This is a genomic window from Pseudomonas sp. UBA5568, assembly GCF_002425525.1.
In the GTDB taxonomy this organism is placed as follows: domain Bacteria; phylum Pseudomonadota; class Gammaproteobacteria; order Pseudomonadales; family Pseudomonadaceae; genus Aquipseudomonas; species Aquipseudomonas fulva.
On the sequence record NZ_DIMK01000040.1, the window covers coordinates 53,945 to 111,615 of the forward strand.

General features: G+C 62.5%; 42 protein-coding genes and 1 pseudogene (1 of these 43 cut by a window edge). 20 read left to right on the forward strand and 23 right to left on the reverse strand.

Going from position 1 to position 57,671, the window contains the following annotated elements; translation table 11 throughout:
• Positions 1–375: 375 nt before the first annotated feature.
• Together B2S33_RS21605 and B2S33_RS21610 are read left to right on the forward strand one after the other, a co-directional pair.
• Positions 376–462, forward strand: a pseudogene (locus tag B2S33_RS21605) (hypothetical protein); the annotation flags it as partial.
• 188 nt (positions 463–650) lie between these two features.
• Positions 651–944, forward strand: a complete 294-nt coding sequence (locus B2S33_RS21610; protein ID WP_371920336.1) for a phage integrase central domain-containing protein — start codon at positions 651–653, stop codon at positions 942–944.
• 252 nt (positions 945–1,196) lie between these two features.
• Here B2S33_RS21610 and glsB read toward each other — a convergent pair whose 3' ends face one another.
• The 3 genes from glsB to B2S33_RS12700 form a co-directional block, all read right to left on the reverse strand.
• Positions 1,197–2,117, reverse strand: coding sequence for a glutaminase B (gene glsB, locus B2S33_RS12690; protein ID WP_288650402.1), 921 nt, complete (start codon positions 2,115–2,117; stop codon positions 1,197–1,199).
• 98 nt (positions 2,118–2,215) lie between these two features.
• The gene (locus B2S33_RS12695) at positions 2,216–3,010 is read right to left on the reverse strand and encodes a substrate-binding domain-containing protein (protein ID WP_242809598.1); all 795 of its coding nucleotides are present in this window, start codon (positions 3,008–3,010) and stop codon (positions 2,216–2,218) included.
• An 81-nt stretch (positions 3,011–3,091) separates the two neighbouring features.
• Entirely contained in the window at positions 3,092–3,985 is an 894-nt protein-coding gene (locus B2S33_RS12700; protein ID WP_027916235.1) for a LysR family transcriptional regulator, read from the reverse strand.
• Between the two features lie 147 nt (positions 3,986–4,132).
• On the opposite strand from B2S33_RS12700, the gene B2S33_RS12705 reads away from it, so the two are divergent.
• From B2S33_RS12705 to B2S33_RS12720, 4 genes are all read left to right on the forward strand, one after another.
• Positions 4,133–5,212, forward strand: a complete 1,080-nt coding sequence (locus B2S33_RS12705) for a 4-oxalomesaconate tautomerase (protein ID WP_288650404.1) — start codon at positions 4,133–4,135, stop codon at positions 5,210–5,212.
• A gap of 72 nt (positions 5,213–5,284) precedes the next feature.
• Entirely contained in the window at positions 5,285–6,604 is a 1,320-nt protein-coding gene (gene dctA / locus B2S33_RS12710; RefSeq protein WP_288650406.1) for a C4-dicarboxylate transporter DctA, read from the forward strand.
• 118 nt (positions 6,605–6,722) lie between these two features.
• Positions 6,723–8,027 carry a CitMHS family transporter gene (locus B2S33_RS12715; protein WP_027916232.1) on the forward strand — a complete coding sequence of 435 codons (1,305 nt, stop codon included), beginning with the start codon at positions 6,723–6,725 and terminating at the stop codon, positions 8,025–8,027.
• Between the two features lie 63 nt (positions 8,028–8,090).
• Complete coding sequence (locus B2S33_RS12720; protein WP_145279866.1) at positions 8,091–9,344, forward strand: OprD family porin; 1,254 nt, start codon at positions 8,091–8,093, stop codon at positions 9,342–9,344.
• A 37-nt stretch (positions 9,345–9,381) separates the two neighbouring features.
• Here B2S33_RS12720 and B2S33_RS12725 read toward each other — a convergent pair whose 3' ends face one another.
• Positions 9,382–9,897 (reverse strand): DUF4880 domain-containing protein, encoded by a 516-nt coding sequence (locus tag B2S33_RS12725; protein WP_288650452.1) that lies wholly within the window; start codon positions 9,895–9,897, stop codon positions 9,382–9,384.
• A gap of 439 nt (positions 9,898–10,336) precedes the next feature.
• Positions 10,337–10,648 (reverse strand): DUF6124 family protein, encoded by a 312-nt coding sequence (locus B2S33_RS12730; protein WP_028686560.1) that lies wholly within the window; start codon positions 10,646–10,648, stop codon positions 10,337–10,339.
• A gap of 130 nt (positions 10,649–10,778) precedes the next feature.
• Here B2S33_RS12730 and B2S33_RS12735 point away from each other — a divergent pair, with 130 nt between their 5' ends.
• Positions 10,779–11,432, forward strand: coding sequence for a LexA family protein (locus B2S33_RS12735; protein ID WP_027916228.1), 654 nt, complete (start codon positions 10,779–10,781; stop codon positions 11,430–11,432).
• Between the two features lie 64 nt (positions 11,433–11,496).
• Here B2S33_RS12735 and B2S33_RS12740 read toward each other — a convergent pair whose 3' ends face one another.
• From B2S33_RS12740 to B2S33_RS12755, 4 genes are all read right to left on the reverse strand, one after another.
• Positions 11,497–13,449 (reverse strand): acetyl/propionyl/methylcrotonyl-CoA carboxylase subunit alpha, encoded by a 1,953-nt coding sequence (locus B2S33_RS12740; RefSeq protein ID WP_288650408.1) that lies wholly within the window; start codon positions 13,447–13,449, stop codon positions 11,497–11,499.
• On the reverse strand, positions 13,446–14,261 hold the full coding sequence (locus B2S33_RS12745; protein WP_242809591.1) for a gamma-carboxygeranoyl-CoA hydratase: 816 nt from the start codon (positions 14,259–14,261) through the stop codon (positions 13,446–13,448). The genes B2S33_RS12740 and B2S33_RS12745 overlap by 4 nt, the downstream gene beginning before the upstream one ends.
• A gap of 4 nt (positions 14,262–14,265) precedes the next feature.
• The gene (locus tag B2S33_RS12750; protein WP_027916225.1) at positions 14,266–15,873 is read right to left on the reverse strand and encodes a carboxyl transferase domain-containing protein; all 1,608 of its coding nucleotides are present in this window, start codon (positions 15,871–15,873) and stop codon (positions 14,266–14,268) included.
• A gap of 96 nt (positions 15,874–15,969) precedes the next feature.
• A complete protein-coding gene (locus B2S33_RS12755; RefSeq protein ID WP_023534776.1) occupies positions 15,970–17,133 on the reverse strand; it encodes an isovaleryl-CoA dehydrogenase in 1,164 nt (387 codons plus the stop codon).
• A gap of 232 nt (positions 17,134–17,365) precedes the next feature.
• On the opposite strand from B2S33_RS12755, the gene B2S33_RS12760 reads away from it, so the two are divergent.
• A complete protein-coding gene (locus tag B2S33_RS12760; protein WP_028686556.1) occupies positions 17,366–19,042 on the forward strand; it encodes an AMP-binding protein in 1,677 nt (558 codons plus the stop codon).
• A 32-nt stretch (positions 19,043–19,074) separates the two neighbouring features.
• On the opposite strand, the gene B2S33_RS12765 is transcribed toward B2S33_RS12760, so the two are convergent.
• The gene (locus B2S33_RS12765) at positions 19,075–19,320 is read right to left on the reverse strand and encodes a hypothetical protein (protein ID WP_145279860.1); all 246 of its coding nucleotides are present in this window, start codon (positions 19,318–19,320) and stop codon (positions 19,075–19,077) included.
• 391 nt (positions 19,321–19,711) lie between these two features.
• Between B2S33_RS12765 and B2S33_RS12770 the strand changes: the two genes are divergently transcribed.
• The 3 genes from B2S33_RS12770 to glgB all read left to right on the forward strand — a co-directional run bounded on the left by B2S33_RS12770 (position 19,712) and on the right by glgB (position 27,328).
• The gene (locus B2S33_RS12770) at positions 19,712–21,730 is read left to right on the forward strand and encodes an alpha-1,4-glucan--maltose-1-phosphate maltosyltransferase (RefSeq protein WP_027916221.1); all 2,019 of its coding nucleotides are present in this window, start codon (positions 19,712–19,714) and stop codon (positions 21,728–21,730) included.
• A 70-nt stretch (positions 21,731–21,800) separates the two neighbouring features.
• A complete protein-coding gene (gene treS / locus B2S33_RS12775; RefSeq protein ID WP_288650411.1) occupies positions 21,801–25,121 on the forward strand; it encodes a maltose alpha-D-glucosyltransferase in 3,321 nt (1,106 codons plus the stop codon).
• Entirely contained in the window at positions 25,118–27,328 is a 2,211-nt protein-coding gene (gene glgB, locus B2S33_RS12780; RefSeq protein ID WP_288650413.1) for a 1,4-alpha-glucan branching protein GlgB, read from the forward strand. Before treS ends, glgB begins: the two co-directional genes overlap by 4 nt.
• A 308-nt stretch (positions 27,329–27,636) precedes the next feature.
• On the opposite strand, the gene glgX is transcribed toward glgB, so the two are convergent.
• The 6 genes from glgX to glgA all read right to left on the reverse strand — a co-directional run bounded on the left by glgX (position 27,637) and on the right by glgA (position 38,386).
• Complete coding sequence (gene glgX / locus B2S33_RS12785; RefSeq protein ID WP_049695751.1) at positions 27,637–29,790, reverse strand: glycogen debranching protein GlgX; 2,154 nt, start codon at positions 29,788–29,790, stop codon at positions 27,637–27,639.
• 127 nt (positions 29,791–29,917) lie between these two features.
• Positions 29,918–30,211 (reverse strand): DUF2934 domain-containing protein, encoded by a 294-nt coding sequence (locus B2S33_RS12790; protein WP_027916217.1) that lies wholly within the window; start codon positions 30,209–30,211, stop codon positions 29,918–29,920.
• 16 nt (positions 30,212–30,227) lie between these two features.
• A complete protein-coding gene (locus B2S33_RS12795) occupies positions 30,228–33,002 on the reverse strand; it encodes a malto-oligosyltrehalose synthase (protein ID WP_288650416.1) in 2,775 nt (924 codons plus the stop codon).
• Positions 32,999–35,068, reverse strand: a complete 2,070-nt coding sequence (gene malQ, locus B2S33_RS12800; protein ID WP_088523348.1) for a 4-alpha-glucanotransferase — start codon at positions 35,066–35,068, stop codon at positions 32,999–33,001. The genes B2S33_RS12795 and malQ overlap by 4 nt, the downstream gene beginning before the upstream one ends.
• Positions 35,065–36,813: a malto-oligosyltrehalose trehalohydrolase gene (gene treZ / locus B2S33_RS12805; protein WP_059183842.1), complete on the reverse strand. Its 1,749-nt coding sequence runs from the start codon at positions 36,811–36,813 to the stop codon at positions 35,065–35,067. The genes malQ and treZ overlap by 4 nt, the downstream gene beginning before the upstream one ends.
• Before the next feature lie 13 nt (positions 36,814–36,826).
• Positions 36,827–38,386 carry a glycogen synthase GlgA gene (gene glgA / locus B2S33_RS12810; RefSeq protein WP_088523347.1) on the reverse strand — a complete coding sequence of 520 codons (1,560 nt, stop codon included), beginning with the start codon at positions 38,384–38,386 and terminating at the stop codon, positions 36,827–36,829.
• 663 nt (positions 38,387–39,049) lie between these two features.
• Here glgA and gnd point away from each other — a divergent pair.
• The 5 genes from gnd (at position 39,050) to B2S33_RS12835 (ending at position 44,488) form a co-directional block, all read left to right on the forward strand.
• On the forward strand, positions 39,050–40,033 hold the full coding sequence (gene gnd, locus B2S33_RS12815; protein ID WP_027916212.1) for a phosphogluconate dehydrogenase (NAD(+)-dependent, decarboxylating): 984 nt from the start codon (positions 39,050–39,052) through the stop codon (positions 40,031–40,033).
• A complete protein-coding gene (gene zwf, locus B2S33_RS12820) occupies positions 40,030–41,538 on the forward strand; it encodes a glucose-6-phosphate dehydrogenase (RefSeq protein ID WP_288650418.1) in 1,509 nt (502 codons plus the stop codon). Before gnd ends, zwf begins: the two co-directional genes overlap by 4 nt.
• A gap of 91 nt (positions 41,539–41,629) precedes the next feature.
• Entirely contained in the window at positions 41,630–43,423 is a 1,794-nt protein-coding gene (locus B2S33_RS12825; protein ID WP_288650420.1) for a glycoside hydrolase family 15 protein, read from the forward strand.
• 88 nt (positions 43,424–43,511) lie between these two features.
• Positions 43,512–43,868 carry a VOC family protein gene (locus B2S33_RS12830; RefSeq protein ID WP_288650421.1) on the forward strand — a complete coding sequence of 119 codons (357 nt, stop codon included), beginning with the start codon at positions 43,512–43,514 and terminating at the stop codon, positions 43,866–43,868.
• Entirely contained in the window at positions 43,868–44,488 is a 621-nt protein-coding gene (locus tag B2S33_RS12835) for a TetR/AcrR family transcriptional regulator (RefSeq protein WP_288650423.1), read from the forward strand. Before B2S33_RS12830 ends, B2S33_RS12835 begins: the two co-directional genes overlap by 1 nt.
• 200 nt (positions 44,489–44,688) lie before the next feature.
• On the opposite strand, the gene preA is transcribed toward B2S33_RS12835, so the two are convergent.
• The 3 genes from preA to hydA all read right to left on the reverse strand — a co-directional run bounded on the left by preA (position 44,689) and on the right by hydA (position 48,910).
• Entirely contained in the window at positions 44,689–45,963 is a 1,275-nt protein-coding gene (gene preA / locus B2S33_RS12840; protein WP_027916207.1) for an NAD-dependent dihydropyrimidine dehydrogenase subunit PreA, read from the reverse strand.
• A complete protein-coding gene (locus B2S33_RS12845) occupies positions 45,964–47,331 on the reverse strand; it encodes an NAD(P)-dependent oxidoreductase (protein ID WP_028686543.1) in 1,368 nt (455 codons plus the stop codon). It abuts the gene before it with no gap.
• Between the two features lie 139 nt (positions 47,332–47,470).
• Positions 47,471–48,910: a dihydropyrimidinase gene (gene hydA, locus B2S33_RS12850; RefSeq protein WP_027916205.1), complete on the reverse strand. Its 1,440-nt coding sequence runs from the start codon at positions 48,908–48,910 to the stop codon at positions 47,471–47,473.
• Between the two features lie 338 nt (positions 48,911–49,248).
• On the opposite strand from hydA, the gene B2S33_RS12855 reads away from it, so the two are divergent.
• Positions 49,249–50,739 (forward strand): NCS1 family nucleobase:cation symporter-1, encoded by a 1,491-nt coding sequence (locus B2S33_RS12855; protein WP_027916204.1) that lies wholly within the window; start codon positions 49,249–49,251, stop codon positions 50,737–50,739.
• A gap of 76 nt (positions 50,740–50,815) precedes the next feature.
• Positions 50,816–52,099, forward strand: a complete 1,284-nt coding sequence (locus B2S33_RS12860; protein WP_288650425.1) for a Zn-dependent hydrolase — start codon at positions 50,816–50,818, stop codon at positions 52,097–52,099.
• A gap of 352 nt (positions 52,100–52,451) precedes the next feature.
• On the opposite strand, the gene B2S33_RS12865 is transcribed toward B2S33_RS12860, so the two are convergent.
• Both B2S33_RS12865 and B2S33_RS12870 read right to left on the reverse strand, forming a co-directional pair.
• Positions 52,452–53,411 (reverse strand): MBL fold metallo-hydrolase, encoded by a 960-nt coding sequence (locus tag B2S33_RS12865; protein ID WP_288650427.1) that lies wholly within the window; start codon positions 53,409–53,411, stop codon positions 52,452–52,454.
• Between the two features lie 30 nt (positions 53,412–53,441).
• The gene (locus B2S33_RS12870) at positions 53,442–54,002 is read right to left on the reverse strand and encodes a lipocalin family protein (protein WP_027916201.1); all 561 of its coding nucleotides are present in this window, start codon (positions 54,000–54,002) and stop codon (positions 53,442–53,444) included.
• 180 nt (positions 54,003–54,182) lie between these two features.
• Between B2S33_RS12870 and B2S33_RS12875 the strand changes: the two genes are divergently transcribed.
• Both B2S33_RS12875 and nudC read left to right on the forward strand, forming a co-directional pair.
• Positions 54,183–54,995, forward strand: a complete 813-nt coding sequence (locus B2S33_RS12875; protein WP_027916200.1) for a crotonase/enoyl-CoA hydratase family protein — start codon at positions 54,183–54,185, stop codon at positions 54,993–54,995.
• Between the two features lie 35 nt (positions 54,996–55,030).
• Positions 55,031–55,864 carry an NAD(+) diphosphatase gene (gene nudC, locus B2S33_RS12880; protein ID WP_027916199.1) on the forward strand — a complete coding sequence of 278 codons (834 nt, stop codon included), beginning with the start codon at positions 55,031–55,033 and terminating at the stop codon, positions 55,862–55,864.
• 59 nt (positions 55,865–55,923) lie between these two features.
• Here nudC and B2S33_RS12885 read toward each other — a convergent pair whose 3' ends face one another.
• Positions 55,924–56,703: a TSUP family transporter gene (locus B2S33_RS12885; protein WP_027916198.1), complete on the reverse strand. Its 780-nt coding sequence runs from the start codon at positions 56,701–56,703 to the stop codon at positions 55,924–55,926.
• 133 nt (positions 56,704–56,836) lie between these two features.
• A protein-coding gene (locus tag B2S33_RS12890) for a glutamine synthetase family protein (RefSeq protein WP_033695163.1) crosses the window boundary here: on the reverse strand, positions 56,837–57,671 show its 3' portion. The gene runs 539 nt beyond the window's last position; 835 of the gene's 1,374 nt are visible here — the last part of the coding sequence; its start codon lies beyond the right edge, outside the window; it ends in the stop codon at positions 56,837–56,839.

The following is a 57,671-nucleotide window of genomic DNA, read 5'->3' on the forward strand; positions in this document are numbered from 1 at the left end:
CGTTTCCCGCTCCAAATATCGATCTACAGAGTTCCATGGAAGTCTGTAAGTCATTGAAAAAAGACGCTTAGGCGTCTTTTTTCGTTTCAGTCAAAGCCGCGCCGATCCATGGGCATCCGGACTTTTTTAGTCCACAAATTAGTCCATGAAATTCGGACTCTCACTGTGGCGGTTTGTGCTGGAGAGGAGCGTCGAGCGTCACGAGCATCTAGCCCTGAATTTCATGTTCAGGAGCTCGTACATCGCACTTTGAGATGCAACCTTTCGCCAAGCCAATTCCACCGGCAAGGACTACACCCTCGGAAATAGCGACGGCCTGTCACTTGGCGTGAGCGGGCTGGCGGTAAATCTTGGCACTTTCGCTATTCATGGGCTGGCAAGCAAAAACGCATGCCCCTCGGTACCTACCCCGAAGTCGGCCTGGGCAGGCACGCTCACTGCGCGACGAAGCGCGGCGGCTGATCGCCCCAGATCCCAATCCCTGTATGCACCGGCCCCACCAGCGCCACACCCACAACCTCGCAGAGCAAAACACCTTCCAGGCGATGTACGGCTTGTGATTCAAGCACCGCAGTGGTGTGCTCAAGAAGGGCCTGCAGAGCACGCTGTAGCAGATCCAGCGCATCTTTGATAACTACGTGTTGCCTGTAGTGGGCAAATTTTCCATCTTTGCGGTCAAGCGGCATGACCTGCTGGAAGTGCTGGCCAAGATCGAGCGGCGCCGAGCTTACACCGTGGCCGAGAAGGTCCGGATGTGGTTCAAGCAGCTGTTTCGCTTCGCTTCGGTCAAAGCACCAGGGCTGGAGCAGAACCCTGCGCCGGATCTCGATGTGCTGGTCGCGCCTAAGCCGGCTGTGGTCCACAACCCCTTGCTGCGGGTGTCAGAGCTTCCTGGACTGTTTGAGGCTGTCGGGGGTACGGTGGTGCATTGCAGATCCGTCTAGGCTTGCGCCTGCTGTCACTGACGGGCGTGCGCACCAGCGAGCTGCGTCTGGCCACCCCGGATCAGTTCGACCTGCGGCGGGGGCCTATGGACGATTCCGCCCGAAGTGGTCAAACAGTTGCAGCTTGAAATGCGCAAGGAAGGCCGTCGTAACCAACAAACTGCGCCTTACTCCGTGCCACTGTCCAGGCAGGCGAAGGACGTTGTTCGGCAGTTGCTGCAGTAGATTACGGCCGCCACAGAAATACGACCCTCAAGGCACCGCCGAAAAAACCGACCCCGTGATGCGCTCACTCAGCAATTCCAACGCACGGATACCTGCCAGTGAATTGCCAGAAGCGTTGAGCGCTGGCGACCAGACGCAGATGCTGTACCGCCCGGGGACCACTGCCACGATGCCACCGCCCACGCCACTCTTGCCCGGCAGGCCCACGCGATAGGCGAAATTGCCGGCTTCGTCGTACAGGCCGCTGGTGGCCATGATCGCGTTCACCTGCTGGGCCTGACGTGCGCTGAGCACGTGTTCACCGCTGTGCGGGCAATAGCCGCTGTTGGCCAGAAACGCAAAGCCCCGGGCCACGTCGACGCAGTTCATCGACAGCGCGCAGTGATGGAAGTAGCTGCTCAGCACCGCGTCCACGTCGTTATGAAAGTTACCAAACGCAGTCATCAGCCAGGCCATCGCGGCATTGCGCGCGCGGTGCTGGTATTCGGACTCGGCCACCACCGTGTCGCTGACGATGCGCGGGTTGCCAGCCAGGCGGCGAACGAAGTCGCGCATCGACAGGGCAGGGGTGGCGAAGCGTGACTGGTTGATGTCGCAGATGACCAGTGCGCCGGCATTGATGAACGGGTTGCGCGGACGACCCTTTTCCACCTCCAGCTGCACCAGCGAGTCGAAGGCCTGGCCCGAGGGCTCGTAGCCCAAGCGCGACCAGATGTCTTCGCCGCTATGGTTGATCGCCTGGACCAGGCTGAACACCTTGGAAATGCTCTGAATAGAGAAGGGCGTGTAGGCATCGCCTGCGCAGTGCAACTGGCCATCAAGGCCCTGCACTGCGATGCCAAGCTGGTTAGGGTCGACCTGGGCCAGGGCGGGGATGTATTGCGCGACCTGACCCTGGCTTAGCAGTGGGCGCACCTGGTCGAGAATCTCTTGCAGCATGTCTTGCATCGCGACGGCCTTGGGAAGGAGGAAGGATGGGTCTCAGACGCTGCGGCACGCCGTCAGGGCACGCCTTCTACCCACATGCCCTGGCCGAGCGTCGAAGCTTAGTGAGCCGAGTGCGGCAGTGGGGTCAGGCCGCTTTTCTCGATAGCGGCGTCCGCCTGGGCAGAGGCCATGTAATCAAGCAGCGCCTGGGCCGCCGCCCGGTGCTGGCTGTTGGCAACCACCGCACCCGAATACATCGTCATCTTTTGCCCCTCGGCCGGGATCAGCCCCACGATGTCGATGCCGGGCACCGGCTTGAGCTCGCTCAGCTGCTGGAACCCGATGGCTGCCTCACCGCGTGCGACCACCTTGCCGACGGGTTCGGCAGGGATCATATGGGCTTTGTGGGCGAAGCCTTCGCCCAGGTTCATGCTAGGGAACAGGGTCTTTGACAGGTAGACCCCGCTGGCACTGTCGGAGTAGGCGACCGAAGGGCTATCCAGCAACACCTGACGCAACTCGCCCATCGTGCCGATAGCCGGCTTGGGCTCGCCTTTGCGCACGGCCATGGCGATGAACGACTTGCCCAGGTCGATGCGGCTTGCCTGGTCGGCCTTGCCGTCGGCAACCAGAATGTCCAACGCCGAGCCCACCATCAGCACCACATCGGCCGGCTCGCCACGTTTCAGCCGGTTCGGGATGGCTTGCGGGGTCTGGCCCATCGATGGCGCGGCAAGCACGTTCAGCTTTACCCCGTAGGTGTGTTCATAGGCAGGTGCAACGCCGCGGATGGCACCCATGATGCCGCCGGAGCTGAGCACGGTCAGCGTGGTGGCCTGGTCATGGGTGGGTTCTGCGGCAGAGCAGGCAAAGGTGGCGACCAGCAGTGCCGTGCAGGACAGCGTTTTCAGCATGGAGATACTCCAGATAAAACGGGCAGCTTATTGGCAGCCTGGCCCGGCGCTAAATTAAGCGGCGTTAAGAATGTTTCATGCTCACCGGTTCGGCCATTTCTCCAGCAGGATCGACACGAACTTCTCTGCCGCCGGCGACAGCGAGGCGCCGCGGCGGTAGACCAGACCCAAGGTGCGGGTCACCTCCGGCTCGATCAACGGCACGCTTACCAGGGTCGGGTGGTCTGCACTGGGCATGGCCAGGCTAGGCATGGCCGAGACGCCAAGGCCGGCCTCGACCATGCCCAACGACGTGGACAGGTGCTGCACTTCGTAGAACCATTTGGGCCGCAGGTTCAGCCCGGCCAGGGCGTGGTCGAGCAGCATGCGGTTGCCGCTCAATCGACCCACGCCGATCAAACGGTAGTCGGCAAGCTCGGTCCAGGTCACCGCATCGCGGTTCGCTAGAGGGTGGTCGCGCCGGCAGGCCAGCACGAAGTGCTCCTGCACCAACGACACGAACTCGATGTCCGGGTGCTGGCCGCTCATCATGTTGATGCCAAAATCGGCTTCACCCCGCAGCACGGCCTCCAGGCCATCATTGGCGCTCAGGTCCAACAGACGAATGCGGATCTTGGGGTATTGGTCGTTGTAGTCGCGGATCACCGACGGCAGGAAATAGAACGCTGCAGTCGGGATACAGGCCAGCGTCACCTGCCCGGTCTGACGCTCGGCCAACTCCCGGATACTGAGAATCGAATCCTCGAAGTCGTCCAGCAAGCGCCTGGCCTTGGGCAGAAAATCACGGCCCACGCTGGTCAGGCTGACGCGGCGCGTAGTGCGCTCCAGCAGCGACGTGCCCAGACCTTCTTCTAGCTTCTTGATCCGTCGACTCAGAGCCGGTTGGGACAGGTGTAATACCTCGGCAGCCTCGTGAAAGCTCCCAAGTTCGGCGATTTTGACGAAAGATCGTATGTCTTGAAGCTCATATTCCACCAGTCACCTCCTCACCAAAAATGCCTATTATTGTTTTGTGAAACGGAATAATCACTACGATATTTGCATTGGAATGATTTATCCATCCCTGTCACTCTTTTGCTCACGGCATCAATGATGTCCATTGATCAACAAGAGTGCGAAATCATGCAACGAATTCCTTGCGTACTCATGCGCGGCGGCACCTCCAAGGGGCCGTTTTTCCATGCGTGGGACTTGCCTGCCAATGTGGTCGAGCGTGATGAATTGCTCATCGACCTGATGGGGTCCGGTCATGAGCTGGAAATCGACGGTATCGGTGGCGGCAGCCCGCAGACCAGCAAGGTCGCGATCATCAGCCCGTCGCTGCATGCCGACGCCGACGTCGATTACCTGTTCGTGCAGGTGATGGTCGCCCAGCGCCGCGTGGACACTGCGCCCAACTGCGGCAACATGCTGTGCGCGGTCGGCCCCTTCGCCATCGAGCAGGGGCTGGTCAAGGGCCAGGAAGGCAAGACCTTGGTGCGCATCCGTAACCTGAACACGGGCACCTTCGTCAACTCGCTGGTGGAAACCCCAGGTGGCATCGTGCGCTATGAAGGGCGTACCGCCATCGATGGCGTGCCGGGCACCGCCGCGCCGGTGCACCTGACCTTCCTCGATGCGGTTGGCAGCAAGACCGGCAAGCTGTTACCTACCGGGCAAGCCAAGGATGTGATCGATGGCGTGCCGATGACCTGTATCGACATGGCCATGCCCATGATGGTCATCCAAGCCAGTGACCTGGGCATGACCGGCGCCGAAACGCCCGACGAGCTCGACGCCAACGGCCCTCTGCTCAAGCGTCTTGAAGCGCTGCGGCTCAAAGCCGGCAAGGCCATGGGCCTGGGCGACGTCAGTGGCATGGTGATACCCAAGCCAGTGCTGGTGTCCAAGCCGCGCTACGACGGCACGCTCCAGGTGCGCTACTTCATGCCGCACAATTGCCACCGTGCCCTGGCGATCACGGGTGCTGTAGGGCTGGCCACTGCCTGTGTCAGCCCTGGCAGCGTCATTGTGGATCTGCTGGGTGAACACGCCCTGGAATTGAGCCAGGTTCGCCTTGAGCATCCAAGCGGTGGCATCGACGTCGCGTTGTCACGCAGCGGCGCCGATGGCAAGACCTTGCAAGCCTCGGTGGTACGTACTGCCCGGCGGCTGTTTTCAGGATTCGTCTACGCGCCCACCTTGCGCAGGTTGGCTGGCTAGCCACCTGCATGGATTGACCGCGGCACCTTGCAACAAGCGCATCCGCACAATATGAACAATGGGTGATGCCTCATGAAACTTGCCAAATCGCTGTACTTCCAGATCCTCTGCGCCGTCCTGCTGGGTGTAGTGGTCGGTCACTTCTGGGCGCAACAGGCCGTTGCGCTCAAACCCCTGGGCGATGCCTTCATCAAGCTGGTCAAGATGATGATCGCGCCCGTGGTGTTCTGCACCATCGTCACCGGTATAGCCGGCATGACCGACAAGCGCTCGCTCGGGCGCCTGATGAGCAAGACACTGCTGCTGTTCCTGGGGCTGACCATCGTCAGCCTGATCATCGGCCTGGCCGCGGTGTACCTGTTCAAGCCAGGGGTCGGCATGAACATCGACCCGGCCACCCTGAGCACCGAAGGGTTGACCCAGTTCACCGCCTCGGCCGCCAAGCTGGGCGTGGTGGACTTCTTCATGCACATCATCCCGGACACCTTCATGGGGGCGTTCAACAAGGGTGAAGTGCTGCCGGTGCTGTTCATCGCCGTGCTCAGCGGGTTCGCGCTGTCGTCCATGGGCGAGAAGGGCAAGCCGGTGCTGGATGTGCTGGAAGCGGTCTCGACCATGGTGTTCCGCATCTTCGGCTACCTCATGCGTTTCGCACCGGTCGGTGCGTTCGGTGCCCTGGCGTTCACGGTCGGGCAGTACGGCGTGACCTCGCTGGGGTCGCTCGCCAAGCTGATCGGCACGCTCTACATCGCCTGTGCGTTCTTCGTGCTGGTCGTGCTGGGCGGCATCTGCCGCGCCCATGGTTTCAGCCTGTGGAAGCTGCTGCGCTATTTCCGCGAAGAGTTCCTGGTGGTACTGGGCACTTCTTCCACGGAACCGGTGTTGCCGCGCATGCTGGAGAAGCTGGAAAAGCTTGGCTGCAAGAAGGGGGTCGTTGGCCTGGTACTGCCCACCGGCTACTCGTTCAACCTCGACGGCACGGCGATCTACTTGTCTTTGGCCGCCGTGTTCATTGCCCAGGCCTGCAACATCGACCTGAGCCTGGGCCAGGTGGTGACCATGCTGGCGATCATGCTGCTGTCGTCAAAAGGCGCAGCGGGCGTGACCGGCAGCGGCTTCGTGGCCTTGGCTTCGACCCTGACCGTTGTCCATGACATTCCGCTGGCAGGCCTGGCCCTGCTGATCGGTATCGACCGCTTCATGTCCGAAGCCCGCGCCCTTACGAGCCTTGCCAGCAATGCCGTGGCCACCGTGGTGGTGTCGATTTCCGAGAATGCGTGTGACAAGCAGGTTCTGCTCAGTCGCCTCAATGGCGAGCCTGTGGCCGAGCAGGCACCGGCGACGGTAGGCCCCGACGCCGCCTGGGTCGCCAAGCCAGGCCACCACGGCTAAGACGTCCGCTACACCCTGAACTCAAAACGCAGCAACCCGCGTGCAGGAACGCGCGCGGGTAGGGGGCTCGTCTGCGCCATCGGCGGCCCAACCCGGATAAAAACAAGAGAGAAAAGCCATGCTCGCACTCCTGGGCTTGATCATGGTGGTGACGTTCACCTACCTGATCATGAGCAAACGCCTGTCCCCGATCGTCGCCTTGACGGTCGTACCGATCGTCTTCGCGCTGGTGGGGGGCTTTGCGCCTGACCTTGGCAAGATGATGCTCGACGGGCTGAAAATGGTGGCCCCGTCGGCCGCCTTGCTGCTGTTCGCCATCCTGTTTTTCGGCTTGATGATCGATGCCGGCCTGTTCGACCCTCTGATCCGTAAGATCCTCAAGCGCGTCAACGGCGACCCCATCAAGATCGCCATTGGCACTGCATTGCTGTCGCTGCTGGTGGCACTGGACGGTGACGGTACCACCACCTACATGATCACCTGCGCCGCCATGCTGCCCTTGTACAAGCGCATCGGCATGAACCCGATGATCCTGGCAACGGTGTCGATGCTGTCGTTGAGCATCATGAGTGGCATGAGCCCCTGGGGCGGGCCTGCCACCCGTGCCATCGCAGCGCTTGGGCTCGATGCCACCGACTACTTCATTCCCATGCTGCCCACAGTGATCGGTGGGGCTGCCTGGGTGGTGTTCACCGCCTACTTGCTGGGGCGTGCCGAGCGACGCCGCATCGGCAACGTGGCCCTGGAGTCCGGCGGCGGCAATTGCTACATCAAGGAAATCCTGGGTGACACGCCCCACAAGCGTCCGCGTCTGGCCTACGTGAACCTGGTGCTGGTCATTGTGGTCATGACCGCACTGGTGCTGGGCCTGATGCACGCGGCGATCCTGTTCATGATCGGTTTCGTTGCCGCCTTGATGATCAACTACCCGCAACTGGAACTGCAGAAAGAACGCATCCTGGCCCATTCGGGCAACGCCATGACCGTGGTGCTGCTGGTGTTCGCCGCTGGTATCTTCGCCGGCATCTTCTCGGGCACCAAGATGGTCGATGCCCTGGCGCAAACCCTCGTGGACTGGATCCCGGAAGCCTGGAGCCACTGGTTCCCGCTGGTGGTGGCGCTGACCAGCATGCCGCTTACCTTCGTGCTGTCCAACGATGCGTACTATTTCGGGGTGGTGCCGATCCTGGCCAATGCTGCCGCCGCCTATGGCATCGACCCCGTTGAAATCGCCCGCGCCTCGGTGCTTGGTCAGCCGGTGCACTTGATGAGCCCGTTGGTCGCCTCGACCCTGCTGCTGGTGGGCATGGTGGACAAGGACATCGGCGACTTCCAGAAGGCCACGGTGAAGTGGGCAGTGCTCACTTCGCTGGTCATCACCGCCTTGGCGGTGTTGACCGGTGCGTTGTCGTTCTTCGTCTGAATGGTGCGGGCGCCAGGCGCCCGCCATCGCTGACACCCCAAAAACAACAATAGAGTACCGATCATGTCCTTGACCCTCGTGCGAGGGGCCACGTGTGGCCTGCTCTGCGGCTGCCTGCCTGTGGCCGGCGCTACTGGCTTCATCGATGACAGCAAGCTCAAGTTGCAAATGCGCAATGTCTATTTCAACGAAAACTTTCGCGACGAACAGGGCATGAGCCCCCGCGCCGCAGCCACCGCCAAGAGCGAGCGTACCGAGTGGGCGCAGGGCTTCTTGCTCGATTATCAGTCGGGTTACACCCCCGGTACCCTCGGCGTGGGGCTCGATGCACTGGGCTTGTTGGGCGTGCGCCTGGATTCGGGGCGTGGCCGCAGTGGCACGGGCCTGTTGCCTGTGCATGACGACGGCCGGGCCGCCGACGCGTTCGCCAGTGCGGGCGGTACCTTCAAGGCGCGTGTTGGCCAGAACGTCGTCAGGCATGGCACCTTGTTGCCCAAGACCCCAGTGCTGGTGCACAACGATGCTCGCTTGATGCCGCAAACCTACCAGGGTACGCAGGTCACCAGTGCCGCAATCGATAACCTGAACCTCACGGCAGGGCACCTGACCCGTTTCAAACAGCGCGATTCTTCGAACAGCACCGGCCTGTACCTGGACGGCTACAGTGGCGGCGAAGCCGGAGACTTCAGCTTCGCCGGCGCCGACTACACCGTCAGCAAACAGCTGCGCCTGAGCTACTATCACGGTCAGCTCGAGCATTTCTATCGTCAGGACTTCGCCGGGGTGATTCACGACCATGCGCTGGCTGGCGGTGTCCTGACCACGGACCTGCGCTATTTCAAAAGCAAAAGCACCGGTGCGGCCTACGGTGGCCCGATCGACAATGACATGCTCAGCGGGCAAATCGCCTACACGCATTCCGGCCACACGTTCGGTGCAGGTTATCAAGCGCTCAATGGCGAAGCGAGGCTGCCGTACATCAGCGGGGCGACGGTGTATTCATTCAGCAACGTGGGCATTGGCAAGTTCATCGAAGAAGATGAAAAGACCTGGATGGCGAGCTATGTCTACAATTTCGCAGCGGCCGGGGTGCCGGGGTTGACCTTCATGACCCGCTACCTGAGCGGCGATAACGGCCGTTCTGGCGCGGCGGGTCTGAGCGAGTGGGAGCGCGATGCAGAGCTTGCGTATGTCGTGCAATCAGGCCCCGCCAAAGGGCTTGGCGTTAAGCTGCGCAACTACGTGTACCGCTCGGACTTTGCGCGTGGCCGTGACAGCAATCGGCTGTACCTGACGTACGATATCGCGCTGTGGTGACGTCGCGAGCATCAAGACGCGTGCGCTGGCAACCGTTTCACGCCCACAGCCCCAGCATGATCAATACGGGCATGCCCAGCGCGGCAGCAAAGGAGCAACCACCCAGCGCCAGGGCAGCGCGACCCTTGCGATACCAGCCATCGCGGCCCAGGGCCAGTGCAGGCTCGTACAAGCTGCGCCAGCACAGCTCGGTGGCGTGGAACGCCTGCAGGTGGTTGGGCGAGGCGTCCAGCCAGCGACGAAAGTCGATACGCTCGCATGCGGTGACGTCCGGGCTCTGCAAACGCACATACCACTGTGCTGCCTGGCGCGTCGGGGCATCGGGGCGGGGCTGGACGGCGAGCAACGCCTGCACCATGAGACGCTCGACACTGCGTAGCGGCAAGCCAAGACGTGTGGCGACCCTGGCCTGGGCCAACTGATCGAGACGGCTTAGCAGAAACACCTGGCGCGCAGCGCGTGGCAGGCGCTTGAGTGCGAGCAGTAGGGCAGCATCGCTATCGGCAGCGTGCTTGGGTAAGGGCGTGGGGAGGCGCAAGAGCATGCGGGTCATGAGCAGTTCCTTGCTGAAGCGAGCATCTGGGAGAGCATCCATGACGCTGATCTTAAGCTTAACGAGATTGATTCTCAAGTGCTGAACCGGCAAACTTTTGTAATGGCCGTTCACCCTTGGAAACACTTTTGCTACCATCGCCGCCATCACGATCTTCATTAGCCTGAAGAGCCAAAAAAAAGACCCAGCAAAAAGCTGGGTCAAAAACCGTGATTAGCCTGATGAGGAGATAATCCGAGAGCGACCTAAGCTCCGGGTTATCCAGCGGATCTCGCGATCAGCTGAGTGCAATAATAATCGTTATCATTTGCCAGTCAAATGATTTTTTTATACATGACGGTAGAATACCTACCGCTGCGCTTCCTTGTCCCCCAAACCAGGGCCTTGGCTTCACACGCCATGCGCCAACTTTGACCCCTCGCATTCTCCACTACCTGCCTCAAGCGGCGGGGTCTGCCGTGCGCTGGTGTTCCAGCAGCGCGCGAGCCATGTCCATCATGTGCATCAACGCAAACATCAGTTCTCGCTGGCTACCATGCTGGTGGGTGGCGGTTTCCTGGGCGGTTGCCGCCGCACAGCGCAGCAGGGCGATGGCGTGCTCCTGGGCTTGATCGCGTGTGACGCCCTCGTGAAGCGTCCAGATCCTGTTTTCGGGCGTGGGACGCGGCGGGTTGGGGTTCAGGTAATAATCAAGCGCGCGGCGGGCGGCTTCGCTGTCGAGATCTGTTTCGTCGTTTTTCGGATGTTTCATTGCGATACCTTCCAGGTTCTCGTCAAACACAATGAACTCAGAGCATAGGTCAATTTGTATTTTCTAGCGCCAAATAAATAATTCAGATTGTGTATTGCTGCTTCCAATACAGTCCGTATTGTTGCCGCTCATGGAAAACTGGAATGCATTTCTCAAGCGCTACAAGCGCGAACACAACCTCAGCCAGTTGAAACTGGCCGAGCGCCTGGGCATGACGCAGGGTGGGGTAGGGCACTGGCTTCGCGGCACGCGCCGCCCTACGTTGGAGACCATCAACGAAAAACTGGAAAAGCTCGGGCTGGTCTTTCTGGAGGCGCAGGTCATGGTGGTCGAGCGCGACCTCGTGCGTGAATCTCCCGGCAATTACGGCGCTGAGCCGCCTGTTTCCGCACAGGCCCTGCTTTATGCGAGCTTCCGCTTTCCAGTGCTCAAGTGGGCGGACTTGCAGGGCCCCTTGCCTGAAACCAGTGAGGTACATGAGCAGACCGACTACATGCCTGCGGGCAATGCATTCTGGCTTGCCGTGGAAAACGACTCGATGAACGCCGCCAGCGGCAAGAGCGTGCCGGAAGGCATGCGTGTGCTGGTCGACACCGGCTTGCCAGCCGAGCCCGGCCGGTTGGTGATTGCCCGCCAGCCTGGCAAAGCGCCTGTGCTACGCCAGTTGGTCGAAGAAGGCGGTGACAAGATGCTCAAGCCGTTGAACACCCGTTACCCCACGGTGCTGTGCGAAACCGGCTGCGAGTTCCTGGGGGTGGTGGTGCGGGTACACGGCGCGTTCTGAGGCCACGTGGCCCGAGCGGTGAGGCAAGGGCCGCAGGCCGTCGGGCACCGCGACCCCGAGGCGCTCAAGATTCCAGCTCGACCAATGCTGCCCCTTCGCTGACCATGTCGCCTTCCTGGCACAACAAGGCTTTGACCGTGGTGGCCTTGGGGGCCCGAATGCTGTGCTCCATTTTCATGGCTTCCAGCACCACCAGCGGCGCACCCGCTTCTACCGCCTGGCCTACCTCTACCAAGACTCGCACGATGCTGCCGTTCATGGGAGCGGTCAGGCCGCCTTGGTGGGCATGGTCGATGGCCGCTTCGGTAACCGGGTCGAATGCCTCGAAGGTGTGGAGCTCTCCGTCCCAGTGCAGATACAGGCTGGCGCCTCTGCGAATGGCCAGGTGGCGAGTGCGCAGGCCTGACTGCTCTCGCATCAGCCAATCGCCTTGCAGGCCCCACAGGCCTTGGGACGTCTGGTTGAGCGTAATGACCTGATCATGGCCGTTGCGGGTCAGATGCACAGTCGTCGAGGTGCCCGCCCCCAGGCGCAGCCCGTCTCGTTGGGCCCATGGGGAGTGGGGGTCATCCAAACGTGTGCGGGGCGGTTCGCTTTGCAACCACGCCTGGGCTGCAGCCTCCCAGCCCTCGTCCGACAAGGCCTGCGCGGTGGGCAACAGCACATCCTGATGACGCGGGATGAAGCCGGTATCCAGCTCGGCTGCTGCGAATGCAGGATGGGCCAGGATACGTCGAAGGAAGGCGATGTTGGTTTTGACACCGCCTACCGCGAACTCATCCAGCATGGCTAGCAAACGCAGGCGAGCCTGTTCCCGGTCTTCGCCCCAGGCGATCAGTTTGCCCAGCATCGGGTCGTAGAAGGGCGACACCGTATCGCCTTCGCTCACACCGCTGTCCACGCGCCGGCCTGCACCGCAAGCCGGTTCCCGGTACAGCGTCAGGGTGCCAGTGGCCGGCAAGAAGTCATTGGCAGGGTCTTCGGCGTACAGCCGCACTTCGATGGCATGACCGTTGAGCGGGACCTGGTCCTGGGTGATGGGCAGGGGCTCACCGCAGACCACACGAATCTGCCAGGCCACCAGGTCCAGGCCGGTGATGGCCTCGGTGACGGGATGCTCCACTTGCAGGCGCGTGTTCATTTCCATGAAAAAGAACTCGCCACGGGCGTCGAGCAAGAACTCCACGGTGCCGGCCCCAACATAGCCAATCGCTTGGGCCGCCCGTACTGCCGCCTCGCCCATGGCGCGGCGCAGATCTGCCGAAAGGCCTGGGGCAGGGGCTTCCTCGACCACCTTCTGATGACGGCGCTGGATCGAGCAGTCGCGCTCGTTGAGGTACAGACAGTGACCGTGGCGATCGGCGAAAATCTGGATCTCCACATGGCGCGGCTTCAAGACGTACTTTTCCACCAGCATCCGCGCATCGCCAAATGATGACAGGGCTTCGCGTTGCGCCGACGCCAGGGCGTCGGCCAATTGGCTTTCGTCCTCGACCACCTTCATGCCCTTGCCACCACCCCCGGCGCTGGCCTTGAGCAAGACCGGGTAGCCCACGTGCCGGGCGGCTTGCCTGAAGGTCTCCAGGTCCTGTGCCTGGCCGTGATAGCCCGGCACCAGCGGCACGCCTGCGGCCTCCATCAAGGCCTTGGCTGCCGACTTGCTGCCCATGGCGTCGATGGCTGACGCTGGCGGGCCCAGAAACATCAAGCCAGCGGCTTCGACTGCGCGGGCAAAGTCTGCGTTTTCCGAAAGAAAGCCATAGCCCGGGTGAATGGCCTGGGCACCGCTGGCCTTGGCCGCCGCCACCAGCTTGTCGATTTGCAGGTAACTGTCTGCCGCCTTGTTGCCACCCAGGTCCACGCACACATCGGCTTCGCGGCTGTGCCGGGCATTACGGTCGATGGCGCTGTGCACGGCCACCGTGGTCAGGCCCATGGCCTTGGCGGTGCGCATCACCCTGCAGGCGATTTCGCCGCGGTTGGCCACCAGCAACGTTGTCAATGGCGGGCGGTTCATGGGTGTGGCTCCTTGTTTGCATTGGCTTGCCAGGCAGGTTGGCGTTTTTCCAGAAACGCCCGCAGGCCTTCCTGGCCCTCGGCGCTTACACGAATGCGCGCGATGGCGTTCTCACAATAACGACGCAGGCCGGGGCTCAAGGCACCGCCATCGACCTCGCGCAGCAGCTCCTTGGTCGCGCGCATCGCCTGGGGGCTGTTGGCCAAAAGGGTTTCAACCCACTGACCCACGTTGGCCTCCAATTGGCTGGCCGGGTACACCTCGGCCAACAACCCAAGCGCCTGCGCCTGCGCCCCGCTGAAGCGCTCTGCCGTAAGTGCATAACGGCGGGCTGCGCGCTCGCCGATGGCCTTGACCACGAAGGGGCTGATGACCGCCGGCGCCAGGCCAATGCGTACCTCCGACAGGCACAGCTGGGCGTCTTCGGCGCCAATGGCCATGTCGCAGCAACTGATCAGGCCCAGGGCACCGCCGAATGCGGCGCCCTGAACCACCGCCAAGGTCGGCACCTTGATGCGGTGCAGTGCATACATCAACTCGCCCAGCTCGCGTGCGTCATCCAGGTTGGTGTTGAAGTCCAGCTGCGCCGACTGCTGCATCCACGCAAGGTCGGCCCCGGCACTGAAATGCCGCCCCCGCCCGCGCAGCAACACGAAGCGTACGCCCGCGTCATCGGCCAGCTGCCCCAGGGCAATGTTCAGCTCGCGGATCATCAAGGCATTGAAGGCGTTGTGCTTGTCCTCGCGGCTGAGCCACAAGGTGGCGAAGCCACGTGGGTCGTGGCTCACTTCTACCGTAGTGAAATCGCTCATGGGATCACATCCTGAATATGCCGAAGCGGCTCGGTTCGATCGGTGCGTTCAGCGCAGCGGACAAGGCCAGGCCCAGAACATCGCGGGTCTGCGCCGGGTCGATGACGCCGTCATCCCACAGGCGGGCGCTGGAATAGTAGGGGTGGCCCTGATGCTCGTACTGATCGAGGATCGGCTGCCTGAGCCTGGCCTCGTCCTCGGCGCCAAACGGCTCGCCGCTGCGCTCGCTCTGCTCGCGCTTGACCTGCACCAGCACGCCGGCAGCCTGTTCGGCGCCCATCACCCCGATGCGCGCATTGGGCCACATCCAGAGAAAGCGCGGGTCGTAGGCGCGGCCGCACATGCCGTAGTTACCGGCGCCGAAACTGCCGCCAATGATGACCGTGAACTTGGGCACCTGCGCGCAGGCCACGGCTGTGACCAACTTGGCGCCATGCTTGGCGATGCCGCCTTCTTCGTACTTCTTGCCCACCATGAACCCCGTGATGTTCTGCAGGAACAGCAACGGGATACCGCGCTGGCAAGCCAGTTCGATGAAGTGCGCGCCTTTTTGCGCAGCCTCGGCAAACAGGATGCCGTTATTGGCCAGGATGGCGATCGGGTAGCCGTGCAGGTGAGCGAAACCGCACACCAGGGTCGTTCCGAACAGGGCCTTGAATTCATCGAAGACCGAGCCATCGACCAGCCGTGCGATGACTTCGCGTACATCGAAAGGCTGCTTGGCGTCAGCCGGAATCACGCCGTAGAGCTCTTGCGCTGGATACAAGGGCGCAACCGGTGGCATGCATTGCACGGCGCCGAGCTTGCGCCAGTTGAGATTGGCCACGCAGCGCCTGGCCAGCGCCAGGGCATGCTCGTCATTGTCGGCGTAATGGTCGGCTACACCGCTGGTACGGCAATGTACATCGGCGCCGCCCAGCGCCTCGGCGCTCACCACCTCGCCCGTGGCAGCCTTCACCAGCGGTGGGCCGGCCAGGAAGATGGTGGCCTGCTGGCGCACCATGATCGCCTCGTCCGCCATCGCCGGCACATAGGCGCCGCCTGCGGTGCATGACCCCATTACCACGGCAATCTGGGCGATGCCCAGTGCGCTCATGTTGGCCTGGTTGAAGAAAATCCGCCCGAAGTGTTCACGGTCGGGAAACACCTCGTCCTGACGCGGCAAGTTGGCGCCGCCCGAATCCACCAGGTAGATGCATGGGAGGCGGTTCTGCAAGGCGATGGTCTGCGCTCGCAGGTGCTTTTTCACCGTCAACGGGTAATAGGAGCCACCTTTGACCGTGGCGTCGTTGGCCACGATCATGCATTCCACGCCTTCCACGCGCCCGATCCCGGCGATCAGGCCGGCTGCCGGAACGTCTTCGCCATAGACCTGGTGTGCAGCCAACTGGCCGATCTCGAGAAAGGCAGAACCGGCATCGAGCAGACGGTCGATTCGCTCGCGGGGCAACAGTTTGCCTCGCGAGGTGTGCCGCTCCTGCGCCTTGGCGCCGCCGCCTTGGGCTACCTGGGCAAGCAGTTCACGCAGGTTGTCCACCTGGGCCTGCATGGCCGCCTGGCACTGGGCGAATTCGGGTGACCTGGGGTTCACTTGGGATTTCAGAATCATCATGACTCCTGGTGCAGTGGCGCGCCCTTGGCGCGGCCCTGCAAGGTTGGCCAGTGTGGCCACGGCTGGCGTGATGAGCCTGCCGTGGCGCCAGCGCGTTCAGCGGGTCTCGTTGAACAACTCGCGGCCGATCAGCATTCGGCGAATTTCGCTGGTGCCGGCGCCGATTTCGTACAGCTTGGCATCGCGCAACAAGCGACCTGCGGGGAATTCGTTGATGTAGCCGTTACCGCCAAGAATCTGGATCGCTTCCAAGGCCATCTGCGTGGCGCGCTCGGCGGTGTAGAGGATCACCCCGGCCGCATCCTTGCGCGTGGTCTCGCCGCGGTCGCAGGCCTGGGCCACGGCATACAGGTAGGCGCGGCTGGCATTGAGCTGGGTGTACATGTCGGCGACCTTGCCCTGGATCAGCTGGAACTCGCCGATGCTCTGCCCGAACTGCTTGCGGTCATGAATGTACGGCACCACCAGGTCCATGCAACTCTGCATGATGCCGGTCGGGCCGCCGGATAGCACCACGCGTTCGTAGTCCAGGCCGCTCATCAACACCCGTACGCCGCCATTGAGTTGACCGAGGATGTTGTCCTGGGGCACGTGCACGTCATCGAAGAACAGCTCGCAGGTGTTCGAGCCACGCATGCCCAGTTTGTCGAACTTGTTGCTGCGGCTAAAGCCTGCCCACTCGCGCTCGACGATGAACGCAGTGATGCCATGGGGGCCCTTTTCCAGATCGGTCTTGGCGTAGATGACGTAGGTGTTGGCATCGGGTCCGTTGGTGATCCACGTCTTGCTGCCGTTGAGCACATAGTGGTCGCCGCGCTTGTCGGCGCGCAGTTTCATCGACACCACGTCCGACCCGGCATTGGGTTCGCTCATTGCCAGGGCGCCGACGTGCTCGCCGCTGACCAGCTTGGGCAGGTATTTGGCCTTTTGCGCGGGCGTGCCGTTGCGGTTGATCTGGTTGACGCACAAATTGGAGTGGGCGCCGTAGGACAGCGCGACCGAGGCCGAGGCGCGGCTGATCTCCTCCATCGCCACCACGTGGGCGAGATAACCCAGGCCTGCGCCACCGTATTCTTCCGGCACGGTGATGCCGAGCAGGCCCATGTCGCCGAATTTGCGCCACATGTCGGCAGGGAACAGGTTGTCGTGGTCGATCTGCGCGGCGCGAGGGGCGAGCTCGGCGGCGGCGAAGGTGCGCACCTGGTCGCGAAGCATGTCGATGGTCTCGCCCAGGGCGAAGTTCAGGCTGGGGTAATGCATGCGGGGGCACCTTGTTGTTCTTGAAATGGGATCACGCCGCTAGCGGCAAGCTTACCTGGGCAGGCGGCTGACGCCGACAACGTGCGTTGCTGCCTATCACCTTTACGTAAACGTAAACCTGCCCCTGCTTTTTTGTCAATTTATCCATCACCTTTACGTAAACGTAAATCTGAGCCAAAGTGATTGGCGCGCGCTTGGCCCCTATCCAGAACAATCAAAAGAAGGGACGCACATGACTCAACCCAGCTATACCCGCGGTCGCCAGGACCGCCCTTTGCTTACCCAAACCATCGGCCAGGCCTTCGACGCTACAGTAGCGCGCCTGCACGAGCAGGAAGCGTTGGTGGCTCGGCACCAGCGCCTGCGCTACAGCTGGCGGCAACTGGCAGAGCAGGTTGAGTCGTGTGCTCGAGCGCTGATGGCCCTTGGGATCGAAACCGGTGACCGCGTGGGCATCTGGTCACCCAACTGCGCGCAATGGTGCATTCTCCAGGTGGCAACCGCCAAGTTGGGTGCCATCCTGGTCAACGTCAACCCGGCTTACCGTGTGGGCGAGCTTGAATACGTGCTGCGCCAGTCAGGGTGCAGTTGGCTGGTCTGTGCCGATGCGTTCAAGCATTCCGATTACCACGCCATGATCCAGGCCTTGGTGCCCGAATTGGCTACCGCCGCACCCGGTCAGGTCACCAGTGCCTCGCTGCCTGCCTTGCGCGGGGTGATAAGCCTGGCCAACGACCCGCCTGTTGGCTTCCTGCCGTGGGAGGCACTGGCCACTTGGGGCGCGTCCGTCAGCCGCGAGGCGTGCACCGCCCGGCAGAACAGCCTTCATTTCGACCAACCGGTGAACATTCAGTACACCTCCGGCACCACTGGCGCGCCCAAGGGCGCTACCCTCAGCCATTACAACATCCTGAACAACGGCTTCATGGTCGGCGCCAGCCTGGGCTTGACTGAACGCGACCGCATGGTGATCCCGGTGCCCCTGTACCACTGTTTCGGTATGGTCATGGGCAACCTGGGCTGCATCACCCATGGCACTACCATGATCTACCCAAGCGACGCCTTCGATGCCGAGTTGGCCTTGCGCGCCGTGGCCGAGGAACGTGGCACCATTCTGTACGGCGTGCCCACCATGTTCATTGCCATGCTCGACCATCCGGCTCGCCAGCACGTGGACCTGTCGTCCTTGCGCAGCGGCATCATGGCAGGCGCCACTTGCCCGATCGAGGTGATGCGCAGGGTCATCGACCAGATGCACATGGCCCAGGTGCAGATCGCCTATGGCATGACCGAAACCAGCCCGGTGTCTTTGCAAACCGGGCCGGATGACGTGCTGGAACTGCGCGTCACCACAGTGGGCCGTACCCAGCCGCAGCTGGAAAGCAAGATCATCGACCCGCAGGGCGGCACGGTTGCACGCGGTCAGACCGGTGAGCTGTGCACGCGCGGCTACAGCGTGATGCTGGGTTACTGGGATAACCCCCAGGCGACAGCCAGCGCCATCGACGCGGCCGGATGGATGCACACCGGTGACCTGGCGGTGATGGACGAGGCGGGGTATGTGCGTATCGTCGGGCGCAACAAGGACATGATCATTCGCGGTGGCGAGAACATCTACCCACGTGAAATAGAGGAGTTCTTCTATACCCACCCGGCGGTGGCCGATGCCCAGGTCATTGGTATCCCGTGCAGCCGCTATGGCGAGGACATCGTCGCCTGGATCAAGCTGCATCCGGGTCACCAGGCTACTGCAGAGGCACTGCAGGCCTGGTGCAAGTCCCGTATAGCCCACTACAAGGTGCCCCGCCATATTCGCTTCGTCGATGAATTTCCCATGACGGTGACGGGCAAGGTGCAGAAGTTCAAAATGCGAGAAATCAGCATGGCGGAACTGGGGCAGATCACCTAGATCCTTCAGTGATGTGCCCCAGGGGTGATCCCTCACCTCGATTGCGATGCTCGCCAAATTGCCTCGGCCAGTTGAGCGACAGATGTTATCGACTCAGGCTTGAAACCGAAATCGAAATCGTCCTTCATCTGGCCAATGGCGCGCCTGAAGGCGTCCTTATCGAGTGTCTTCAGAACTGTCGCAGGATTAGTATCCTTGATGCCTGCCTCCTGGAGACACTCGATGACATAGGCTTCGTATTCATTTCGCTCGCTGTGGCTCATACCATCAAGCGTCATATCCGTAACTCCTGAATCACAAAGGTGACTCATGATCGGAACAACGCGGCCGATGCGCCACTGGCAAAACTGACAGTTTTCGACTTCAGTCGCCCGCCTTTATCGGGGGTTCCTGGCTGGGTGGATCACCCACGGTTGGCGGGACCGTCGGCTGAATCGGCAGCTCATCCGGATCACGCTCAGGCTCCGGGGGCGGGAGGTTGGGATCGTCAATGTTCGGATCGGGCGTTTCCGGGGGCGTTGGGAGCGTCATGGCCATGCCTCGTGGGGTTGAGTGAACCTGTCCTGCAGCGTTCGACCGCTGGTGCCGTGAATCAATTCATTTTTGAACCCAGACTCGGTCGCCGCGCTCTCAACCCTTACCGCCACCAGTCCCAGGGAGCAAGGCCTGATGTCTTTGAACGAGCCCTTCGAAAGCGTGCCCACGGCAAACGATCATCCGGAGCAGGTCATCAGCCTGTCCCAGGCCTTGATGGCACCGCGTATCGCCATCGAGGACACCCAGCCGGTGCTAGATGGCGGCGCCTTTGCCGCCAAGGCCATCAGCAATCAGCCGGTTTCGGTCAGCACCAAGGTATTCACTGACGGCCATGACCGCATGGCCGTGGTGTTGAACTGGCGTCAGGCCGGTAGCCGACGCATTCATTGTGTGCCCATGACCTCGCCTGGCAATGACCTGTGGCTGGCAGAATTCACCCCGACTGAAATCGGGCCGCATGTGTTCAGCATCGAAGCCTGGATCGATCCGTATGCCACGTACTGCTACGACCTGGAGAAGAAGTTCAATGCCGGTGTCGGCGTAAAGCTTGAGCTTGAGGAAGGGCGTTTGCTGCTGGGCAAGGGCATCGAATTGAGCAGCGGCGCTCTGCGCGAGCAATTACAGGCGCTGCAAAGCACCTTGCAGACGCTGCCCGAGGACGAACAAGTGGCCCTGCTGCTGGGCGCCGAGGCGTCGCAGATGATGGCTGCCGCCGAGCACCGCAGCTACCTGACTCGCAGTTGCGACTACCCGCTGGATGTGGACCGCCCGGCCGCGCAATTCGCCAGCTGGTATGAGCTGTTCCCCCGTTCGATCACCGATGATCCCCAGCGCCACGGTACCTTCAATGATGTGCACCAGCGCCTGCCGATGATTCGCGACATGGGCTTCGACGTGTTGTATTTCCCGCCCATCCACCCCATCGGCATGCAGCATAGAAAGGGCCGGAACAATGCTTTGCAGGCACAGCCGGGCGACCCTGGCAGCCCTTACGCAATTGGCAGTGCCGACGGTGGGCACGATGCGATCCACCCCGAACTCGGCACGCGTGAAGATTTCCGCCGCTTGGTGTCGGCCGCAGCCCAGCATGGTCTGGAAATCGCCCTGGACTTCGCCATCCAATGCTCCCAGGACCACCCTTGGCTCCAAGCGCATCCAGGCTGGTTCAGCTGGCGCCCGGACGGGACCATCCGCTACGCCGAGAACCCGCCGAAAAAGTACCAGGACATCGTCAACGTCGATTTCTACGCACCCGACGCCGTACCTGGGCTGTGGATTGCACTGCGCGATGTGATCATCGGTTGGGTGGAGGAGGGCGTGAAGACGTTCCGGGTGGACAACCCGCATACCAAACCCCTGCCGTTCTGGCAGTGGCTGATCGCCAATGTACGCAGCCAATACCCGGACGTGTTGTTCCTGGCAGAGGCGTTCACCAAGCCCGCCATGATGGCGCGCTTGGGCAAGGTCGGCTATGCGCAGAGCTACACCTACTTCACCTGGCGCAACACCAAGCAGGAGCTGAGCGAGTATTTCGAAACGCTCAACCAGCCCCCATGGAGCCAGTGCTACCGGCCGAACTTCTTCGTCAACACCCCAGACATCAACCCGTTCTTCCTCCAGCAGAACGGCCGCGCAGGCTTCCTCATCCGGGCCGCGCTGGCCACCATGGGGTCGGGCTTGTGGGGCATGTATTCGGGGTTCGAGTTGTGCGAAGCGGCAGGGCTGCCGGGCAAGGAAGAGTACCTGGACTCGGAGAAGTACGAGATCCGCCCGCGTGACTTCACCCAGCCGGGCAACATCATTGCCGAGATCGCCCAGCTCAACCGTATCCGCCGGCAGAACCCGGCCTTGCAGAGCCACCTGGGCCTGACGCTGCTCAATTGCTGGAACGACAACATTCTGTATTTCGCCAAGCGCACGCCTGCGCGTGACAATTACATCCTCATCGCCGTCAGCCTCGACCCGCATAATGCCCAGGAAGCCCATTTCGAACTGCCATTGTGGGAGCTGGGCCTTGATGACGGTGCCGAGACGCACGGCGAGGACCTGATGAACGGTCATCGCTGGTCGTGGTACGGCAAGACCCAGTTCATGCGCATCGAGCCTTGGCACCAGCCTTTCGGTATCTGGCGAATCAGTAAAGTCAGCTGAGCCTGGCGGAGAGCGGGCCCGCCTGCTCTCTGACGGTTTTTTACCGATCAAGCATTCAGAGGAATGGTACATGGCCAAGCGTACCCGCCCGGCAGCCTTCATTGACGACCCGCTGTGGTACAAGGATGCGGTGATTTACCAGTTGCACATCAAGTCGTTCTTCGATGCCAACAATGACGGTATCGGTGACTTCGCCGGGTTGATCAGCAAGCTCGACTACATCGCCGACCTGGGCGTCAACACCTTGTGGCTGCTGCCGTTCTATCCCTCGCCCCGACGCGACGACGGCTACGATATCGCCGAGTACAAGGCAGTGCATCCAGACTACGGCACCCTCGCTGACGCCCGCCGCTTCATTGCCGAGGCGCACAAACGCGGGCTGCGGGTGATTACCGAACTGGTCATCAACCACACCAGCGACCAGCACCCGTGGTTTCAACGTGCCCGCCATGCCAAGCGTGGCAGCAAGGCCCGCGACTTCTACGTGTGGTCCGATGACGACCACAAGTACGGCGGCACCCGCATCATCTTCCTCGATACCGAGAAATCCAACTGGACCTGGGACCCGGTGGCAGGCCAGTACTTCTGGCACCGCTTCTACTCCCATCAGCCGGATTTGAATTTCGACAATCCGCAGGTGCTCAAGGCCGTGATCGGCGTGATGCGCTTCTGGCTGGACCTGGGTGTCGATGGCTTGCGGCTTGACGCCATCCCGTACCTGATCGAGCGCGACGGTACCAACAACGAGAACCTGCCCGAAACCCATGATGTGCTCAAGGCGATCCGGGCCGAGATCGATGCCAATTACCCTGATCGCATGTTGCTCGCCGAGGCCAACCAGTGGCCGGAGGATACCCGTCCTTACTTTGGCGAAGGCGACGGGGACGAATGTCATATGGCGTTCCATTTTCCGCTGATGCCACGCATGTACATGGCGCTTGCCATGGAAGATCGCTTTCCCATCACCGACATCCTGCGCCAGACCCCGGAGATTCCGGCCAACTGCCAGTGGGCCATCTTCCTGCGCAACCACGATGAGCTCACCTTGGAGATGGTCACCGACCGCGAGCGCGACTACCTCTGGAACTACTACGCCGAGGACCGCCGCGCCCGGATCAACCTAGGCATCCGGCGCCGCTTGGCGCCGCTGCTGCAACGCGACCGGCGCAGGATCGAGCTGCTCACCAGCCTGCTGCTCTCGATGCCAGGTACGCCAACGCTGTATTACGGCGATGAGCTGGGCATGGGCGACAACATCTACCTGGGCGATCGCGACGGCGTGCGCACGCCCATGCAGTGGTCGCCTGACCGCAACGGCGGGTTCTCCCGGGCCGACCCGCAGCGGCTGGTGCTGCCACCGATCATGGACCCGCTCTATGGCTACCAGACGGTCAACGTCGAAGCACAGAGCCACGATCCTCATTCATTGCTGAACTGGACGCGTCGCCTGCTCGCCGTGCGCAAGCAGCAAAAAGCCTTCGGCCGTGGCACGCTGCGCACGCTGACACCCAGCAACCGACGCATCCTTGCCTACATCCGGGAATTCACCGACGCCGATGGCCACACCGAGGTGATTCTCTGTGTCGCCAACGTGTCCCGGGCGGCCCAGGCTGCGGAACTGGATTTGTCCCAGTACGCCGACAAGGTCCCCGTGGAAATGATCGGCGGTAGCGCCTTCCCGCCCATCGGGCAGTTGCCGTTCCTGCTGACCTTGCCGCCTTATGGCTTCTACTGGTTCGTGCTGGCTGCCCACGACCGCATGCCCAGCTGGCACAACCAGCCTACTGAGGGGTTACCGGAATTGACCACATTAGTGCTACGCAAACGTCTTGAAGAGCTGCTCGAGTCGCCTTCACGCGACGCCTTGCAGTCCACCATCCTGCCCCAGTATTTGCCCAAGCGACGCTGGTTCGCGGGTAAGGAAGGGCCTGTCGATCAGGTCGACCTGAGCTATGGTGTGCGCATGGCCACGGCCGGTATGCCCGTGCTGTTCAGTGAAATCGAGGTGACCAGCGACGGGGTGACCAGCCGCTACCAGCTGCCGTTCGGCTTGCTGCCCGAAGAGCAAATCAGCACGGCTCTGCCGCAGCAGTTGGCCCTGTCGCGCGTGCGACGGGCCAATGAGGTGGGCCTGATCACCGATGCCTTCGTCCTCGAACCCTTCATTCGCACGGTGCTCAAGGCCTGCCAGGAGGGCGTGCGCCTGACCTGCGGGAACGATCAGGGCGAACTGCATTTCAATCACACCGAGCAGCTGGCTGGCCTGGCACTGGGCGATGACAGCTCGGTGCGCTACCTGAGCGCCGAGCAGTCCAACAGTTCGGTAGTGGTGGGCGATTCGGTGGTGCTCAAGTTGATCCGGCGGGTCAACGCAGGCATTCACCCAGAGCTTGAAATGAGCGCTTATCTCACCGCTGCGGGCTTCGCCAATATCTCGCCGTTGCTGGCCTGGGTCAGTCGCGAGGATGCCCAAGGCGCGCCACACCTGTTGATGATTGCCCAGGGCTATCTGAGTAATCAGGGCGATGCCTGGGCCTGGTCCCAGAACACCTTGGAGCGCGCCATTCGCGACCAGATGCAGCCCTCCAGTGCCGAAGGCGAACCCCATACCGACGCGGTCAGCGAACTGCGCGACTTCGCTTCTTTGCTGGGTCAGCGCCTGGGCGAGATGCACCTGATGCTCGCCGCACCTACCCAGGACCAGGCCTTCGCGCCTTATCCCAGCACTGACGCTGACAGCGAGCGGTGGAGTGCACAGATCAGCACGGAGCTGACCCACGCGCTGGATCTGCTGGTGCAGCACCGTGACAAACTCGACCCTGAAAGCCAGGCGTTGGTCGATGACTTGCAGCAGCAGCGCGACGGGCTCGCCCAACGCGTGGCAGAACTTGCACGGCAGGCGCAGGGTGGGCTGTTGATGCGCGTGCATGGCGACCTTCACCTGGGCCAAGTGCTGGTGGTGCAAGGCGATGCCTACCTGATCGACTTCGAGGGGGAACCGTCCCGACCACTGGAAGAGCGCCGGGCCAAGCACAGCCCGTACAAAGATGTCAGCGGTGTGTTGCGCTCTTTCGACTATGCTGCTGCGATGATCCTGCGCAGCGCGTCTACGATGGACCTTTCCGAGCCGGCGCGACAAGCTCGGCAGCGGGTGGCACGACAGTACCTTCACCAGTCCCGGCATGCGTTCATCGAGGCTTATGGCCTGGCCACCGCGGCCATGCCCCACGCCTGGGAGCAAGCCGAAGGCGAGCGTGCGGCACTTGAGCTGTTCTGCCTGGAAAAAGCGGCATACGAAATAACTTATGAAGCCGAAAATCGTCCAAGCTGGCTGGCCGTGCCTTTACATGGCCTGCATGGACTGATCAGTACCTGGGGAGAGTCAGAATGAACGTTTCAACGCGTGAAAACGGCGGGCTTGGGCAACGGGACCTGGATGCCCTGGCGCGCGCCGAGCACGCCGATCCTTTTGCGGTACTGGGGCCTCACACCGATCCAGCAGGGGTCATGACCATTCGTGCCTACCTGCCCAATGCCCTGGGCGCCCGCGTGCTGGCGCGCGACGACCAGCGCGTGCTGGCCGACATGCGGCCAGGTGCATTGCCTGGCCTGTTCACCGCGCACCTGAACGAAGCGCATCCCTATCAGTTGCACATCAACTGGGCCGGCGGCGAGCAAGTCACGGAAGACCCCTACAGCTTCGGCCCGCAGCTGGGCGACATCGACCTGCACCTGTTCGCCGAGGGCAATCACCGGGACCTGGCAGGGCGCTTCGGTGCCCAACCGGCACAGGTCGACGGGGTGGATGGGGTGTGCTTCTCGGTCTGGGCACCCAATGCGCGCCGGGTATCGGTCGTGGGCGAGTTCAACAACTGGGACGGCCGTCGGCACCCGATGCGCCTGCGCCATGGTGCCGGTGTCTGGGAGCTGTTCATTCCACGTCTGGGTGTGGGTGAAACCTACAAGTTCGAGGTGCTGGGCAAGGACGGGATCCTGCCGCTCAAAGCAGACCCGTTGGCCCGTGCTACCGAGTTGCCGCCCAGCACCGCGTCCAAGGTGGCGGGGGCGCTTGGGCATGAATGGCGCGATCAGCAGTGGATGGACGAGCGCGCCCAGCGCCACGCCTATACCGCCCCATTGTCCATCTACGAGCTGCACCCAGGGTCGTGGCGCTGCGAGTTGGATGAAGCGGGCGAAGTGGGGCGTTTCTACAATTGGCGCGAGTTGGCCGAGCGCCTGGTGCCTTACGTGCAGGAGCTGGGCTTCACCCATATCGAGCTGCTGCCGATCATGGAACACCCATTCGGCGGCTCGTGGGGCTACCAGCCGCTCTCGATGTTCGCCCCCACGTCGCGCTACGGCACGGCAGAGGACTTTGCCGCCTTCATCGACGCCTGCCACCAGGCCCGCATCGGCGTGATCCTGGACTGGGTGCCGGCGCATTTCCCCACGGACGAACACGGCCTGGCGCGCTTTGACGGCACGGCCCTCTACGAGTACGACAACCCGTTCGAAGGCTATCACCAGGACTGGAACACGCTGATCTACAACCTCGGGCGTAACGAGGTGCGGGGTTTCATGATGGCCTCGGCGCTTCACTGGCTCAAACATTTCCACATCGACGGGCTGCGGGTAGATGCCGTGGCATCGATGCTGTACCGCGACTACTCACGTAAGGCCGGAGAGTGGGTACCCAACCGCCACGGCGGGCGTGAGAACCTGGAGGCCATCGACTTTATCCGCCACCTCAACGGCGTGGCGGCGCATGAAGCGCCGGGTGCCTTGATCATTGCCGAGGAATCGACTGCCTGGCCTGGCGTGAGCAAGCCAACCGAAGAGGGTGGCCTGGGCTTCCACTATAAGTGGAACATGGGCTGGATGCATGACTCGCTCGCCTACATCCAGAACGACCCGGTGCACCGTACGCATCATCACAACGAGATGAGCTTCAGCCTGGTGTACGCCTACTCTGAGCACTTCATCCTGCCCATTTCCCATGACGAGGTGGTGCACGGCAAGCGCTCGTTGATCGACAAGATGCCGGGCGATCGCTGGCAGAAGTTCGCCAACCTGCGTGCTTACCTGGCCTTCATGTGGATGCACCCTGGCAAGAAATTGCTGTTCATGGGCTGCGAGTTCGGCCAGTGGCGCGAATGGAACCATGATCACCAGTTGGACTGGTACCTGCTGCAGTATCCCGAGCACCAGGGCGTACAGCGCCTGGTAGGCGACCTGAACCGCCTGTACCGTGACGTGCCGGCCCTGCATGAGCAGGACTGCAAGCCCGAAGGCTTCCAGTGGTTGATCGGGGATGACGCGCAGAACAGCGTATTCGCCTGGCTGCGGTGGAGCAGCGCGGGTGAGCCGGTGCTTGTGGTTGCCAACTTCACCCCGGTGGTGCGCGAGGCTTACCGCATCGGTGTGCCGTTCGGGGAACAATGGCAGGAACTGCTCAACAGCGATGCTGAAGCCTATGCGGGCTCCAATGTGGGCAACATGGGCGCGGTCGCCACGCAGCAGACCCCTTGCCATGGTCAGCCCTTGTCGCTGACGCTGAACCTTCCGCCGCTGGCGATACTGGTACTCAAGCCAGTCTGATCGCCAACCACCCGCGGGCGTCCTGCCCGCGGGTGAATTCAGGGCCCTGTTAGGCTGTCATGGACGCGATATGGCAGAAAAGCATTCTTTGAATGAGTGGCCTTGGTACCCTACGCGCACTTGATCATCTGACCATCGTCAGCCATGGGTCGGTCAACCCGGCAATCGTTTTGAACGTGGTTGGCGCAGGCTCAAGCGGCGACGGTTGACCTACCAGAAAAAGCCCGCCGGTCAATCCCTGGCTGGGATTGCCCGACGGGCTAGGAACGATCACGTCACGCGTTGCGCGTGACGTACCGCGTTTGCCATCATTCTTCGCTGTGTTGCAGCACCATCAGAGCTACCGAGCGCCCGGTCAGGTCAAATGAGCTGTCGAAGGGCAGGTCCTTGGGTTTGCGCAGTTGTGGCTGGTCTGTATCCATCACGCAGCTCCAGTGTTCGCCCTCTGGAACGCTTGGCAGCTTGAACGGCACGGTGTCGTGGTGGGCGTTGACAATCAGCAACACGGTGGACTCCGAACCTGGACGGGCAATGCCACTGACCTGAGCACGGCCGTCGATCAGCATGCCCAGGCAACGACCATTGGGGTCTTCCCACTGTTCAACGCTCATCTCGTTGCCATCCGGCGCCAGCCAGGTGACGTCCTTGACGCCGATCGCCTCGTTGTAATCGCCCACCAGGAAGCTGGAGCGGCGCAGCACCGGATATTTCTGGCGCAGGCGGGTCAGGCGCTTGACGAACGTCAGCAGCGCCTGGCCTTCTTCATCCAGGTCCCAGTTCACCCAACCGATTTCGCTGTCCTGGCAGTAGGCATTGTTGTTGCCATGCTGAGTGCGGCTGAATTCATCGCCGGCAACGATCATTGGCGTGCCTTGGGCAAACAACAGGGTCGCGAAGAAGTTACGCATCTGCCGCATGCGCAGGGCATTGATTTCCGCGTCTTCGGTGGGGCCTTCGGCCCCGCAGTTCCAGGACAGGTTATTGCTGGTCCCGTCCTGGTTGTTTTCGTCGTTGTCCTCGTTGTGCTTCTCGTTGTACGACACCAGGTCGCGCAAGGTGAAGCCGTCGTGGGCAGTGATGAAGTTGACCGACGAATACGGCCTGCGACCACGGTTGTTGAACATGTCGCCAGAGCCGGTCATGCGTGCGGCGAAATCGGCCAGTTGGCCCTCGTCGCCCTTCCAGAAGGCGCGCACGGTGTCACGGAAGCGGTCGTTCCACTCAGCCCAGCCGGGTGCGAAATTGCCCACCTGGTAACCACCCGGGCCACAGTCCCATGGCTCGGCAATCAACTTGACCTGACGCAGCAGCGGGTCCTGGCGGCAGGCCACCAGGAAGCTGTGACGCTCACTGTAGCCTTCGTGGTAGCGACCCAGAATGGTCGCCAGGTCGAAGCGGAAGCCGTCGACATGCATCTCGCCTGCCCAGTAACGCAGCGAATCGGTCACCAGCTGCAGGACGCACGGATGGCTCAGGTCCAAGGTGTTGCCGGTGCCCGAGTCGTTGATGTAGTAACGCTTCTGGTCGGGCATCAGGCGGTAATACGAGGCGTTGTCGATGCCGCGCATGGAAAGCGTCGGGCCCATCTCGTTGCCTTCGGCGGTGTGGTTGTAGACCACATCGAGGATCAGCTCCAGGCCCGCGTCGTGCAGGTGCGCCACCATCTCCTTGAATTCGGCGATCTTGCCGCTGGCCAGGTAGCTTGGGTGCGGCGCGAAGAACGCGATGGTGTTGTAGCCCCAATAGTTGTTCAGACCTTTGTCGAGCAGGTGCTGATCGTTGACGAAGGCATGGATGGGCAGCAGCTCGATGCTGGAAACGCCCAGGTCCTTGATGTGCTTTAGCAGCTCGTCGTTGGCCAGGCCTGCGAAGGTGCCTTGCAGGTTCTCAGGCACAGCCGGGTGGCGCTTGCTGATGCCCTTGGTGTGGGCCTCGTACACGACGGTCTGGTCCCACGGGGTTTGCACACGGTTGTCCCGGCCCCAGGTGAATGCGGGGTCGATGACCTTGCACTTGGGCACGAAGGGGGCGCTGTCGCGCTCGTCGAACGACAGGTCACCGTCTGGGTGGCCAATGGTGTAGCCAAACAGCGCCTCGGACCATTTCAGCTCGCCGACCAACTGCTTGGCATACGGGTCGATCAGCAGCTTGTTGGGGTTGAAGCGGTGGCCGTTCTCCGGCTCGTAAGGGCCATGTACGCGGTAGCCGTAGATCAGACCCGGATGCGCGTCAGGCAGGTAACCATGGTAGATCTCGTCGGTGTATTCAGGCAGCTCGATCCGTTCGAGCTCTTTCTCGCCGGTGGCGTCGAAGACGCACAGCTCGACCTTGGTGGCGTTCGCCGAAAAGATGGCGAAGTTCACGCCCAGGCCGTCCCAGGTGGCGCCGAGGGGGTAGGGTAAGCCTTCGCGAATGCGCGACGGTGCAACGGAGCGGGTTTTCTTTGCGGTGCGCGGGCTCATGGCAATCCTCGAATGGCCTTGTCTGGAAAATAAGGTTAAGTACTACAACGGCCCTGGCGTCATCAGGCCTGGCAACCGAGGGGCTCGGTGCCAGTGCGGCGCTGAAGACGGCAGGGCCGTGGATGGTTCAGCTAGCGGTCGGCTTTTTCGGTGCGCGTGGCTTCTTCGAAGCCGCAGGCTTCACCCCTGGCAGTGCAGCGACCTTGGGATCGGCTGGCGGCTTGGGTGCAGCAGCGGCTTTGGGCTTGGCAGGCGCCTTGGGCTTGGCGGGTGACTTGGCTTTGGCCCCCGGAGCCTTGGCCTCGGCTTCTGCCAGTTTGCGGGCCATGTCCCAGTGACGTTCTTCCTCACCGTGTGGCTTACCTTCCGACTCCCAGATCTGGTAGGCAAACTCGCGTATGCGTTTATCATCGACACTCATATGACGCTCCTGAATGCTAGTTATCTTCGATCAACAGATTGACTGGAAAGTCCGACAGCACAGCACAAACCATCAACTCTCTTACAGGGCTGACAACGGCCCCGCCGAAAAGTCCAGTCGAATTGGCAGGTGAGAAGTCGAACGGCAATATGACCCGGGTATCTTCCCAGTTCTGGGCAGGCACGTGAGGGCTCTGCGCAGCCCCCAGCAGCTCGCTGGCCAGGCGCGGCGCGACGATGACGGCGCGTTGGGTATCGCCCAGGCGGGCGAAGGCGACGATCTTGTCGGCATGGCGTCCCTTGACGGTCAATGGCAGGTAGCTGCCCCGGCGGAACAGCTCTGGGTTGGCCATGCGGCAGTCCAGTACGCGGGCCACTAGCGCCTGCTTGACCCGGCCGTCGTGCCAGTGGCTTAGCAACGCGTCGAGCGGCGCGGCCTCTGCCAAGGTGCTGCGTCGAGCGGGGTAGTCGACGGGTCGGCGGTTGTCCGGGTCCACCAGGCTGAAGTCCCAGTATTCGTTGCCCTGATAGAGATCAGGCACCCCTGGCACGGTCATGCGCATGAACGCCTGCACCAGGCTGTTGAGCGCTCCCGGGCAACTGATCAGCTGCGCCGCATCGGCGATGGAGGTACGCAGGGGCAGGGCATCGGCCTCCAGCAGCAACCCTTCCAGATAGCGAGCACAGCCCTTTTCGTAGGCTTCGTTGGGTGCGTTCCAACTGCTGCGCAGCTTGGCCTCGCGCAACGCCTTCTGTTGCCACTGACCGACACGTTCGGCGAACTGCTTCAAGCCTTGGGCGTCATCGACGGCCAAGCCCAAGGGCCAGGTGCCCAGCAGGGTCTGGAGCAGCAGCATTTCATCCCCAGGGCTCGGCGCCATGCCATCTTCCAGCTGTGCGCGCAACGGCGCTGCCAGCTCGCGCCAGTGCGCCATGCGGCTGGCCAGCCAGGGGCCGCGTTCGCTCAGCACAGCCAGGCGAGCGCGTGTGTCTTCACCGCGCTTGTGGTCGTGGGTGGCGGTAGCCAGCAGGTTGTCCGGGAAGTCCCGCAGGCGTCGCTGGGCCTCGTTGTGGAAGTGCTCAAGCGGTGCGCTGAAGCGTTCGGCTTCAAAGCCCACATCGTTGCGCGAGAGCAACCTCGCGCTGCGGTAGAACGCGGTATCTTCGACGGCCTTGGCCGCGCTGGGGGCGGTCAATTGCTGGAAGCGTACGCAGGCGTGGCGCAGTTGCTTGCGGGTACGACCCGGTGGCAGCTGGCGCCAGCCTTCGCCGCCCAGCCATTTTTCCAGTTGCTCGAGCAATGGCCAGTCGGCCTCGCTCAGGTCCTGGCGCGCATCGGCCAGGGCTTGCTGGAAGAATGCCTCGTCCTCGGCCGGGCGGCCGCAGGCATTGAAGTAAGTGCGGTAAACCGGGTAGTGCGCCACCAGTGCCTGCAAGGCGCGACGAATGGCGCCCAAGGACAGATCGCGGGTCATCAGGTCGTTTCGCGCGACTTGCAGCAGGGCTTGCGCCACCGACTCGCAATCACCTGCCAGGCTGGCGTTGAGCACCAGATGGCGCGCCAGGCGTACTTCTTCAGTAAACGCGGGGCGCTCGCTGACCGTCGACCACAGTTCGGTCAGCGGGGCCTCACCGGCCGGATCGTGCTGCAACAACGACACCTGGTTCATGAACTCGTAGCCGGTGGTGCCATCGGTGAGCCAGTCGCGGTGCAGATGCTCATCGACGCCGAGGATCTTCTCGACGTAGATGGGGAAGTGCTCCACGTCAGCGTCCAGCGGGCGGCTGGCCATCAGGCTGTCCACGCGCCGGCGCAGCTTGCGGCAATAACCGCGTGGGTCTGCCAGGCCGTCGATGTGGTCGATGCGCAGGCCATCGACCAGGCCGCGTTCGATCAACTCGAACAGCTTGGCGTGGGTGGCTTCGAACACCACCGGGCGCTCGACCCGCAAACCGCCCAGCTCATTGATGTCGAAAAAGCGCCGCCAGTTGATGTCGTCGGCAGCGGTGCGCCAGCTGGCCAAGCGGTAGGTCTGGCGTTCCAGCAGCAGGTGCAGGCGCTTGAAGCCGGCCTCGCTGCGGCTGTCAAATGCCACCAGGGCCGACGCCAGGTCGGCGCCTTCGCGCACGCGACGAGCCAGTTCGGCCTGCAGCGGTGCGGTATCGTCAAGCGGGGTGGCCGACTCGGCCAGGGCAGTGAACTGTTCGGCCAGGCTGGTCAGCGTCGGGTCAGCGCTTAGCGCCAGCACCCAGCCGTAGTCGACCGGGCAGATCGGGAAGCGGTGCTCATAATGAGCGATTTGTAGCACCCCATGGTCGGCGTCGAATTCCAGGGGAATCTGGCCTTCTTTTAGTGCTACCCCGTAATCGCTGCCCAGGAACGGCAGCAGCAATTGACCGGCCAGTAGCGGGTCGGTGGAATGCCACTGGATATCGAAGAACTCCGCATATGGGCTGCGACGGCCCCATGCCAATAAACTCTGCCACCAGGGATTGTCGGCGCCGCCTACGGCCATGTGGTTGGACACGGTGTCCACGATCAGGCCCATGCCGTGCTGGCGCAGCGCCTTGACCAGGCGCTCCAGGGCCGCTTCGCCGCCCAGTTCCGGGTTGACCTGCGTGGGATCGACGACGTCGTAACCGTGGCGTGAACCTGCTCGGGCCTTGAGTATCGGCGAGGCGTACAGATGGCTGATGCCCAGTTGAGCAAAGTAGGGGACCAGCGGTAGAGCATGGTCTAAGGTAAAGTCGCTGTGGAACTGCAGGCGCAGGGTCGCAGTGAGCGGTTTCATCGGTCGCGCTCCCACGCCTGCTCGCGCGCTTGCGCCAACACTTCCAGGCGCCGTGCGGCATCCTCGTTGTCAAGCATGTGGCTTGCCGGTTCGGCAAAACGGCGGCGCCAGTTGGGATGCCCTTCGGTGGTGCCGGGCATGTTCGGCTGTTCTTCCAGACCCAGCAGGTCTTCAAGCGGGACCAGCACCAGCGGAGCTTTGGTGTAGCCTACATAACCAATAGCGGCATCGATCACGGCAGTGTCGTCCTTCAGCGGGCCATAGTGGGTTTCAAGCGTGCGGCGCAAGCCTTCGTGTTCTTTGCGGCGGTCATCGCGCCATTGCTGTTCGGTGGACTCATCAATCAGGCCCAGTCGCCGGCTCCACTCCACGTCCCGGTTTTGCAACCAACCCGCCACGGTCGCCAGGTCATGGGTGCCGGTGGTCGCCAAGGCATCGTCGGGCCACTGAAGCTGAGGGGTGAACTGGCCTCGAGGCGCCTGCTCGAAGGGCAGCACGCGCATGCCTAGGATGTTTTTCTGCGCCAAGGCCTCGCGTAGCCCGTCCGGTACCGTGCCCAGGTCTTCACCCAGGATGATTGCACCGTGGCGGCTGGATTCGAGCGCCAGCAAGCGAAGCATGTCTTCGAGCGGGTAATACAGGTAGGCGCCTTCATTGGGCTTGCCACCACGCGGGATCAGCCAAAGCCGTTGCAAACCCATCACATGATCGATGCGCAGGCCACCGGCATGGGCCAGGTTGGCACGCAGCATCTCGATGAACGCGCGATAGCCGTTGCGCTTGAGCCCTTCGGGAGAGAACCCGCAGATGCCCCAGTCCTGGCCTGAGCGATTGAGGATGTCAGGTGGCGCGCCAACGGTGAGGTTGGCCAGCAGTTCGTCCTGACGGCTCCAGGCTTGGCTGCCGGCGCCATCGGCGCCAACGGCGAGGTCGGCAATCAGGCCGACTACCATGCCGCTGCCTTTGGCTGCCTCTTGAGCGCGCTGCAGGCTGCGCTCGGTCAGCCATTGGCAGAAGGCGTGAAACTCTACCCTGGCCGGATAACTTTCGGCCAAGGCGCGGACTTCGGTTCCGAAGGGGTCGCGCCACGCCTCTGGCCAGTTGCGCCAATCAGCCCCATGGCCTTTGTCGACCGCCTCGGCTTGCAGCACTTCAAAACGGCAATGGTGCTCCAGTGCCTCGCCTGCGGCCTGGCGATAGCTCTCGAAATCGGCGCGTTGCGGGTGATCGCCTTGGCTGAAGTGCTGGTAGAGCGCGTCCAGCAGCTTGTAGCGCGCATCGGCTGCGCGCGGCCAGTCCACCAAAGCCGCTTGCTCGAGCGAGGTCAGGGTCTGTTCCAGGTGGCAGGCCTCGACCGCCAGGCGCACGGTGCGTTCACCCAGAATGGCCGCCGGGCTTGCGTAAAGCGTATTGAGCAGCAGCCTGCTCGAAGGCGAGTAGGGGCTGTAATGTTGTTGATCGAAGGCCGACAAAGCATGGATAGGGCTGATCGCCACCGCATCGGCGCCCCGTTCGGCCGCACTGCGTACCAGCTGCTCGAGGGCCATGCAGTCACCGTAACCACCATCGCCGGGGCGGCGCAGGCTGTAGAGCTGCGCCGACAAGCCCCAGCAGCGCGCAGGTGCCGCCTCGACCAGATCATGCAACGACGGGCAACCAGGCGGTGCGACCGCGAGCGTAAAGCGATGCTGCGCCACTTCCAGTTGGTGATAGCCGACTGGAAAATCACCTGGCAGGCAAGCCTGGGCATCAAGCTGCAAGTCGATGTGACTGCCATCTTCCAACTGACCACACACCGGGGCCTGCGCTGGGAAATACCGCGAGAGGTCGAGCGGCTTGCCCTGGTCGGCAGTGAGCAGGGGCGGGACGTGCTGGGCGTCATCGCTGTGCTCAAGCCTGGATAGACTGTCTTGTAGTTGCGCGTCGTCGCCAGCCGGATGGCCCAGGGCTTCGAGGAGTTTGCGCAGTACCTCGTCGGTCACTTGCTGCGGTTTGTTGTTGGCATCCACCCAGTTTCGGGCAAGGCCCGCCCGTTGAGCGAGCCGGTGAAGCAGGGAATCGCTCATGGCATCTCCTGGTTTGGGGGTAGCAGGGTGACCACACAGCTGAAGGGCGAAAGCGTCGAGCCGGCGTGCGCCTTGTCGCCGCTGTCGAAAAGGCAGGTGCCTGCAGGCGCAGCCGCCAGGTGCTGCGCCTGGTCGCCCAGGTTCAGGTCGATGCGCAAGGTACTGCCATCCCCCAGCTGCCAGCGTGCAGTCAGCGCCTTGTCAGCCAATACCTCGGCGCCCAGGGAACGGGTGCCAGGCAGGCGCGGGACCAGGTGCTGGCGGCGCGTAGTGAGCAGCTGCTGGTACAGCCCATGCCAGCCGGCAATCACATCCTGCGGGTCAGGCCTGGAGGCGTGGAACGTCTGCTCGGCGTTCGGGTCGGGAATACGCGCACGCTTTTCGGGGTCGGCGAAGGCGGCAAAATGCTCGAATTCACCGCGCCGGCCTTCGCGCACCGCGTCGGCGAGCTCATCATGAAAGTCGGTGAAGAACAGGAAGGGTGCACGGCTGCCGTCGTCATCGCCCATGAACAGCAAAGGAATCATCGGGCTCAGCAACAATAGCCCGGTTGCCGCGCGCAGGGCCGCGGGCGATGTCAGCCGGGTTAGACGCTCGCCCATGGCGCGGTTGCCGATCTGGTCATGGTTCTGCAGAAACAGCACGAAGGCGCTTGGCGGCAGGTGGCCGCTGGGTTCGCCGCGTGGTTCGCCATGGCGGTTGAGCTGGCCCTGGAAGACGAAGCCCTCGCCAAGGCAGCGCGCCAGCTTGCCGATCGGGTCATCCTTGTAGTCTTCGTAGTAGCCTTCGGTTTCATCGGTCAGCAACACGTGAAGCGCATTGTGGCCATCGTCGTTCCACTGTGCGTCGAAGCCTTGTTCGAGCAAGAACGCCTGGTTGTGCTCGTTTTCCAGCACCAGCCACACGTGTCGGCCCGGCTCGACGGCCTCGCGCACACGCTTGGCCAGTTCCTTGAGGAAGTCAGGCTGATCGATGGCATGCACCGCATCCAGACGCAAGCCGTCGATCCGGTAATCGCAGATCCACATCAGGGCGTTCTGGATGAAATATTCACGCACCTCGGGCCGGCGGAAGTCGATGGCGGCACCCCAGGGGGTCTGACGGTCTTCACGAAAGAACGAGCTGGCGTACTCATGCAGGAAGTTGCCATCGGGGCCGAAGTGGTTGTAGACCACATCGAGCATCACCATCAGCCCGTGGCCATGCGCCTGGTCCACCAGGCTGCACAGTTGCTCGGGTGTACCGTAGTTGTGCTGCGCTGCATAAGGCAGCACGCCGTCGTACCCCCAGTTGCGGGTGCCCGGGAATTGGCTGATCGGCATCAATTCAATGGCGGTAATGCCGGTCGAGGCAATACGGTGCAAATGGCTCGACACACCTTCATAGCCACCCAGTACGCCCACATGCAGCTCCTGGATCACCGCCTCGTGCCAGGGGCGGCCTTGCCAGGGATGCTGCCAGGTGTAGCCGGCCAGGTCCACGACTTGGCTGGGGCCGTGGACGCCCTCGGGTTGAAAGCGCGATGCGGGGTCGGCAACGCGAAGCTCGCCATTGATGCAGTAGCGGTACAGGTCCCCTGGCTTGGCAGGGGCGGTGCCAATGAACCAGCCATCGTCATCGTCATCGGGAACGAGGTCGACGGCGTCCTGATGCTGCAATTCCAAACTCACGCTGCGCGCGTCGGGTGCCCAGAGGGCGAAGCGCGCCGACGTGGCGTCCTCAACATGTGCGCCATGCCTTTGCATCTTCGACCTCTCTTCAGTAATGAGCCAATTGGGCTTGCTTGACCAGGTCTTCGTACAAGCGTGCGTAGGGTTCCACCGCTTGGCACCAGTTGAATGGCTGGGTCATGGACAGGCAACGCATGGCATTGAGCAGGTCCTTCTTCTGGTAGATGTAGAACGCCCGGCTGAGCGCCTCGCGGTAGCTTTCTACCGTCGACTCGTCGAACAGGAAACCTGTTACGCCGTTCTCGATGGTATCGGCCAGCCCGCCGGTCTTGCGTGCAACGGGCAGCGAGCCGAAGCGCTGGGCGTACATCTGGCTGAGGCCACATGGCTCGTAGCGCGAAGGCATCAGCAGGAAGTCGCTGCCAGCGAACATGCGGCGTGCGTCGGTTTCGTTGAAGCCGATGCGTACACCCACACGGCCGGGATGACGCAGGGCCAGTTCGCGCATGGCTTGCTCTTCTTCAGGCTCGCCACGACCAATGATTGCAATTTGGCCGCCTTGCTCGACGATGTACTCGGCAACGCCCAGGGTCAGGTCCAGCCCTTTCTGGTAGACCAGGCGCGAGACCACGGCGAACAGCGGGCCCTCGGAGGGGTCCAGCTGGAACAGCTCGCGCACTGCCTGTGCATTGCGCGCCTTGCCTTCCCAGTCGTTGATGCTGAAATTGTGCTGCAGGTGCTTGTCGGTCGCAGCATCCCAGCTTTCGTCGATGCCGTTCGGAATGCCGCCCAATAGCCCCTGTTGCGCCTTGCTGGCCAGGAAACCGTCCAGGCCGCAGCCGAATTCGGGGGTGGTGATTTCCTGGGCGTAGGTGGCACTGACCGTGGTGATATGGCTGGAGTAGGCCAGGCCAGCTTTCAGGAAGGAGAGCTTGCCGTAGAACTCCATGCCTTCCTGCTGCATGGCATGGTCGGGTATGGCCAGTTCCGGGCTGCAGCCACGGCTGTAGACGCCCTGGTAGGCCAGGTTGTGAATGGTGAACAGGGTCGGGGTGCTCAAGCCGCGCCAGTGCATGTACGCAGGGGCCAGGCCCGCTGGCCAGTCATGGGCATGCACCATTTCCGGTTTCCAGTGGATCATGCCTTCCCCGGCTGCGATTTCTGCAGCCGCCAGGCCCAGGCGGGCGAAACGGATATGGTTGTCCGGCCAGTCGCGACCGTTTTCTGCTGCGTAAGGTGTGCCGGGACGCTGGTAGAGTTCCGGGCAGATCAACACGTAGATCACCAGCCCGTCGGGCAAGTCCATCCGGCCGATCTTGCAAGGGGGCAAGGCTGCATGCCCGCCCAGCTCACCGACGATGTGGATGGGGTTGTCGCTTTCCACCACCTGCGGGTAACCCGGGATCAGCACACGCACGTCGTGCAGGTGGGCAAGGGCGCGAGGCAACGCCGCGGAGACGTCGCCCAAACCACCGGTCTTCACCAGGTCAGCGATTTCCGAGGTGACGAAAAGGATCTTGCGTTTGTTCGGGTTGTTCTGGCGCTGGGCGCCAGGTGCCTTGCCTGTCTTGGCGAGCTCCGGGGTGAGCGGTTCGCGATGTTCCGATGTAAAGGTAGCTACTTGAGTCGCGACAGCGGCACTGATCATTCTTTCTCTCCGTCCCTAAGCTTGGCCGGGCACTGATAAACCGCGGCGGTCTTTCGTGTTGATTCTCTCTTTGCGAATTCTGCGTACTGCAATCCTTGCCCCCGAGTCGTGCGCACAGGCACAGCGCATTTGGCATTCCGGCCAAAAGGCGAGTGGACTGGTTGGGGTGGGCGGGCCGTGCGTGGGAATAACCCATTTCATCTGGCCTGCTTAGTTCCTGACCTGTCGGCTTTCCTTAAAGTTCGACTTTTTTTCCGTTGCTCTTCCAATGAGCAAATGGCGGGCCGGAACTTGAGTGTAGGCGAGAAATATTACAAATGTGACCGAACGGTCATTCCAGGCGGCCCCCGTGCTAGACGCAAACGTTGGCATCAACTCGCCGAGCACTCAGGGCGCTTTTATTGCACGCCGGCGAGAGGCGACGAGCGGCGCTGTGTGTATTGCTTTGCACCTTAACGGTGCGACCCGTGCTGTATGACGGGGCCTTGATCGATCGAGCGCTGTTAAATTGATCTTGCGCACCCTGAATGGCAGATAGCGCGGCGTCTCTTCCCCAATAAACCAACATGAACATACCGCCCGTCGCTGAACCCTCATGCTGTCCACTGGACTAACCTGAAAGGCGAAACGTCGTCACTCATTCCACAAGGGGAGCACCTGCTCATGCAATTGGGAATCGTCGGGCTGGGCCGCATGGGCGGCAACATCGCAAGGCGGCTTATGCTCGCTGGCCATCACACCGTGGTGCATGACCGCAACGCACAAGCCGTTACTGCTCTGGAGGGCGAAGGCAGCGTCGGGGCGGCTGACCTGGCTGCACTGGTCGAGAAACTCCAGGCGCCTCGTGCCGTCTGGGTCATGCTTCCCGCCGGGGCGCCTACCGAGCAGACCATTGCCCAGCTGGCTGACTTGCTGGAACCTGGCGATTCGATCATCGACGGTGGCAATACCTTCTACAAAGACGACATGCGCCGCGCCGCAGAACTGGCCCAGCGTGGGCTTCACTACCTGGATGTCGGTACCTCAGGCGGGGTATGGGGCCTGGAACGCGGTTACTGCATGATGATCGGCGGGGAAAAGGACGTGTTCGAACGTCTGGAGCCCCTGTTTGCAGCACTCGCACCCGGTGTCGGGGACATCCCGCGCACCCACGGACGCACCGGAGAACCACAGCGTGCCGAGCATGGCTATATCCATGCCGGCCCGCCGGGTGCCGGGCACTACGTGAAGATGGTGCACAACGGCATCGAATACGGCTTGATGCAGGCTTACGCCGAAGGCTTCGACCTGCTGCGCAGCAAAGGCGGTGACGAGCTGCCCGAGGACCAGCGCTTTGACCTGAACGTGGCCGAGATCGCCGAAGTGTGGCGTCGTGGCAGCGTGGTCACGTCCTGGCTGCTGGACCTGACCGCCGACGCGCTGGTGGCCGACCCTCAGTTGGCCCAGTTCAGCGGCTCGGTGTCGGACAGCGGGGAAGGGCGCTGGACCATCGACGCGGCCGTCGAGCAGGCAGTGCCAGTCCCGGTGCTGTCCAGTGCGCTGTTCGCGCGTTTCCGTTCGCGCCAACAACAAGGCACGTATGGCGACAAGATTCTCTCGGCCATGCGCCTTGGGTTCGGTGGGCACGTTGAGAAGAAACCTGAATGAGCAAAAAACCGGCAACGCCCCCTGCTCCACCCTGCACCTTGTTCCTGTTCGGCGCCAATGGCGACCTGGTCAAGCGACTGCTGATGCCTGCGCTCTACAACCTCAGCCGTGATGGCCTGCTCGATCGGGACCTGCGCATCGTGGGTGTCGACCACAATGCTGTCAGCGCCGAGGAATTTGCTGAACGTTTGCATGCGTTCATGGCAGAGCGCGACAAAGGTGGCGAGGGTGCTCCAGCGAACCTGGACGAAAAGCTCTGGGCCAGCCTTGCCAAGCGCCTGGACTATCAGACCGGGGACTTTCTCGACGCGGCGACTTATGAGGCGATCGCCCAGCGCATCGACAAGACCAGCCATGGCAACGCCATTTTCTACCTGGCGACCTCCCCACGGTTCTTCCCCGAAGTGGCCAAGCGCCTCGGGGAAGCCGGGTTGCTGGACGAATCGGGCGGCGGGTTTCGCCGGGTGGTCATCGAGAAACCGTTCGGACACGACCTTGCCAGCGCCGAGGCGCTCAACGCCTGCCTGCTGAACGTGATGGGCGAGCGTCAGATTTACCGGATCGACCATTTCCTGGGCAAGGAAACCGTCCAGAACATCCTGGTCAGCCGTTTCTCCAACGGGCTGTTCGAGTCGTTCTGGAACAATCATTACATCGACCATGTGCAGATCACCGCCGCTGAAACCGTAGGGGTCGAAACCCGTGGTGCGTTCTATGACAGCACCGGTGCAATGCGCGACATGGTGCCCAATCATCTGTTCCAGCTGCTGGCGATGGTGGCCATGGAGCCGCCTGCAGCGTTTGCCGCCGACGCGGTTCGCGGGGAGAAAGCCAAGGTGATCGGCGCGATCCGCCCGTGGTCGACCAAGATGGCATTGAAGAACTCGGTTCGCGGCCAATATGTAGCCGGCACCCTGGGCGGGAAGCACGTGCCGGGTTACCGCCAGGAAAGCAAGGTGGAACCTGACAGCCAGACCGAAACGTTCGTGGCCATGAAGATCATGATCGACAACTGGCGCTGGGCCGGTGTGCCCTTTTACCTGCGCACCGGTAAGCGCATGAGCGTGCGCGATACGGAAATCGCCATCTGCTTCAAGCCGGCGCCGTATGCCCAGTTCCGAGAGTCCGCGTTGCAAAGGCCCAAGCCCAATTACCTGAAGATCCAGATCCAGCCCAACGAAGGCATGTGGTTCGACCTTCAGGCCAAGCGGCCAGGGCCGGAACTGGTGATGGAGAATGTCGAGCTGGGTTTCGCCTACAAAGACTTCTTCAAGATGACCCCGGCCACCGGTTACGAAACCTTGATCTACGACTGCCTGACAGGCGACCAGACGTTGTTTCAGCGTGCCGACAACATCGAGAACGGCTGGCGCGCCGTCCAGCCGTTTCTCGATGCCTGGGCCCAGGGCGGGGAAGTGCACGACTACGAGGCCGGCCAGGATGGCCCGGAGGCGGGCAACGAGCTGCTGGCCCGGGACAAGCGCGAGTGGCACCGGCTGGGTTGACGTTGCACCGTTTCGATCCGATCGCGTGGTGCCGGGCCTGTCCGCGAAAGCGGGTCCGGCACCATTGACGCACTGAATTCCAGGAGTATCGATGCCTGCCCATATTGAAGATTATGCCCTGCTGGGCAACTGCCGCAGTGCAGCCCTGGTTAGCAGCGATGGCTCGCTCGACTGGCTGTGCCTGCCGCGTTTCGATGCGCCAGCGGTATTCGCGGCCTTGCTGGGCAACGAGGAAAATGGGCGTTGGCGCCTGGCGCCCTCGGACCCCGTGACAGAGCGCACCCGGCGCTACCTGGACGACACGCTGGTGCTTGAAACCGTCTGGATCACGGCCTCGGGAAAGGCGCGGGTGCTGGATTTCATGCCCTTGGGTGACGAGAACGCGGTCGTGCGCATTGTCGAAGGGCTTTCGGGCCAGACCACGTTTGAAATGGACCTGGTGATGCGCTTTGACTACGGGCGCAGCGTCCCTTGGGTAGAGCGGCTCGACCCGCTGACCCTCAGCGCGGTAGCAGGCCCGGACCGCTTGATCCTGTCCTCGACCGTGGCCCCCCATGCTCGCGATCATCACACGGTGGCGCGTATGCGGGTAGGCGAGGGCGAGCGGCATGTGTTCAGCTTGCGTCATCACCCTTCGCACCTGGCGGTTCCCGCCGAACAGGACGTCGATGCCTGCCTCAAGGCCACCGTGGATCAGTGGCAGGCCTTTGCAGCCAAGTGCCCGGACGTGGGACCGTACACGGCCTTGGTCCGCCGCTCGCTGCTGGTGCTCAAGGCCATGACCTATGCGCCCACGGGCGGGATCGTGGCGGCGGTGACGACCTCGCTACCCGAGCGCGTGGGCGGTGAGCGTAACTGGGACTACCGCTTCTGCTGGCTGCGCGATGCCACCATGACCTTGCTGGCCTTCATGAACCTGGGGTACTTCGAAGAAGCCCAGGCCTGGCGTGAATGGCTGCTGCGTTCGGTGGCGGGCAACCCGGAGCAGATGCAGATCATGTACGGCCTGGCCGGTGAGCGTGACCTTCAGGAGTACACGTTGCCCTGGCTGGCCGGTTACGAGCACTCCCAGCCTGTGCGGGTGGGCAACGCAGCCGCCGCGCAAACACAGCTGGATATCTATGGTGAACTGGCCGACGCCATGAGCCAGGCAATCCGTGGTGGCCTGCCCAGGCATCCGCGCAGTGCCGCGATCAGCCGGGTGATCATGCCGTACCTGGAAAGCATCTGGCGTGAGCCTGATGAAGGCATCTGGGAAGTACGCGGTGGTCGGCAGCACTTCGTACACTCCAAGGTCATGGCCTGGGTGGCGTTCGACCGCGCTGCGGGGCTTGCCGAAACCACCGAGGAGGACCGTGAACGCGGCCTTCACTACCGGCAGGTCGCTGATCAGATCCACCGGGAAGTGTGCGAGCAGGGGCTCGATGCTCAGGGCCAGCACTTCGTGCAGGCCTACGGCTCTTGCGAGATGGATGCCAGCCTGCTGCACATCGCGTTGACCGGCTTCTTGCCGGCCCACGACCCGCGGTTTCTGCGAACCTTGGCCCAGATCGAAAAGCGCCTGTTGCACAACGGCCTGTTGCTGCGCTACGACACCGACAGCTGCACCGATGGCCTGACGGCAGGCGAGGGGACATTCCTGGTGTGCTCCTTCTGGCTGGCCGACGTGTACGTGCTGCTGGGACGCCAGGCCGAAGCGCACGCGCTGTATCAACGGCTGACCGAGCTGTGCAACGATGTGGGCCTGCTGGCCGAGCAGTACGATCCGGTAGGCGAGCGCATGCTGGGTAACTTCCCGCAGGCGTTCAGCCATATCGGCATCATCAATACCGCGCTCAACCTGCACCGTGCGCAATGCCCTGCGCGCGTGCGCGCCAGCGCCTGAAGCCTGGTAGCCGGCGCTTGCGCCGGCTCATGGTTTCGCTACGCAAGCGGAGTAGACTACGGAACATTTCCGAGAGCACGGAGCGTTCATGGGTATTCGCGGTAGGGATCGTCAGATCGACAACATCGAGTTCAACGTCAGCGACATCGCGCGCAGCAAAGCATTCTACGCAGCGGTGTTCGGCTGGAAGTTCACCGATTACGGGCCAGCCTACACCGAGTTCAGCGACGGCCGGCTGACGGGTGGTTTCACTACAGGTGAGCCCGTGCGGCCAGGAGGGCCTCTGGTCATTCTCTATGCAGATGACTTGCAGGTCACCCAGCGACGGGTGCAAGCAGCGGGCGGCACCGTCAGCAGGGCAGTGTTCGCGTTTCCGGGCGGTCGCCGTTTTCATTTCACCGATCCGGATGGGTTCGAGTTGGCCGTGTGGACGGCCGACGACTGATGGCCAACCACAAGATTGAAATCCGTCGTCGCAACGTCGAAAAGATTCTGCAGGCTGCCGAGCGCGTATTCGCCGAAAAGGGCTTCGCTGCCACTTCCATGGGCGATATCGCCGAACAGGCGCAGCTGCCGCGCTCGAATCTTCACTACTACTTCAAGACCAAGGACGACCTGTTTCGAGCGGTGCTGCAGGACTTGCTCGAAGTCTGGAAGCAAGACGCGTTGAGCTTCGAGCACTTCGATGACCCTCGCGTCGTGCTGACCAGTTATATCCGCGCGAAGATGGCACACTCCCGTTCACGGCCGCTGGGCTCGAAAATCTGGGCCGAGGAGATGCTGCACGGTGCGCCGGTGCTCAGGGCGGACCTGGATGAGAGCCTGGTGCCCTGGGCCAGGCTAAAGGAGGCGAAGATCCGCCGCTGGGTGGAGGAGGGGCGCATTCTGCCGGTGCAGCCGTCGGCGCTGCTGTACATGATATGGGCATCGACCCAGCATTATGCCGACTCCGGTTACCAGGTGGCCTTGCTCAACGAAGGCGAGCCGCTGTCCGACCGAGACTTCGAAAACGCTGTGCAGACGGTCACCCGTGTAATCCTGCGAGGTATCGGGTTAGAGCCTTGAGGCGTCAGACGGCTGTTGACTGCCACCGGCAGAGGGCGTGCAGCGGTCCCGGCGCACGATGATGCAGGAGTATAGACCCTGGGGCCGCTGGGCGGCCCCAGGATTTGAGCCGTGAATCATAAATATCAGGGACCATGTGCGCCCCACCGCGACGGATCCGGCGTCTGGCGAAACCGCGCCTGCATCCACACTCCCTACCCTCAGCCAACCTCCCGATACGGGTTGCGCGGGTCCTGCGTCCAGTTCAGGTACGGCTTGCCGGTGTCTTGTGCCACCATCTCGATGCAGTCTTCAACGGGACAGGTGATCTGGCATAGATTGCAGCCTACGCATTCCTCTTCGATCACGCTGTAGGCATGGGTACCGTCGGCCTTCACCGTACTGGCGATGGCCTGGTGGGAGGTATCCTCGCAGGCGATATGACACCGGCCGCAACCAATGCAAGCGTGCTGATCGATGTGCGCAATGGACTGGTAGTTGATGTCCAGGTACTTCCAGTCAGTGGTGTGACCGACCGCCTGGCCTCTGAAGTCTTCAAGACGGGCATGCCCATGCTGGTCCATCCAACGTGCAAGGCCGTCCTTCATGTCCTCGACGATGCGAAAGCCATGCAGCATGGCGGCGGTGCAGACTTGAACCGCGCCGCTGCCCAGAGCCACGAACTCGGCAGCATCACGCCAATTGCCGATACCGCCGATCCCGCAGATCGGCAAGCCCTGGGTGGCGGGGTCGCGGGCGATCTCCGCAACCATGTTCAGGGCGATGGGTTTGACGGCGGAGCCGCAGTAACCGCCGTGCGTGCTTTGGTCGCCGACAATTGGGTGGGCCACCATGCGGTCCAGGTCCACGCTGGTGATGGAGTTGATGGTGTTGATCAGCGATACCGCATCAGCGCCGCCTCGATGCGCTGCTCGAGCCGACTGGCGAATGTCGGTGATGTTAGGGGTGAGCTTTACGATCACCGGCAGTGAGCAGTGGGTCTTGCACCAGCGGGTGACCATCTCCACATACTCAGGCACCTGGCCCACCGCCGCCCCCATGCCCCGCTCGGGCATCCCGTGGGGGCAGCCGAAGTTCAGTTCGATTCCATCGGCCCCTGTGGCTTCTACCAGTGGCAGGATGAATTTCCACGATGCCTCCTCGCACGGCACCATCAGCGACACGATCAGTGCACGGTCCGGCCAGTCCTTCTTGACCTGAGTGATCTCCCGCAGGTTGATTTCCAGTGATCGATCGGTGATCAACTCGATGTTGTTGATGCCCTGAACCAGGCGATTGGCGCCGAAGTGCGCCGAATATCGCGATGACACGTTCACCGCTGCTGGGTCTTCCCCCAGTGTTTTCCAGACCACGCCACCCCAACCCGCTTCGAAGGCGCGTACCACGTTGTAGGCCTTGTCGGTGGGCGGGGCCGAGGCCAGCCAGAAGGGATTGGGGGCGCGAATGCCGGCGAAGACGATAGACAAGTCAGCCATTTACGCGGCCTCCACGTTGAGCATGAGTTGGGCATGGATGGCCTGGGCAGCTACCTTGCCATGTTGTACGGCCTGCACGGTGAGGTCCTGGCCCAGGGCGGTGCAGTCACCGCCGGCATACACGCCCGGCAGGCTGGTCTGCATGCACGCATCGACGCGAATGCGCTCGCCGTCGCGCGCCAGCTGCGCGGCGACCGGGTCCGCCACGCTTTGGTCTTCGAAGCGCTGCCCGATGGCCTTGAAGATCGCGTCGGCAGCCAGTTCGAAGGTTTCTCCAGTGTCGCCCAGGCGACCGTCTACCATTGCGGTGCGAGCGAAGCGCATGCCTCGTACCTTGCCATCGTCGCTCAGCAGTACGGCGTCGGGGCGCGCCCAGGTATGCAGACGCACCTGGTTGGCCTTGGCGATGGCTTGCTCGTGGCCCGTGGCGCCCATGTCGGACGCCCCACGGCGATACACCAGGTTGACGTCGCGCGCCCCCAGTCGGCTCATCTGCACGGCCATGTCGATCGCCGTGTTTCCGGCGCCGATCACCAGGCAACGGTCGGCCAAGGGCAACCGACTCAGGTCATCGGCCTGGCGCAGTTCGCGGATGTAGTCGGTGGCAGCCAGCACGCCAGGTGCCTGTTCATCGGGCAGGCCCAGTTGCCGCACGGCACTGAGCCCAAGGCCGAGAAAGACGGCATCGTACTGATCCCGCAGGTCACCGAGCCCCAGGTCGCTGCCCAGGCGCTGGCCATAGCGGATCTCGATGCCCCCGATGCCCAGCAAAAACGCCACTTCACGTTGGGCGAAATCATCAACCAACTTATAGCGGGCGATACCGTACTCGTTCAGGCCACCCGGTTTCTCACTGGCTTCGAAGACGACCACATCGTGCCCGTGCATGGCCAGACGATGTGCACAAGACAAGCCCGCCGGGCCGGCGCCGACCACTGCGATGCGCTTGCCGGTAGCCGGGGAGCGCTGGAAGGGGTGTTCGCTGAACTGGGCGTTGTCCAAGGCATAGCGTTGCAATTGGCCAATCAGCACCGGCGCGCATTCCTGCGCGTTGTTGCGCACGCAGGCCTGTTCGCAGAGGATTTCGGTGGGGCAGACACGGGCACAACTGCCACCGAGGATGTTGGCCGACAGGATCCGTTCAGCAGCGCCTTGCAGGTTGTCATCACTGATGCGGCGGATGAAGGACGGAATGTCGATGTCGCTGGGGCAGGCATTGATACACGGGGCATCGTAGCAGTACAGGCAGCGCGCGCTCTCCACGGCGGCCTGGCGCGCGGTCAGGGGTGGGACCAGGTCGCTGAAATGCTCGGCCAACTGGTCGCTGCCGGCCCTTGGGCGGGGCAAATGGTTCAGTGCGTCTATCACGGTGGTAGCCTCTCTTTCTTGTCGTGGGCTTGAAAAGTGGGGCGCGGGCAGCCCCGATCACCGGCACGCCGGCCCCCGCGCACGGTGTCGGCCTGAGGGGTCGGTGTTGCAGTGAAAGCCGGTCGATCAGTGTCAGCGGCTAGCGGGGCACGGGGGTGGCCCGGTGGTGTTCTGCCCGACGCTCGAGCAGTTCGTACACCGAAGGGTAGGCCGGGCGTTCGACATACCGTCCGGCACCGACTTCGGCGCGCAAGTCACCGTCGGCCCACACCACCTTGCCCTGGCTGATGGTGTGGCTGGGCACGCCGCGCACGGTACGGCCTTCGAAGATGTTGAAGTCCACCTGCTGGTGATGGGTCTTGGCCGAGAGGGTGCGCGTGCCCTGTGGGTCCCACAGCACCAGGTCGGCGTCGGCCCCGACACGAATGGCGCCTTTGCGCGGAAAGAGGTTGAAGATCTTCGCCGTGTTGGTAGAGGTAACGGCGACGAATTCGTGCATGGAGAGGCGACCTGTGTTCACACCGGCATCCCACAGTACCGCCATGCGGTCCTCGATACCGGCCGTGCCATTGGGAATGCGGCTGAAATTGTCGCGTCCCATGGCCTTTTGCTCGGCGCAGAAACAGCAGTGGTCGGTGGCGGTGGTGTGCAGATTGCCCGACTGCAGGCCGCGCCACAGCGCCTCCTGGTGTTCACGCGGTCGGAACGGCGGGCTCATTACATAGCCCGCTGCCGTGGCCCAGTCCGGGTCGCGGTAGACGCTGTCGTCCAGCAGCAGATGGCCAGGCAAGACCTCGCCGTATACCGGCTGCCCCTTGCCGCGAGCGTAGGCGATCTCATCCAGCGCCTCGCGGCTGGAGACATGCACCAGGTACAACGGCGTACCGAGGGTTTCGGCAATACGGATAGCGCGGCTGGCCGCTTCGCCTTCAACCTGGGGTGGACGTGACAACGGGTGCGCCTCGGGCCCTGTCATGCCCTGGGCCAGCAACTTGCGTTGCAGATGATCCACCAGCTCGCCGTTCTCGGCGTGCACCGTGGGCACGGCGCCCAGTTGCAGGCAACGCTCGAAGCTGGCGACCAGGGTGTCGTCAGCGGCCATGATGGCGTTCTTGTAGGCCATGAAGTGCTTGAAACTGTTCACCCCATGGTGGGCGACCAGCTCACCCATCTCCTCGGCCACTTGGTCGCTCCACCACGTGATGGCCACGTGAAAGCCGTAATCGCTGGCGCTCTTTTCTGCCCAACCGCGCCAAGTGTGAAACGCCTCCATCAGCGACTGCTGGGGATTGGGGATCACGAAATCGATGATAGAGGTGGTTCCGCCTGCCAGCCCGGCGGCGGTGCCGCTGAAAAAGTCCTCGCTGGCCACCGTGCCCATGAACGGCAACTGCATGTGGGTATGCGGGTCGATCCCGCCGGGCATCAGGTACTGGCCGCTGCCATCGAGCACATTGCAACCGACGGGTGGGTCGATGTCCTGGCCAATGGCCTGGATCAGGCCGTTCGCACACAGGACATCGGCGCTGAAGCTTTCTTCGTGGGTGACCACGGTGGCGCCACGGATCAACAGAGACATGCCGTTTTTCCTCGCAGGCTGACCGGTCTGTGCCGGTTCTTGAAATTGTGCAGGTCAGGCGGGCAGCTAGATCCTGTCAGCGCTGACAAGATTCGAGGCTAGATGCAGATTCTGGATTCGGCAAGAAATAAATCCCACGAATTTTGTGGTTTTTAACTTACTGATTAATAAAGAAATTAAATTACGAATAGCTCTAGCACAGGCGTTTCGCAAGAGATTGACTAACTTGACAAGATTGAAATTTGGTCGAAATTTCTACCCACATTCTGCGTGTGTACTCCGGCCATCGACTCGCCCCGATGAGCGAACAACTACAACAACATTCTGGAGAAGGCCCCATGCAACAGAGCAGATCGCACGAGGTTGAACGCAACGGCCTGGTAGAGCTGTGCGAAGGCCCCGACGTGCTCGACAGCCCGCGCTACAACCCCGACATCGCCCCCACCAAGGTGCATCAGCGCACCTGGAACAGGTGGCACATCACCGCCCTGTGGGTGGGCATGTCCATCTGCGTGCCTACCTACACCCTGGGCGGCGTGCTCACGGCGTATTTCGGTCTGAGCGTGGGTGAAGCGTTGCTGGCCATCTTGCTGGCCAACCTCATCGTGCTGATTCCACTGACGCTCAATGCCTTTCCCGGCACCAAGTACGGCATTCCATTCCCGGTGCTGCTGCGTGCATCCTTCGGCATTCTGGGTTCCAACGTACCGTGCCTGGTGCGGGCCGTGGTCGCCTGCGGCTGGTTCGGGATCCAGACGCTGTTCGGCGGGCTGGCGATTCATCTGTTCCTGGGCTCGGTATTCGAGGGCTGGAAGGCCCTGGGCGGCACCGGCGAGGTGATCGGCTTCATGATCTTCTGGTGCCTGAACCTGTGGGTGGTGCTGCGCGGTGCAGAATCGATCAAGTGGCTGGAAACCTTGTCAGCGCCTTTGCTGGTATCGGTGGGTGTCGGGCTGCTGGTGTGGGCGCTGCCGCACATGTCCATGACCGAACTGTTGGCCCAGCCACCGAAGCGTCCTCAAGGAGCCAGCGTGGTGGGTTATTTCTGCGCAGGGCTCACTGCCATGGTGGGCTTCTGGGCCACCCTGTCGCTGAACATCCCGGACTTCAGTCGTTATGCCCGCAGCCAGAAGGACCAGATTCTGGGGCAGATATTCGGCTTGCCCCTGACCATGTTCCTGTTTGCCTCGCTGGGTGTGGTGTTGACGGCGGCCTCGGCCTCATTGGTGGGCGAGACCGTTTCCGACCCGGTGACGCTGATCGGCAAGATTCAGAGCCCCTTCTGGGTAGCATTGGCCATGGCCCTGATCGTGATCGCTACCTTGTCCACCAACACGGCGGCCAACATCGTCTCGCCCACCAACGATTTCCAGAACATTGCACCGCGCCTGATCGGGCGCAGCCGGGCGGTGTGGCTGACCGGTTTCATCGGACTGGCGCTGATGGGCCACGAGCTTCTCAAGAAGCTGGGCTGGATCGTTTCCGACATCAGCCTTGAAAGCGTCTATTCCAACTGGTTGCTGGGGTATTCCAGCCTGCTCGGTCCCATTGCAGGGATCATGGTGGTGGATTACTTCCTGGTACGGCGTCAGCACCTGGATCTGGCCGGGCTGTATCGTGATGACGTCTATCCTGCGTGGCACTGGCCGGGCTTCGCGGCCTTTGCGCTGCCGGTGGCGCTCACGGTGCTGGCCATTGGCAACAGTCACTTCAGTTGGTTCTACGACTATGGCTGGTTCACCGGCTCGCTGCTCGGGGCTGGCTTGTACTACGTCTTCGCTGCCATGGCCGCCCCTAGCCCGACGCGCATGGCCAAGCCTTTGCCTTGAATACCTGCTCGTCGCAGTGCGGGCAGGCCCGCGCCGTGGCTTACACATCCGACAAGAAAAGCCTGAGGAGAGACCTATGATCCGCGCTCAAGACGTTCTTCAATCGACTGCCCGTCATGTCGATAGCGCACGCCTGTGGCAATCGCTCATGGACCTGGCGCACCTGGGCGCCACGCCCAAGGGTGGCGTATGCCGACTGGCCCTGACCGACCTGGATCGCCAGGCCCGCGACCTATTCGTGCAGTGGTGCGAAGCGGCAGGGTGCACGGTGACGGTCGACGGGGTGGGCAATCTGTTCGCCCGCCGGCCAGGGCGCGATGCCGCACTGCCTCCGGTAATGACGGGCAGTCACATCGACACCCAGCCCACCGGTGGCAAGTTCGATGGCTGCTACGGGGTCATGGCCGGGTTGGAGGTCATCCGCACCCTCAACGACCTGGGCGTGGAAACTGAGGCCCCACTGGAGGTGGTGGTGTGGACCAACGAGGAAGGCTCACGCTTTGCACCGTGCATGATGGGCTCGGGCGTCTTTGCCGGCAAGTTCAGTCTCGAGCAGACGCTGGCTAAACGCGATGCGCAGGGGATTAGCGTGGGCGAGGCGCTAAATGAAATCGGCTACGCCGGCAGCCGCGCGGTGACGGGCCATCCGGTGGGCGCGTATTTCGAGGCCCACATCGAACAAGGCCCGATCCTGGAAGACCAGGCCAAGACCATCGGCGTGGTGCTAGGCGCTCTGGGCCAGAAATGGTTCGACCTGACCTTGCGTGGGGTGGAGGCCCATGCTGGCCCAACGCCCATGCACCTGCGCAAGGATGCCTTGGTCGGCGCCGCTGCCGTGGTCGAGGCTGTCAACCGCGCCGCCTTAGATCACCAGCCGCACGCCTGCGGCACGGTGGGCTGCCTGCAAGCTTATCCTGGCTCGCGCAACGTGATTCCAGGTGAAGTGCGCATGACCCTGGATCTGCGTCACCTCGAAGGAGACCGGCTTGAGGGAATGATTGCCGAGGTTCGCAGTGTGATCGAACAGACCTGCGATCGCCATGGGCTGACGTATGAGCTGGTGCCGACCGCAGATTTCCCGGCCTTGTATTTCGACGACGTTTGCGTGAGTGCGGTACGTGAGTCAGCCCAGGCGCTGGGGTTGCCGCACATGGATATCGTCAGCGGGGCAGGGCACGACGCGATCTTCCTGGCTGAACTTGGGCCGGCTGGCATGATTTTCGTGCCGTGCGAAAACGGCATCAGCCACAACGAAATCGAGAACGCCACGCCTGAGGATCTAGCGGCAGGGTGTGCCGTGTTGCTGCGCGCCATGTTGGCGGCGTCCGAGGCGGTGGCCAAGGGGCGTTTGGCGGCTTAGTTTCGGGGCTGTTCATGCTGTCGTGGACGCTGTGGGCGCTACAGTGGTCTGGTTGATGGGAGCTGCGGGGATGAAACTGTGGGCAGTGCGATGGTTTCAGCTTCGCAGTTTACATTGCCGGGTCCGCTGCGCGGCCTATCGCGGCCTATCGCGGCCGGTCCGGCGCCCCAGCAAGGCTGCTCACGGCTAGCGGTACTTGCTGAAATGTGAGGACTACGCAGATCCATTGTGGGAGCGACTGTCTTGCATATGCCGCAATGGACCGCGCAGCGGACCTCACAATCTACGACTCACCCTGGACATCCAAGGCTGTTCATACCCTACCAATACCACCCAGATACACGCTGTCCGCTCAATCGACAGGCAACAACACACCCTCACGCCCCAAATGATACCGCTGAAGATCCACGGCTAACGTGAGGTTGCCAGCATAATGCAGGGCAGCCTCCTGCCTTACGTCATCGATCGAAGGGCTGCGCCGATTGTCAGTCTGGTAGCGCGCACTGAAGTGCGTCAGCACCAGGTTACGCACCCCGGCGGCTTGGGCAAAGCGAGCCACTGCCGCCGCAGTACTGTGGCCATAGGTCACGCCAGATCTTTCCACCGCAGGTTGCGTAAAGGTCGCTTCGTGCACCAGCACATCGGCACCTGTCGCAGCCTCGGCCAACAGCTCGGGCGTGTCGTTGTCGCCGCAAACAATGATGCGGCGGGCAGCTCGACCAGGCTGCAGGTAGTCCGCCGCTTGCAGCTCACGGCCTTGGTGACTCACCGCCAGGCCTTTTGCTAGCGTCCCCCACAATGGCCCGCGAGGGACACCTTCGGCGTCAAGGCGCACGCTGTCCAGCCGTGGCTCGGGGCAACGCTCCTCGAAGAGGTAGCCCACGCTGGGCACGCGGTGTGACAAAGTAACGGTGCTCACCGTGACGGCTGCGTTGTGCCAGCCATTGAAATCTTCGACGGGCAACAGCCGCAGATCGAAGGACAGATGACTGTCGGTCACCGCCAGGCTGATGCGCAACCACTCGTGCAAGGCCCGGGGCAACACCACATCCAAGGGTTGGCGCCGCCCGTTCATGCTCGCACTGGCCAGCAGGCCGGGCAAACCCAGGCAGTGGTCGCCGTGTACGTGAGTGATGAAAATGCCGCCCAGGTCCTGAGTCGACAGCGGTGTGTGCAACAGGCGATGCTGGGTGCCCTCACCGCAGTCGATCAAGTACCAGCGTTTGCCCGTGGCCTCCAGCAGCGCCGTCGCGCTGACGTTGCGGGCCTTGGTCGGGGCACCGGCGCTGGTGCCCAGAAACAGCAGGTCCATGTCTACTCCTTGTCATGCGCCATCAAAGTCTTACTCCACGCCCGTGCTGTCAGCCTGGCGCCAGACCAGTTTGCTGGTGTCATAGCCTTGCTCGCGCGCGATGTCCAGCAGCTGGTCACGGGTCTTGTCCGGAATGGCCGGGGTGCGGGACAGCAGCCACAGGTACTCGCGGTTAGGATGGCCGACCAGCGCTACGCGGTAGTCCTTGTCGTGGTAGAGCACCCAGTACTCGCCCTTGGTCAGGTCAGGCGCCAGGCGGCTGAACCAGTTGTCGAAGCGTACCCAGAGCTTGTCGGTGCTGCCCGGCTGCTGAGCTTCGGCGATGCCCTTGGCTTCGTTCCACTGCCCGTCCTTCTCCATGCAGCGGTTGGTTACATCGATGCGGCCATCGGTGCGCAGGGCATAGTGAGCTTCTGACTGCACACAGTTGCGCTGGAAGAACATCGGCAGCCGTGCCAGCTCGTACCAGGTGCCCTGATAGCGTTGCAGGTCGACCTGCTGCGTGCGTGGTGGGGCAGGGTGATCGTTGCCGGCGCAGCCAACCAGGGCAAGGGCCATGCAGGAAAGCATCAATGCCTTGCGTATCGCCATTGTGTTTCTCCTGAGAGTGAGTGCTTACACAGGTTCGATGCCAGCCTCGGGCAAAAGTTGTACGCGCGTTGCTTGGCCTGAGCCGTCCGCCTAGTCCCGCAGTCCCGCTTTTGGCAGACGCACGGCAACCGGGCTGCGCTACCATCGCTGTCATTGCCAGAGCCCACAGGAGTGTCGCCCGTGACCCAATACAGCGCGTTCAAGGTAGAGCTGAACGAAAACATTGCCCACGTTCAAATCAACCGCCCGGAAAAACTCAACGCCATGAATGCCGCGTTCTGGGAGGAAATCATCGAGATCTTCCAGTGGGTGGACGACACCGACGCGGTCCGGGCCGTGGTCATCAGCGGTGCTGGCAAGCACTTTTCGGCCGGCATCGACCTGGCCATGCTGGCTTCGGTCGCCGGGCAGATGGGCAAGGACCCTGCGCGCAACGCCCGCACGCTGCGCAAGACCATCCTGGCCCTGCAAGCCTCGTTCAACGCCGTCGACCGCTGCCGCAAGCCAGTGCTGGCGGCAGTACAGGGCTACTGCATCGGCGGAGCCATCGACCTGCTGTCAGCCTGCGACATGCGCTATTGCAGCGGTGACGCGCAGTTCTCCATCAAGGAAATCGACATGGGCATGGCCGCGGACGTCGGCACATTGCAGCGTTTGCCACGCATCATCAACGACGGCATCATGCGAGAACTGGCCTACACCGGACGTACCGTCGAGGCCGAGGAGGCGCTGCGCATCGGCCTGGTGAACCGGGTCTACGATGATCAAGCCGCCTTGCTCGAGGGTGTGTTCGCCATTGCCCGGGACATCGCAGCCAAATCACCGATCGCCGTGGCCGGTACCAAGCACATGCTGAGCTACATGCGCGATCACCGCATCGACGACGGCCTCGAGTACATCGCCACCTGGAATGCGGCGATGTTGCAGTCCGAAGACATGCGCCTGGCCATGGCCGCGCACATGAACAAACACAAACCGTCGTTCGCCGACTGACAGAGTCGACGGGCGCACCTTACAGGAATGCCCTTATGTCAGCACGCTGGACGACCGCAGTACTCGACCCGCAAACGCCCGCCGGCTTGGCCGTGGCCCACAGCCCGGAGGGCTTTCTGGTCGGGGAAGAGGGCGCGTTGTTCCCGCGCGACTGGCTCAAGGGCCAGGGGCTGGATGTGCTGTGCGAGCACGGCATCGGTCACTTCGATGGCCAGCCGGTATTTCTGCTTGAGCTGGCCAGTGCCGGCCAGGTACCCGGTTGCAGCTGGCGGGGCCTGCGCACGTTCATGCTCGAAGGGGATGCTGAGACATACACGATCCTGGGTTACGCCGCGCAGATCGGCACCTGGGCGCGCGAGCACCGGTTCTGTGGCAGTTGCGGTCAGCCCATGACGCAAATTCGCTGGGAGCGGGCCATGCACTGCAGGGCCTGCGACCTGCGCAGCTACCCGCGCATCTCGCCCAGCATGATCGTGTTGATCACACGAGGCGACGAGATCCTGCTGGCGCGCTCGCCGCGCTTCGTGGCAGGCGTGTACAGCACCCTGGCGGGCTTCGCCGAACCCGGCGAGTCGGCCGAAGACTGCCTGGTGCGCGAAGTGCGCGAAGAAGTGGCGCTGGAGGTCAAGAACATCCAGTACGTGGGTAGCCAGTGCTGGCCCTTCCCGCACTCGATGATGCTGGGCTTTCATGCCGAATACGCCGGGGGCGCCATCGTCATGCAGCCGGATGAAATCGAGGATGCCCGCTGGTTCAATGTGCACGATCTACCGCCGCTGCCGGCTGGACGGTCGATTGCCCGTTACCTGATCGACCTGTACGTAGCCCGCCGATTGGGCCGTGCCGACCCTGCGTTCCCCGGGCAGTGACCGATCAGGCTCGCTCCAGGTCGAGACCCCAGTCCCTTACGCGTGCAGTTCCTGGCTGATCACGCCTGGCCAAACCAGTGCTGCCAGGCCAGGCGCACGGTCAGGGCCAGCACCACGGTGATGAATACGGGACGGATGAACTTGCTACCGCCGCTGATCGCCGTCCGGGCGCCAAAGAAGGCGCCGACCATGACCGACAGGCCCATGCACAGGCCGACGATGTAATCCACCTGCCCGGAAATCACGAACACCGTCAGGGCTGCGATGTTGCTGACGAAGTTCATGCTGCGGGCCACGCCACTGGCGCGGACAAGGTCGATGGGGTAAAGCAGCAGGGTGCTGACCGTCCAGAAAGCACCTGTACCCGGCCCAGCCACGCCGTCATAGAAACCCAAGGTCAGGCCTTGCGGCAGCTGCCACTTCTTGCGAATCGGGGCATCGGCGTCCAGTGGCGCCTTTGGCGTGCCGCCGAACAACAGGTACAGGCCGCAGGCGAACACGATCACCGGCAGCATCTTGTTCAGCCACTCGGCAGGCATGTAGTGCGCAACGACCGCCCCTAGCAGGGCCCCGGCCAAGGTGCCAAACAGGGCCCGACGCCACTGAGCCGGGTGAAAGAGCTTGCGCCTGTAGTAGGTGAGGCTGGCCGTGGCCGAGCCGAACGTGGAGCTGAGCTTGTTGGTGCCCAGTACCAGGTGAGGCGGCATGCCGGCTGTCAGCAGGGCGGGGGTGGTCAGCAGGCCGCCGCCGCCAGCGATGGCATCGATGAAACCGGCGACGAAAGCGACCCCTGCCAGGATGAGCAGGGTCAAGGGTTCTACGGTAAGTTCGAAGGGCATGGGAATCTGGCAGGCAATGAGACGGTATGCGACAAAACGCCGCGTGATAAGCCGGACATGTTAATACCCCGACCGCGCAAGTGCCAACGCGGGTATCGATCAAGGGACCCGCGCCAGCGTCAGCTGGCTCTGATCACAAAAACCAGCGGTACTCCCGAGCACTGATCTCCTGCATAAACGCCAAGTGGTCCTGGCGCTTGTTCTCGCAATACACCCTGACGAATTCGGCCCCCAAGCCTTCGATAACCGCAGGCGCGTGCTGCATGGCCGTTACTGCGCTGAGCATGTCCTTGGGAAAGTCGATGCCGCTGGAGCGGTCTTCGTTCAACGGTGCGATAGGGTCCTGCGCGGCGTCGAGGCCCTGTTCCAGACCGCACAGGATGGCGGCCAGCACCAGGTAGGGGTTGGCATCGGCGCCGGCCAGGCGATGTTCGATGCGCAGGTTGCGGGCATCGGATTCTGGAATGCGAATACAGGCATCGCGGTCTTCGTATCCCCAGCTGGCCCGGCTGGCGGCGTTGACCATGGCGCCATAACGGCGGAAGGCATTGTGGTTGGCGGCGAAGATCGGCATGCACTGAGGCAGCAGAGACAGGCATCCGGCTACCGCCTGGCGCAGCGGACGCTGGCCATCGGCGGCCAGCAGGTTGTTGCCCCCCTCGTCATACAGGCTGACATGCACATGCATGCCGCTGCCGGGCGCATGCAAGTAAGGTTTGCTCATGAACGAGGCGCGGTGGCCGTGCTTGCGTGCGACACCGCGCGTACTACGGCTGAACAACGCCGCCCAGTCTGCCGCTTGCAGCCCATCGTTGCAGTGTCCGAAGTTGATCTCGAACTGGCCTGGCCCCAGCTCGGCGGTGATGACGTTAGCATCCACGCCTTGCACATTGGCTGTGGCAACCATGTCATGCAGTACCTCTGCAAAGCGGCTCAAGCGCTCGATGTGCAAGTTGGGCTGGTCGTCT

What these genes read in the sequence shown, in the direction of transcription:
- glsB (WP_288650402.1), bottom strand. Translation starts at nt 2,117, where the DNA reads ATGCAAGACATGCTGCAAGAGATTCTCGACCAGGTGCGCCCACTGCTA.
- B2S33_RS12695 (WP_242809598.1), bottom strand. Translation starts at nt 3,010, where the DNA reads ATGCTGAAAACGCTGTCCTGCACGGCACTGCTGGTCGCCACCTTTGCC.
- B2S33_RS12705 (WP_288650404.1), top strand. Translation starts at nt 4,133, where the DNA reads ATGCAACGAATTCCTTGCGTACTCATGCGCGGCGGCACCTCCAAGGGG.
- dctA (WP_288650406.1), top strand. Translation starts at nt 5,285, where the DNA reads ATGAAACTTGCCAAATCGCTGTACTTCCAGATCCTCTGCGCCGTCCTG.
- B2S33_RS12715 (WP_027916232.1), top strand. Translation starts at nt 6,723, where the DNA reads ATGCTCGCACTCCTGGGCTTGATCATGGTGGTGACGTTCACCTACCTG.
- B2S33_RS12720 (WP_145279866.1), top strand. Translation starts at nt 8,091, where the DNA reads ATGTCCTTGACCCTCGTGCGAGGGGCCACGTGTGGCCTGCTCTGCGGC.
- B2S33_RS12725 (WP_288650452.1), bottom strand. Translation starts at nt 9,897, where the DNA reads ATGACCCGCATGCTCTTGCGCCTCCCCACGCCCTTACCCAAGCACGCT.
- B2S33_RS12730 (WP_028686560.1), bottom strand. Translation starts at nt 10,648, where the DNA reads ATGAAACATCCGAAAAACGACGAAACAGATCTCGACAGCGAAGCCGCC.
- B2S33_RS12735 (WP_027916228.1), top strand. Translation starts at nt 10,779, where the DNA reads ATGGAAAACTGGAATGCATTTCTCAAGCGCTACAAGCGCGAACACAAC.
- B2S33_RS12740 (WP_288650408.1), bottom strand. Translation starts at nt 13,449, where the DNA reads ATGAACCGCCCGCCATTGACAACGTTGCTGGTGGCCAACCGCGGCGAA.
- B2S33_RS12745 (WP_242809591.1), bottom strand. Translation starts at nt 14,261, where the DNA reads ATGAGCGATTTCACTACGGTAGAAGTGAGCCACGACCCACGTGGCTTC.
- B2S33_RS12750 (WP_027916225.1), bottom strand. Translation starts at nt 15,873, where the DNA reads ATGATGATTCTGAAATCCCAAGTGAACCCCAGGTCACCCGAATTCGCC.
- B2S33_RS12755 (WP_023534776.1), bottom strand. Translation starts at nt 17,133, where the DNA reads ATGCATTACCCCAGCCTGAACTTCGCCCTGGGCGAGACCATCGACATG.
- B2S33_RS12760 (WP_028686556.1), top strand. Translation starts at nt 17,366, where the DNA reads ATGACTCAACCCAGCTATACCCGCGGTCGCCAGGACCGCCCTTTGCTT.
- B2S33_RS12765 (WP_145279860.1), bottom strand. Translation starts at nt 19,320, where the DNA reads ATGACGCTTGATGGTATGAGCCACAGCGAGCGAAATGAATACGAAGCC.
- B2S33_RS12770 (WP_027916221.1), top strand. Translation starts at nt 19,712, where the DNA reads ATGTCTTTGAACGAGCCCTTCGAAAGCGTGCCCACGGCAAACGATCAT.
- treS (WP_288650411.1), top strand. Translation starts at nt 21,801, where the DNA reads ATGGCCAAGCGTACCCGCCCGGCAGCCTTCATTGACGACCCGCTGTGG.
- glgB (WP_288650413.1), top strand. Translation starts at nt 25,118, where the DNA reads ATGAACGTTTCAACGCGTGAAAACGGCGGGCTTGGGCAACGGGACCTG.
- glgX (WP_049695751.1), bottom strand. Translation starts at nt 29,790, where the DNA reads ATGAGCCCGCGCACCGCAAAGAAAACCCGCTCCGTTGCACCGTCGCGC.
- B2S33_RS12790 (WP_027916217.1), bottom strand. Translation starts at nt 30,211, where the DNA reads ATGAGTGTCGATGATAAACGCATACGCGAGTTTGCCTACCAGATCTGG.
- B2S33_RS12795 (WP_288650416.1), bottom strand. Translation starts at nt 33,002, where the DNA reads ATGAAACCGCTCACTGCGACCCTGCGCCTGCAGTTCCACAGCGACTTT.
- malQ (WP_088523348.1), bottom strand. Translation starts at nt 35,068, where the DNA reads ATGAGCGATTCCCTGCTTCACCGGCTCGCTCAACGGGCGGGCCTTGCC.
- treZ (WP_059183842.1), bottom strand. Translation starts at nt 36,813, where the DNA reads ATGCAAAGGCATGGCGCACATGTTGAGGACGCCACGTCGGCGCGCTTC.
- glgA (WP_088523347.1), bottom strand. Translation starts at nt 38,386, where the DNA reads ATGATCAGTGCCGCTGTCGCGACTCAAGTAGCTACCTTTACATCGGAA.
- gnd (WP_027916212.1), top strand. Translation starts at nt 39,050, where the DNA reads ATGCAATTGGGAATCGTCGGGCTGGGCCGCATGGGCGGCAACATCGCA.
- zwf (WP_288650418.1), top strand. Translation starts at nt 40,030, where the DNA reads ATGAGCAAAAAACCGGCAACGCCCCCTGCTCCACCCTGCACCTTGTTC.
- B2S33_RS12825 (WP_288650420.1), top strand. Translation starts at nt 41,630, where the DNA reads ATGCCTGCCCATATTGAAGATTATGCCCTGCTGGGCAACTGCCGCAGT.
- B2S33_RS12830 (WP_288650421.1), top strand. Translation starts at nt 43,512, where the DNA reads ATGGGTATTCGCGGTAGGGATCGTCAGATCGACAACATCGAGTTCAAC.
- B2S33_RS12835 (WP_288650423.1), top strand. Translation starts at nt 43,868, where the DNA reads ATGGCCAACCACAAGATTGAAATCCGTCGTCGCAACGTCGAAAAGATT.
- preA (WP_027916207.1), bottom strand. Translation starts at nt 45,963, where the DNA reads ATGGCTGACTTGTCTATCGTCTTCGCCGGCATTCGCGCCCCCAATCCC.
- hydA (WP_027916205.1), bottom strand. Translation starts at nt 48,910, where the DNA reads ATGTCTCTGTTGATCCGTGGCGCCACCGTGGTCACCCACGAAGAAAGC.
- B2S33_RS12855 (WP_027916204.1), top strand. Translation starts at nt 49,249, where the DNA reads ATGCAACAGAGCAGATCGCACGAGGTTGAACGCAACGGCCTGGTAGAG.
- B2S33_RS12860 (WP_288650425.1), top strand. Translation starts at nt 50,816, where the DNA reads ATGATCCGCGCTCAAGACGTTCTTCAATCGACTGCCCGTCATGTCGAT.
- B2S33_RS12865 (WP_288650427.1), bottom strand. Translation starts at nt 53,411, where the DNA reads ATGGACCTGCTGTTTCTGGGCACCAGCGCCGGTGCCCCGACCAAGGCC.
- B2S33_RS12870 (WP_027916201.1), bottom strand. Translation starts at nt 54,002, where the DNA reads ATGGCGATACGCAAGGCATTGATGCTTTCCTGCATGGCCCTTGCCCTG.
- nudC (WP_027916199.1), top strand. Translation starts at nt 55,031, where the DNA reads ATGTCAGCACGCTGGACGACCGCAGTACTCGACCCGCAAACGCCCGCC.
- B2S33_RS12885 (WP_027916198.1), bottom strand. Translation starts at nt 56,703, where the DNA reads ATGCCCTTCGAACTTACCGTAGAACCCTTGACCCTGCTCATCCTGGCA.